Annotated in this window: 57 protein-coding genes and 1 pseudogene (2 of these 58 only partly in view); 38 read left to right on the top strand and 20 right to left on the bottom strand. The window is 46.6% G+C overall.

Annotated features, from left to right (window positions below; genetic code table 11):
- The 9 genes and pseudogenes from AC5W2J_RS03635 to AC5W2J_RS03595 all read left to right on the top strand — a co-directional run.
- Positions 1-986: the 3' portion of a glycoside hydrolase family 9 protein gene (locus tag AC5W2J_RS03635; RefSeq protein WP_496058121.1), read on the top strand. Its footprint begins 946 nt before the window's first position; only the last 986 of its 1932 coding nucleotides appear in the window; its start codon lies off the left edge, out of view; the stop codon is at positions 984-986.
- Positions 987-1229: 243 nt separating this feature from the next.
- Positions 1230-1541 carry a PTS sugar transporter subunit IIB gene (locus AC5W2J_RS03630; RefSeq protein WP_496058120.1) on the top strand — a complete coding sequence of 104 codons (312 nt, stop codon included), beginning with the start codon at positions 1230-1232 and terminating at the stop codon, positions 1539-1541.
- Between the two features lie 95 nt (positions 1542-1636).
- Positions 1637-2962: a PTS cellobiose transporter subunit IIC gene (gene celB / locus AC5W2J_RS03625; protein WP_496058119.1), complete on the top strand. Its 1326-nt coding sequence runs from the start codon at positions 1637-1639 to the stop codon at positions 2960-2962.
- 37 nt (positions 2963-2999) lie between these two features.
- Positions 3000-3308 carry a PTS sugar transporter subunit IIA gene (locus AC5W2J_RS03620; protein ID WP_496058118.1) on the top strand — a complete coding sequence of 103 codons (309 nt, stop codon included), beginning with the start codon at positions 3000-3002 and terminating at the stop codon, positions 3306-3308.
- A gap of 15 nt (positions 3309-3323) precedes the next feature.
- Complete coding sequence (locus tag AC5W2J_RS03615; protein ID WP_496058117.1) at positions 3324-4712, top strand: glycoside hydrolase family 1 protein; 1389 nt, start codon at positions 3324-3326, stop codon at positions 4710-4712.
- A gap of 78 nt (positions 4713-4790) precedes the next feature.
- Complete coding sequence (locus AC5W2J_RS03610; RefSeq protein ID WP_496058116.1) at positions 4791-4982, top strand: hypothetical protein; 192 nt, start codon at positions 4791-4793, stop codon at positions 4980-4982.
- Positions 4983-5251: 269 nt separating this feature from the next.
- Complete coding sequence (locus tag AC5W2J_RS03605) at positions 5252-5680, top strand: hypothetical protein (protein ID WP_252311621.1); 429 nt, start codon at positions 5252-5254, stop codon at positions 5678-5680.
- 295 nt (positions 5681-5975) lie between these two features.
- The gene (locus AC5W2J_RS03600; RefSeq protein ID WP_496058115.1) at positions 5976-6338 is read left to right on the top strand and encodes a transposase; all 363 of its coding nucleotides are present in this window, start codon (positions 5976-5978) and stop codon (positions 6336-6338) included.
- A pseudogene (locus AC5W2J_RS03595) lies at positions 6227-6586 on the top strand (transposase); the annotation flags it as partial. The gene AC5W2J_RS03600 and the pseudogene AC5W2J_RS03595, both read left to right, overlap by 112 nt.
- A gap of 95 nt (positions 6587-6681) precedes the next feature.
- On the opposite strand, the gene AC5W2J_RS03590 reads toward AC5W2J_RS03595, so the two are convergent.
- The 9 genes from AC5W2J_RS03590 to AC5W2J_RS03550 form a co-directional block, all read right to left on the bottom strand.
- Positions 6682-7833 (bottom strand): M14 family metallopeptidase, encoded by a 1152-nt coding sequence (locus AC5W2J_RS03590; protein WP_496058114.1) that lies wholly within the window; start codon positions 7831-7833, stop codon positions 6682-6684.
- Between the two features lie 117 nt (positions 7834-7950).
- Positions 7951-9729 (bottom strand): IucA/IucC family protein, encoded by a 1779-nt coding sequence (locus AC5W2J_RS03585; protein WP_496058113.1) that lies wholly within the window; start codon positions 9727-9729, stop codon positions 7951-7953.
- Positions 9730-9767: 38 nt separating this feature from the next.
- Positions 9768-10994, bottom strand: a complete 1227-nt coding sequence (locus tag AC5W2J_RS03580; RefSeq protein ID WP_496058112.1) for an MFS transporter — start codon at positions 10992-10994, stop codon at positions 9768-9770.
- Positions 10972-12273, bottom strand: coding sequence for a lysine N(6)-hydroxylase/L-ornithine N(5)-oxygenase family protein (locus AC5W2J_RS03575; RefSeq protein WP_496058111.1), 1302 nt, complete (start codon positions 12271-12273; stop codon positions 10972-10974). The genes AC5W2J_RS03580 and AC5W2J_RS03575 overlap by 23 nt, the downstream gene beginning before the upstream one ends.
- The gene (locus tag AC5W2J_RS03570; protein WP_496058110.1) at positions 12260-12835 is read right to left on the bottom strand and encodes a GNAT family N-acetyltransferase; all 576 of its coding nucleotides are present in this window, start codon (positions 12833-12835) and stop codon (positions 12260-12262) included. Before AC5W2J_RS03570 ends, AC5W2J_RS03575 begins: the two co-directional genes overlap by 14 nt.
- 17 nt (positions 12836-12852) lie before the next feature.
- Positions 12853-14601, bottom strand: a complete 1749-nt coding sequence (locus AC5W2J_RS03565) for an IucA/IucC family protein (RefSeq protein ID WP_496058109.1) — start codon at positions 14599-14601, stop codon at positions 12853-12855.
- Positions 14594-16111 carry a pyridoxal phosphate-dependent decarboxylase family protein gene (locus AC5W2J_RS03560; protein ID WP_496058108.1) on the bottom strand — a complete coding sequence of 506 codons (1518 nt, stop codon included), beginning with the start codon at positions 16109-16111 and terminating at the stop codon, positions 14594-14596. Before AC5W2J_RS03560 ends, AC5W2J_RS03565 begins: the two co-directional genes overlap by 8 nt.
- Before the next feature lie 285 nt (positions 16112-16396).
- Positions 16397-17230 carry a lipoate--protein ligase family protein gene (locus tag AC5W2J_RS03555; protein ID WP_496058107.1) on the bottom strand — a complete coding sequence of 278 codons (834 nt, stop codon included), beginning with the start codon at positions 17228-17230 and terminating at the stop codon, positions 16397-16399.
- Positions 17231-17350: 120 nt separating this feature from the next.
- Positions 17351-18481: an NAD(P)/FAD-dependent oxidoreductase gene (locus AC5W2J_RS03550; RefSeq protein ID WP_496058106.1), complete on the bottom strand. Its 1131-nt coding sequence runs from the start codon at positions 18479-18481 to the stop codon at positions 17351-17353.
- A 168-nt stretch (positions 18482-18649) separates the two neighbouring features.
- Between AC5W2J_RS03550 and AC5W2J_RS03545 the strand changes: the two genes are divergently transcribed.
- The 3 genes from AC5W2J_RS03545 to AC5W2J_RS03535 all read left to right on the top strand — a co-directional run bounded on the left by AC5W2J_RS03545 (position 18650) and on the right by AC5W2J_RS03535 (position 21106).
- Positions 18650-19816 carry an FtsW/RodA/SpoVE family cell cycle protein gene (locus AC5W2J_RS03545; RefSeq protein WP_496058105.1) on the top strand — a complete coding sequence of 389 codons (1167 nt, stop codon included), beginning with the start codon at positions 18650-18652 and terminating at the stop codon, positions 19814-19816.
- A 130-nt stretch (positions 19817-19946) separates the two neighbouring features.
- On the top strand, positions 19947-20345 hold the full coding sequence (locus tag AC5W2J_RS03540) for a DoxX family protein (RefSeq protein WP_496058104.1): 399 nt from the start codon (positions 19947-19949) through the stop codon (positions 20343-20345).
- A 203-nt stretch (positions 20346-20548) separates the two neighbouring features.
- Positions 20549-21106: a TVP38/TMEM64 family protein gene (locus AC5W2J_RS03535; RefSeq protein ID WP_496058103.1), complete on the top strand. Its 558-nt coding sequence runs from the start codon at positions 20549-20551 to the stop codon at positions 21104-21106.
- 48 nt (positions 21107-21154) lie between these two features.
- On the opposite strand, the gene AC5W2J_RS03530 is transcribed toward AC5W2J_RS03535, so the two are convergent.
- Both AC5W2J_RS03530 and AC5W2J_RS03525 read right to left on the bottom strand, forming a co-directional pair.
- Entirely contained in the window at positions 21155-22012 is an 858-nt protein-coding gene (locus tag AC5W2J_RS03530; RefSeq protein ID WP_496058102.1) for a YihY/virulence factor BrkB family protein, read from the bottom strand.
- A gap of 55 nt (positions 22013-22067) precedes the next feature.
- Positions 22068-22487: a DUF948 domain-containing protein gene (locus tag AC5W2J_RS03525; protein ID WP_496058101.1), complete on the bottom strand. Its 420-nt coding sequence runs from the start codon at positions 22485-22487 to the stop codon at positions 22068-22070.
- A gap of 281 nt (positions 22488-22768) precedes the next feature.
- Here AC5W2J_RS03525 and AC5W2J_RS03520 point away from each other — a divergent pair, with 281 nt between their 5' ends.
- Genes AC5W2J_RS03520 through ulaA form a run of 3 tightly spaced genes read left to right on the top strand, consistent with a single transcriptional unit; the run spans position 22769 to position 26540 of the window.
- Positions 22769-24859, top strand: a complete 2091-nt coding sequence (locus tag AC5W2J_RS03520; RefSeq protein ID WP_496058100.1) for a BglG family transcription antiterminator — start codon at positions 22769-22771, stop codon at positions 24857-24859.
- Positions 24860-24875: 16 nt separating this feature from the next.
- A complete protein-coding gene (locus AC5W2J_RS03515; RefSeq protein WP_496058099.1) occupies positions 24876-25142 on the top strand; it encodes a PTS sugar transporter subunit IIB in 267 nt (88 codons plus the stop codon).
- 30 nt (positions 25143-25172) lie between these two features.
- A complete protein-coding gene (ulaA, locus tag AC5W2J_RS03510) occupies positions 25173-26540 on the top strand; it encodes a PTS ascorbate transporter subunit IIC (RefSeq protein ID WP_496058098.1) in 1368 nt (455 codons plus the stop codon).
- A 41-nt stretch (positions 26541-26581) separates the two neighbouring features.
- Here the strand turns inward: ulaA and AC5W2J_RS03505 are convergent, their stop codons facing one another.
- The gene (locus AC5W2J_RS03505) at positions 26582-26959 is read right to left on the bottom strand and encodes a thiol-disulfide oxidoreductase DCC family protein (RefSeq protein WP_496058097.1); all 378 of its coding nucleotides are present in this window, start codon (positions 26957-26959) and stop codon (positions 26582-26584) included.
- A 330-nt stretch (positions 26960-27289) separates the two neighbouring features.
- Here AC5W2J_RS03505 and AC5W2J_RS03500 point away from each other — a divergent pair, with 330 nt between their 5' ends.
- The 3 genes from AC5W2J_RS03500 to bioB all read left to right on the top strand — a co-directional run bounded on the left by AC5W2J_RS03500 (position 27290) and on the right by bioB (position 30271).
- Positions 27290-28531, top strand: coding sequence for a dicarboxylate/amino acid:cation symporter (locus tag AC5W2J_RS03500; RefSeq protein WP_496058096.1), 1242 nt, complete (start codon positions 27290-27292; stop codon positions 28529-28531).
- Positions 28532-28661: 130 nt separating this feature from the next.
- Positions 28662-29261 carry a biotin transporter BioY gene (locus AC5W2J_RS03495; protein ID WP_496058095.1) on the top strand — a complete coding sequence of 200 codons (600 nt, stop codon included), beginning with the start codon at positions 28662-28664 and terminating at the stop codon, positions 29259-29261.
- A gap of 14 nt (positions 29262-29275) precedes the next feature.
- On the top strand, positions 29276-30271 hold the full coding sequence (gene bioB, locus AC5W2J_RS03490) for a biotin synthase BioB (protein WP_496058222.1): 996 nt from the start codon (positions 29276-29278) through the stop codon (positions 30269-30271).
- Positions 30272-30308: 37 nt separating this feature from the next.
- Here the strand turns inward: bioB and AC5W2J_RS03485 are convergent, their stop codons facing one another.
- A complete protein-coding gene (locus tag AC5W2J_RS03485; protein WP_496058094.1) occupies positions 30309-31301 on the bottom strand; it encodes a peptidoglycan-binding protein in 993 nt (330 codons plus the stop codon).
- Between the two features lie 329 nt (positions 31302-31630).
- Between AC5W2J_RS03485 and AC5W2J_RS03480 the strand changes: the two genes are divergently transcribed.
- From AC5W2J_RS03480 to AC5W2J_RS03455, 6 genes are all read left to right on the top strand, one after another.
- A complete protein-coding gene (locus AC5W2J_RS03480; RefSeq protein WP_496058093.1) occupies positions 31631-31960 on the top strand; it encodes a hypothetical protein in 330 nt (109 codons plus the stop codon).
- Between the two features lie 150 nt (positions 31961-32110).
- A complete protein-coding gene (gene nikA / locus AC5W2J_RS03475) occupies positions 32111-33598 on the top strand; it encodes a nickel ABC transporter substrate-binding protein (protein ID WP_496058092.1) in 1488 nt (495 codons plus the stop codon).
- Positions 33595-34533, top strand: coding sequence for a nickel ABC transporter permease (gene nikB, locus AC5W2J_RS03470; protein ID WP_496058091.1), 939 nt, complete (start codon positions 33595-33597; stop codon positions 34531-34533). Before nikA ends, nikB begins: the two co-directional genes overlap by 4 nt.
- A complete protein-coding gene (locus tag AC5W2J_RS03465) occupies positions 34533-35372 on the top strand; it encodes an ABC transporter permease (RefSeq protein ID WP_496058090.1) in 840 nt (279 codons plus the stop codon). The genes nikB and AC5W2J_RS03465 overlap by 1 nt, the downstream gene beginning before the upstream one ends.
- A complete protein-coding gene (locus AC5W2J_RS03460) occupies positions 35365-36150 on the top strand; it encodes an ATP-binding cassette domain-containing protein (protein ID WP_496058221.1) in 786 nt (261 codons plus the stop codon). Before AC5W2J_RS03465 ends, AC5W2J_RS03460 begins: the two co-directional genes overlap by 8 nt.
- Positions 36147-36941: an ABC transporter ATP-binding protein gene (locus AC5W2J_RS03455; RefSeq protein ID WP_496058089.1), complete on the top strand. Its 795-nt coding sequence runs from the start codon at positions 36147-36149 to the stop codon at positions 36939-36941. The genes AC5W2J_RS03460 and AC5W2J_RS03455 overlap by 4 nt, the downstream gene beginning before the upstream one ends.
- A gap of 61 nt (positions 36942-37002) precedes the next feature.
- On the opposite strand, the gene AC5W2J_RS03450 is transcribed toward AC5W2J_RS03455, so the two are convergent.
- Positions 37003-38100 carry a 5-methyltetrahydropteroyltriglutamate--homocysteine S-methyltransferase gene (locus AC5W2J_RS03450; RefSeq protein WP_496058088.1) on the bottom strand — a complete coding sequence of 366 codons (1098 nt, stop codon included), beginning with the start codon at positions 38098-38100 and terminating at the stop codon, positions 37003-37005.
- A gap of 460 nt (positions 38101-38560) precedes the next feature.
- Between AC5W2J_RS03450 and AC5W2J_RS03445 the strand changes: the two genes are divergently transcribed.
- The 5 genes from AC5W2J_RS03445 to AC5W2J_RS03425 all read left to right on the top strand — a co-directional run bounded on the left by AC5W2J_RS03445 (position 38561) and on the right by AC5W2J_RS03425 (position 43256).
- The gene (locus AC5W2J_RS03445; RefSeq protein WP_496058087.1) at positions 38561-38785 is read left to right on the top strand and encodes a hypothetical protein; all 225 of its coding nucleotides are present in this window, start codon (positions 38561-38563) and stop codon (positions 38783-38785) included.
- Between the two features lie 90 nt (positions 38786-38875).
- Complete coding sequence (locus tag AC5W2J_RS03440) at positions 38876-40588, top strand: acyl-CoA dehydrogenase family protein (RefSeq protein WP_496058086.1); 1713 nt, start codon at positions 38876-38878, stop codon at positions 40586-40588.
- A 265-nt stretch (positions 40589-40853) separates the two neighbouring features.
- Positions 40854-41543, top strand: a complete 690-nt coding sequence (locus AC5W2J_RS03435; RefSeq protein WP_496058085.1) for a Na-translocating system protein MpsC family protein — start codon at positions 40854-40856, stop codon at positions 41541-41543.
- A gap of 79 nt (positions 41544-41622) precedes the next feature.
- Positions 41623-42042, top strand: a complete 420-nt coding sequence (locus AC5W2J_RS03430; protein ID WP_496058084.1) for a gamma-glutamylcyclotransferase family protein — start codon at positions 41623-41625, stop codon at positions 42040-42042.
- Between the two features lie 68 nt (positions 42043-42110).
- A complete protein-coding gene (locus AC5W2J_RS03425; RefSeq protein ID WP_496058083.1) occupies positions 42111-43256 on the top strand; it encodes an MFS transporter in 1146 nt (381 codons plus the stop codon).
- Here the strand turns inward: AC5W2J_RS03425 and AC5W2J_RS03420 are convergent.
- Positions 43194-43442, bottom strand: coding sequence for a diguanylate cyclase domain-containing protein (locus tag AC5W2J_RS03420; protein WP_496058220.1), 249 nt, complete (start codon positions 43440-43442; stop codon positions 43194-43196). The two genes, AC5W2J_RS03425 and AC5W2J_RS03420, sit on opposite strands and share 63 nt — an antisense overlap.
- A 98-nt stretch (positions 43443-43540) precedes the next feature.
- On the opposite strand from AC5W2J_RS03420, the gene AC5W2J_RS03415 reads away from it, so the two are divergent.
- The 6 genes from AC5W2J_RS03415 (at position 43541) to AC5W2J_RS03390 (ending at position 48506) form a co-directional block, all read left to right on the top strand.
- Positions 43541-44872 carry an HD domain-containing protein gene (locus AC5W2J_RS03415; RefSeq protein WP_496058082.1) on the top strand — a complete coding sequence of 444 codons (1332 nt, stop codon included), beginning with the start codon at positions 43541-43543 and terminating at the stop codon, positions 44870-44872.
- A gap of 66 nt (positions 44873-44938) precedes the next feature.
- Positions 44939-45454, top strand: a complete 516-nt coding sequence (locus AC5W2J_RS03410; protein WP_496058081.1) for a YwgA family protein — start codon at positions 44939-44941, stop codon at positions 45452-45454.
- Between the two features lie 27 nt (positions 45455-45481).
- Positions 45482-46036 carry a YwhD family protein gene (locus AC5W2J_RS03405; protein WP_496058080.1) on the top strand — a complete coding sequence of 185 codons (555 nt, stop codon included), beginning with the start codon at positions 45482-45484 and terminating at the stop codon, positions 46034-46036.
- A gap of 93 nt (positions 46037-46129) precedes the next feature.
- On the top strand, positions 46130-46966 hold the full coding sequence (speE, locus tag AC5W2J_RS03400) for a polyamine aminopropyltransferase (protein ID WP_496058079.1): 837 nt from the start codon (positions 46130-46132) through the stop codon (positions 46964-46966).
- An 11-nt stretch (positions 46967-46977) separates the two neighbouring features.
- On the top strand, positions 46978-47856 hold the full coding sequence (speB, locus tag AC5W2J_RS03395) for an agmatinase (protein WP_496058078.1): 879 nt from the start codon (positions 46978-46980) through the stop codon (positions 47854-47856).
- A 65-nt stretch (positions 47857-47921) separates the two neighbouring features.
- The gene (locus tag AC5W2J_RS03390) at positions 47922-48506 is read left to right on the top strand and encodes a hypothetical protein (protein ID WP_496058077.1); all 585 of its coding nucleotides are present in this window, start codon (positions 47922-47924) and stop codon (positions 48504-48506) included.
- Here AC5W2J_RS03390 and eutB read toward each other — a convergent pair whose 3' ends face one another.
- Together eutB and AC5W2J_RS03380 are read right to left on the bottom strand one after the other, a co-directional pair.
- Positions 48507-49466 carry a hydroxyectoine utilization dehydratase EutB gene (gene eutB, locus AC5W2J_RS03385; protein WP_496058076.1) on the bottom strand — a complete coding sequence of 320 codons (960 nt, stop codon included), beginning with the start codon at positions 49464-49466 and terminating at the stop codon, positions 48507-48509.
- 106 nt (positions 49467-49572) lie between these two features.
- Positions 49573-49917, bottom strand: a complete 345-nt coding sequence (locus tag AC5W2J_RS03380; RefSeq protein ID WP_496058075.1) for a YolD-like family protein — start codon at positions 49915-49917, stop codon at positions 49573-49575.
- A 123-nt stretch (positions 49918-50040) separates the two neighbouring features.
- Here AC5W2J_RS03380 and AC5W2J_RS03375 point away from each other — a divergent pair, with 123 nt between their 5' ends.
- Together AC5W2J_RS03375 and aroA are read left to right on the top strand one after the other, a co-directional pair.
- Positions 50041-50901: a VOC family protein gene (locus AC5W2J_RS03375; protein ID WP_496058074.1), complete on the top strand. Its 861-nt coding sequence runs from the start codon at positions 50041-50043 to the stop codon at positions 50899-50901.
- 143 nt (positions 50902-51044) lie between these two features.
- Positions 51045-52391, top strand: a complete 1347-nt coding sequence (gene aroA / locus AC5W2J_RS03370) for a 3-phosphoshikimate 1-carboxyvinyltransferase (RefSeq protein WP_496058073.1) — start codon at positions 51045-51047, stop codon at positions 52389-52391.
- Here aroA and AC5W2J_RS03365 read toward each other — a convergent pair.
- A complete protein-coding gene (locus tag AC5W2J_RS03365; protein WP_496058072.1) occupies positions 52388-53476 on the bottom strand; it encodes a nitric oxide synthase oxygenase in 1089 nt (362 codons plus the stop codon). The two genes, aroA and AC5W2J_RS03365, sit on opposite strands and share 4 nt — an antisense overlap.
- Before the next feature lie 99 nt (positions 53477-53575).
- On the opposite strand from AC5W2J_RS03365, the gene AC5W2J_RS03360 reads away from it, so the two are divergent.
- Positions 53576-53737, top strand: coding sequence for a hypothetical protein (locus AC5W2J_RS03360; RefSeq protein WP_496058071.1), 162 nt, complete (start codon positions 53576-53578; stop codon positions 53735-53737).
- Between the two features lie 56 nt (positions 53738-53793).
- Here AC5W2J_RS03360 and AC5W2J_RS03355 read toward each other — a convergent pair whose 3' ends face one another.
- Both AC5W2J_RS03355 and AC5W2J_RS03350 read right to left on the bottom strand, forming a co-directional pair.
- Positions 53794-55146 (bottom strand): alkaline phosphatase, encoded by a 1353-nt coding sequence (locus AC5W2J_RS03355; RefSeq protein WP_496058070.1) that lies wholly within the window; start codon positions 55144-55146, stop codon positions 53794-53796.
- 351 nt (positions 55147-55497) lie between these two features.
- Positions 55498-57217, bottom strand: partial view of a fructose-specific PTS transporter subunit EIIC gene (locus tag AC5W2J_RS03350; RefSeq protein WP_496058069.1) — the 3' portion only. It continues 212 nt past the right edge of the window; only the last 1720 of its 1932 coding nucleotides appear in the window; its start codon lies off the right edge, out of view; its stop codon occupies positions 55498-55500.

Here is a 57217-nt window from a genome sequence, read left to right as displayed (position 1 = left end):
CTAATCGGTTATTGGAAAATGCTGAAGCAGCCTTCGTATATTTAGAAAATAATCCAGAACCTTCTTTTCGTATAGATGAGGGACAAGATGATGGATCCGGCGCTTACGATAAGGGAGTAGAAACCGGAGAGGGGACAAAAGATATTGAAGAAAGGTTCTGGGCAGCGGCAGAATTATACAAAACAACTGGAGATACAAAATATGATGCTTATTTAGATAATGAAGACTTTAGAGAACTTTTTAGAGAACAGCCTAAATATGTAAGCTGGGCAAACACACACTCTTTGGGACAATGGGCTTATTGGACATCAGATAATGGGCAGGAAGAACATAAAGACGATATTGAGAAAGCTTTTACATCCTATGCTGAAGAAACAGTACAGCAAATAAATGAAGATGGTTATAGTAGTGCTCTTTCAGCTGATGAGTATACGTGGGCATCAGCTAAAAATACTATTGCAAAAGGAAATCTATTATTAATGGCTAATCAAATAACGCCAAATGAAAAGTATGTGGATGGAGCTATTGAGCAGCTTCACTTTGTCTTAGGTCGAAATGCCACCGGTCATTCATTTCTGACTGGTGCAGGAGATAAGGCACCGGAAAACCCTCATCATCGTATAATAGAAAGTACTGGAGTGTATGTACCTGGACTTTTGGTAGGAGGACCCAACGCGTTTGGCGGTGATGAGTATTTAGACGAATGGCTGGCTTATGATAATCCGCCTGCCCCGGGAAAAGCTTATTTAGATGAATTAGATTCTTTTGCTACTAACGAATATGCAATTGATTATACAGCTCCTTTAGTATTAATGCTTTCAAGCATAGAAGAAAATGAAAAATTAAAAGCATCTTCCGATCACGAAGCGGGTGGAGAACTCCCTGATACGGATACGGGATATCTCTCCATTGTTCTTAGTGCTCTATCGTTAACCATAATAAGCGGTTTGTTGTTTTGGAGAAAAAGAATGATCAAAAGCGAGTAGATACAGATCTGAAATATGTAAGAAAAGAACCTTTTTGAAAAGAAAGGTTCTTTTCTATTTAAAATGAATTAAAAAATCATTTAACTGATAAGTATATAAATGGGGGTTTTAGGTAGAAATTTTCTTTCTGTTTAAAAGAACATCTTTTTCCGCTTTATAACGGAAAAAGTATGCGTTTTCATTGGGCGGTGATTTTCATACACTAAGGTTATCTTATAAATTAATTCAAGGAGGCAATACGATATGAAAAATATACTTTTGGCATGTTCAGCAGGAATGTCGACAAGCATGCTCGTTTCAAAAATGGAAGAAGCTGCAAAAGAACAGGGTATCGAAGCAAACATTTGGGCCGTGTCTCAGGATAAAGCAATTCCGGATATGGAGAAAGCAGATGTGCTGCTGATCGGCCCGCAGATGCGGTTTATGAAAAAGAAGTATGCAGTTAAAGCAGAGGAAGTAGGGATTCCACTGGATGTTATTGATCCAATGTCCTATGGGCGGGTTGATGGAAAAGCCGTGTTAACAAGAGCACTTGAACTTATCGAAAATAAGTAAAAGCGATGCGGGAGAGGACTACAAATAGAGACATTCTCTTCCTCCTTTTTAGTTAAAACGTGGAGAAGCAATTACTATATTTAGGGGGAGTTAAAATGAACAATAACAGCAAGTTTATGGATTTGCTCGAACGGGTGCTTATGCCAATTGCAGAAAAACTAAACAATAACAGGTATTTAACAGCGCTTCGGGACGGGTTTCTTGTAGCACTTCCGCTTATTATATTCGGCTCGATCTTCGTGGTCCTGGCTAACCTGCCGTTTCTGGATCAGATGATCAGCGAAAGTGCCTTTGCCGCTTATCAGGAAGCTCTTGGTCCTGCTTCTGCGGCGACGTTAAGTATTATGGCTCTCTTTGTTATTATCGGGATAGGGTATAAGCTGGTAGAACATTCCGGCGGTGAAGGTATTTACGGCGGAGTAGTGGCGCTGGCTGCCTTCTTAATTCTTACACCGCAGATGGTAGAGGAAACTCCGGGAGGCATTCCGACTTCCGCGTTAGGCGCAGAAGGTTTGTTTGTCGGTATTATTACCGCGTTTGTTGCAGCGGAGCTGTATTATTTCTTCGTTAAAAAAGACTGGACGATTAAAATGCCGGCAGGCGTGCCGGGAGCAGTAACCCGCTCTTTCAGCGCACTGTTTCCGATCGCTTTGTCATTAACGTTATTCCTTCTAATCCGAATCGTCTTTACGTTTACGCCGTTTGGAACGGTACAGAATTTCATCTATACCGTTTTGCAGGAGCCGTTAACCGTGCTTGGCGGAGGACTTCCAGCAACGATTGCCGCTGTATTGTTAATTCAGCTGTTCTGGTTTTTCGGACTGCATGGACAGATTCTCGTGAATTCCGTACTGGATCCGATCTGGTATACGCTAAACAATCAGAATCTGGAAGCTTTTCAGGCTGGACAGGAGCTTCCAAACATTGTAACCAAACAGTTTATTGATACTTTTATTGTAGGTATCGGTGGTTCCGGTATGACACTTGCTATTATTTTAGGCATCTTTCTCATCGGACGCAGCAGGCAGATGAAGCAGGTCGGAAAAGTGAGTGCTCCTGCAGGAATATTTAACGTAAACGAACCATTTATTTTCGGATTACCTGTTATTTTAAACCCGCTTGTACTCATTCCATGGTTGCTTGCTCCTGTCGTTGTTTGTGTAATGGTCTACTACTCTATGCTTACAGGACTGGTTCCAAGGCCTGCCGGTATTATTGTCCCATGGACAACTCCGCCTTTAATCAGTGGATTTCTAGCTACAGGAAATGCATGGCAGGGGGCTGTGATGCAGCTGGTCAGTATGGCAGTTGTGTTTGTGATCTGGTGGCCGTTCCTGAAAGTAATGGATAAGCAGTACTATGAGCAGGAGCAGACAGAAGAAGCAGCGGCTGCAGTAGAAACAAAAGAATCTTCCAACTAAATATCAACAATATGGATAGAGGGAAAGGAAAGGTCGTATGGAACAAATTACAGAAGTGGCATTCCAGATAATATTATACGCCGGAAATGGAAAATCGAGTGCGATGGAGGCTATTCAAGAAGCGAAAGAAGCCAACTTTGAAGAAGCAGATAGACTTATCATAGAAGCTGGAGAAGAACTTGGCAAAGCGCATAAATACCAGACGAAACTTTTACAGCAGGAAGCAAGTGGAGAAAAATCGCCTTTAAATGTGATGTTGATTCACTCCCAGGACCACTTGATGACATCAATGACCGTCCGCGACCTTGCTATAGAAATAATCGAAATTTACCGTACCAGACAATAAAGGAGGATTTCCTGTATGGCACTGCAATATACATTTCCAGAGAATTTTTGGTGGGGGAGCGCGACTTCCGCCACGCAGATCGAAGGTGCTGCCTCAGAGAATGGAAAAGGCTTAAACATTTGGGACTACTGGTACAGCCAGGAACCAAATCGGTTTTTTAATGGCGTAGGACCGGAAACGACTTCTGACTTTTATCATACGTACAAAGAAGATATTCAGCGGATGAAAGATATCGGGCATAATTCATTTCGATTTTCCATCTCCTGGTCCCGTCTGATTCCAGGCGGAGAAGGGGACGTGAATGAAGAAGCGGCAGCATTTTACCAACGTGTGATTGATGAATTGCTGGCTCAGGGTATCGAACCGTTTATCACGCTATTTCACTTTGATATGCCGCTGGAGATGCAGGAAAAAGGCGGCTGGGAAAGCCGGGACGTGGTTGAGGCGTACGCTGTTTTTGCAGAAAAATGCTTCGAATTATTCGGTGGGAAAGTGAAAAAGTGGTTTACGTTCAACGAACCGATTGTGCCGGTGGAAGGCGGCTACCTGTACGATTTTCATTACCCGAATGTCGTTGATTTCAAGCGCGCGGTGCAGGTCGCGTATCATACCATTATCGCTCATGCCAAGGCCGTGGCAGTTTTTAAAAAGCTCGCTGTGCCGAATGGACAGATCGGTACTATTTTAAACTTGACCCCTTCGTATCCAAGAAGTCAGAATCCAGCGGATTTACGGGCGTCCCGCATTGCCGATTTGTTCTTCAACCGCAGCTTTCTGGACCCGATGGTGAAAGGGGAATTTCCGGCAGAGCTGACAGCCATTCTGCGTGAACACGGACAGCTGCCGGAGATGCTCGAAGGCGACAAGGAACTTGTTAAGCATAATACGGCCGAACTTCTGGGCGTGAACTACTATCAGCCGCGGCGCGTGAAGGCAAAAGAGCACCTGCCGAACCCATATGGCCCGTTTATGCTCGACTGGTACTTTGATCTTTATGAAATGCCGGGCAGAAAAATGAATCCTTACCGCGGCTGGGAGATATATGAAAAAGGTGTTTATGACATTATGATCAACCTCCGTGACAACTATGGAAATATCGAATCGTTTATTTCAGAAAACGGAATGGGCGTCCAGGATGAAGAGCGGTTTATCGAAAACGGCCAAATTCAGGATGACTACCGGATTGACTTTATCCGGGAACATTTAAAGTGGCTGCACCGGGCTATCGAAGAGGGGTGCAATGCCAAGGGATATCACCTCTGGTCCTTTATGGATAACTGGTCCTGGATGAATGCTTATAAAAACCGCTACGGCTTCTTTTCGGTGAATATCGAAACGCAAGAACGTACCGCCAAGAAAAGCGCCGGCTGGATCACAGACGTTTCCAACAATAATGGATTTTAATGCATACAAAAACAGGGCCGGAGTTCCGGCCCTGTTTTCCAGGTTGTTGAGAAAGTTTTCTTTCTCGGCCGTTTTTTTGTGGGCAATACACTGGAATGGTCGTATACTAAAAAGAAAAAGGACGATCCTAAGATGCTTGGCAAAGCCAAAAATCATCGATGCAATCAAGTAACTGTTTCTGTAAAAGAACTGGTGCCCGCTGATCACTTTCTCCGAACCATTGATACAATGATTGATTTTCAATTTATTGAAGAAAAACTGGCTTCGTAAGTTTTCTTTTATTTAATCTCTATATTCTCTAAACAACATCTGGTACAAAATGTAGAGGGACACCAAAAGAAGTATCATGCTTACAATAGTAAGAAAGATACTCAAGGGAGAGGTTGGTAAGCAAAAAGTGGGCAGCGAAAGGCATACATCGCCAAGAAAATGTAGCATGACGAGCTGTATACCAGTTGCTGCCGGCGCCGTTTGCGATGCCCCGGACAGAGAGTGCCCCCATAGCTGAAAAATAATTTGGAGAGCAAGGAGGAAAACAAGTGGAAGAAGAGAGCCGTAAAACCGCTGGCTGGCTTGTTATCGTATTGCCTACAGTGATTTATGGGGGAGTTAGTCTACTGCAAATGATTGTTTCCATGGACGCAGGTTATGTAGATAATCAAATTCGACAGGATTTGTTTCGTGCAGGTCATGCGCATGCGGGAGTGCTCCTTATCTTGGCGTTGGTCGTGCTGTTATATGTGGATCATACATCCTACGGACCGGGACCGAAGCGCTTTATCCGGCACAGCATTCCATTATCGGCCATTCTGCTTCCGGTTGGTTTTTTCTTTTCCGTATTAGATCCGCAGGCCACAGAGCCGAATGCTTTTATTTATACTGCTTACGCTGGGGCTGTCCTTCTTGCCGCCGGTTTATTGACGCTTGGCTTTGGCTTGGTGAAAAATAACAGTAGAAACAGAGACTAACACGTCCTTCTTGTTTTAACTCATAGAAAGTAGATGAGTATGAAGATTTAAATGGGTGTATGTATATTCCTGTTTCTTAAATGTTCCAGTATGATGCATTAGTGTCTTATCCTTGTCAGAAGTATGATTTTTGCCTGAATATACGTTTCCAGGAAAAAAGAATCCTGGTAGGGTTTTCAACACCATTTTTAGGGGGGGAGCGATACTAGAAGTAATTGCTTTCTTTAGTGCTTAAATGAAAACTATCTAAATTTTAAAAGCTGTCGAGAAAGGTTTCTTTCTCGGCAGTCTTTTTATGGGTAAGGGACTGGAATGGTCGTATACTGAAAAGAAAAGGGGCGATCCTAAGATGCTTGGCAAAGCCAAAGACCATCGACGCAATCAAGTGACTGTTTCTGTGGAAGAGCTGGTGCCCGCTGATCACTTTCTTCGAACCATTGATAGGATGATTGATTTTCAGTTTATTGAAGAAAAACTGGCTTCCTATTATTCGCCGACCACCGGTCGGCCCTCCATTCCACCGATCACGTTGTTTAAAGTGATGTTTATCGGCTCACCGATCGGGAAGGATACCGTCAGTATCGTTCGCGCCCGCAGGACTGTCAGGGCTGCCCGATGCGGGAGAGTTGTTTTTCGCCTGCCGCTTCCTCCCGGTTAATCAGCCGACATATATGGGAGGAGGGTAAAGACCGGGCTCGAGCAAGAAAACGAACGAAGACAGGAAAAGCCTTGTACCATTTACGCAGTCAGACCATCGAACGGAGCTTCGGAGATGCCAAGGAGCTCCATGGGTTTCGATACACGCGTTATCGCGGGCACCCGTCTGTCCAGGCGCAGGCCTATCTCACCGCCGCCTGTCAAAACATGAAAAAAATCGCCCTCTTACTCGCCAAACGGGCGGCTTAGAGGACGATTTTCTTCGGAAGAAGCGAAAAAAACAACCCTGTTTCTTTCATTTCTCAACAACCTGAAAAACAGGGCCGGAGTTCCGGCCCTGTTTTCTATTGGTTTTCCGGCAGAGTAAGGCCTGCTTCTTTTTCCAGCACTAGATCAAAAGCCGTTTTTCCTTTTTGCAGAACGGAATCCCGCCATTCTTCATCCTCGGGATAAAAGAGACGATCCATGTCTTGTTTGATTTTGTCAATATCGTCCCGCTTTTCAGCACCTTTCCAGTAAAAGTGGTTTTCATTGATAACGGTCTGAAGTGCTTTGATCTGGTCTTTTAACGAGTTGCCGAGCGTTCCGAATTCAAACAGGGTTGAGAAGATTCGTTTCTGCGGAAAGCGCCGGCTGAATACATCCTGCACATATTCTGCATCTTCGCCCTTAATACGCTTTACATCGGTTTTCTGTACATCATTTACATTGGAAGAGGAGAACTGCTTTTTCATTACTTTTTCTTTCCTCGGCTCGGAATGGGGCACTTGAATCCAAAGCTTATTGGCTGGTCCGAGGCCGGTATGAATATCTATAAATATGACATTTTTATAAGGGCGGATCCATTCTTCCATATGGGAAAGCAGTGTGGATACGGGTTCGTCATAGTCCCGGCCTCCGTAGAATATGCCGCGTGGATACTGGTACTGCCCCATGGTAGCTGCTGTTTCCATTCCGTTTTTTCCCTGGCGGAGAAAACTGCGCAGCAGCATTTTATACAGCTGTTTATTCTGTTTTTTCAAATCAGAAATCGGATGCTCAGGCAGAAAGAGGTCCTTCTCTTTCTCAAACCGTTTGTTTAAATGCGCCGGTACGTTACTCCAGTCTTTAATAAAGTTCCGGTTTAAGTCTATGTTGTTTTCGCTGAACCGGCGCCTGTGTTTCATGCCCCACGGGTTCACGGCATGAACGAGACGCAGCCCGGTTGTATTGGGGTTGAGCTGGGGCAGGTAGTGCTCGATAAAGTAGTTCAGCAGGGCGGTGCCGGCATAGCCTTCAATACCGTGAACGCCTGTCGTAATAATGATTAAGTTTTCCTTGTAAAACTGGCCGTCTGCGCGAATAACATCCGTGGTGTTGTTATCTTCCAGCTTGCCAATAGGATACGAAAGCAGGTCGGCTTTCCGCCAGATTTTCTGTACAAACGGCAGTTCTCCGATAAACCGGTCCCGGGACTGTTCATATGTTTCCGAAAAATAGTGACTTTGCTGCTTCATGTAAAACGCTCCTTTTTGAGATTCTCTCTTCTTCTATTTCCAATGGGAAGCGGAGTTAAACGATAATAAAAAACCACCCTTTCCTACATAACGATAGAAAAGAATGGTTAAAGTATATTAATAAAGGACCGGCACATCCGCGAGCGCATTATTTACTGTTCCGTATTCAGAGGCGTGCGGGCGGTCATCGCTGTCTTCATAGCCGTAATCGATCATCCGGTTGCGGTTGAGACACAGCTTCGTAAGTTCCGGCTGAAGCAGGTCGAACAGTTCAAAGCGTTCCTGCAGCTCAGGAAAGCGTTTCTGGTATTCGACGATCACCGTTTTCACAGAGCTCCAGAACGCGGTTTCCCCAAGCAGGTTGTCTTCTTCGAACAGTTCAGCCAAGTAGCGGTAATGGCAGATAAACAGCCCGGTGAAGACGAACTGTACGAGACCTTCCGGAGGCTCACTGCGGAGTACGGTTTTCATTCGTTTGCTGATCGAAGTAAGCTCCGGCAGCGGCTGGTCGCTGATATTAACGTCATCTACAAAATCTTTCATGATCAGGCGCTTGGGCCGGCCGTTTTCCAGCACGATAATAGTATTCTGCCCGTGCGGGGAAAAGACGGTACCGTACTGGTACAAGTAATGAAGCAGAGGAGGGAGCACGGCCTGATGAAGAGCGGCTGTCCACTCTTCGGCGTTTAATCCGGACTGCTTCATCCAGACGGAAACGAGAGACGTGCCGGCGTTGTCCCGATGGAGCAGCGAAGCTAACGTAACCGCCTGTTCGCCAGGCTTCAGTGCTTTATAAATGCTTTCCCGCCAGATGGCGCCGAGCATTTCTTTGTATTGGTAAGGGATGCCCTCGACGCTTTCATAAGCAGGGTTATCGACGTGAATGCTTACTTCTTCTCCCAATAGATAAAGCCCGCATGTCGTGTGCAAAAACTCGTCTTTTTTCCAGATGTTTTTAATAAAAGTGGTGACTTCCGGTGCGATACGCGTTCTTTCGCCGGGAAGTCCCCGGTAAACGAGCGTATTTAAAATACTCATAGGAAGTTTCACATGGTATTTTTCTTTGTCTGATTGATTAACAAACGTACGGACGGACTGCTGGGGCAGGTAAAGGTCTTCCCCGTCGCCGAGAGGGACAATCTGCCGCATGGCAATTTCCTCGGCAAATGCCGTAATCAACACGTTTTCCCACTGCCAAGGATGAACGGGCAGAAAGACATAATCTGCCGGCTTAAGCTCATAGGAATAAAGCTTGTGTTCAAACTCTTTCCATTTGGCAGGACCGCATTCTTCTTCTAAAAAAGAAGAGGCTTGAATATGCTCGAGCTGCTGCACGTGGGCCAGTTCGGACTTTACAGCAATCCAGTGCAGGCGGACCGTCTGCTTTTGTTCCGGTGCATACTGCAGGTAGTCTTCGTAGTTGAAGCCGATGCGTCCTTTGTTATAAGTAATCCACGGGTGGCCGGCCATTTCGCCTTCCAGGTCGCTGTAATCCATGTCCGCCATTGTTTCTGCTGTAACTGAACGGGCGAGTAAGTGGCAGTCCGCCAAAAGAGTATGCTGGTACTCTTTGATTAAATGCCCGACAGTCGTGCTGCTCATCGGCAGCATCTGCTGAAGTTCGAGCAGAAAGCTGACCGCACGAATCGGTTCGGCGGCTGGTTCTTTGGACAGGGAATCCGGCTTTACAGTATAGCTGTCGAAAAGACGCGGAACAGCCTGGAACCAGTAGGTGGACGTTCCTGCCGAAAGCTTCCGCCAGTGTCCTTCCCCGGCTTCAGGCTGGATCATGTCTTCGTACATAAATTCCTGAAGCATTTTGGCAGTAAGACGCCGATTCGCTTCTTCCCATAAATGCGGCTGAATATGCGTGCTGATAGATGCTTCATGTTTCATAGCAATTCCTCCGATCAACTTAATTTAATATCATATCGTTATGAGCTATCCTCCTGAAGGTGCACGGTTTTCGTCCTGGAAACGGACTGCCTCTGCCGCGAAAGCGTACCGGCCCCGAGCAGCAGAATCAAGGCGCAGGCGAGCAGCACAGCGGCTGCGGCAAACGGAGCAGACAGCCCGTAGCCTTGAATGACCATTTCTGCTGCAAAAGGGGCGGTCAGCAAAGCACTGTTTTGAAAAAGCGCATAAAAGCTGTAGCTTCCGCTTCCGGCAGCGGGGCCCATCATTTGAAAAAAGGACGCATCGAGACCGGCATGGCCGATGGTTAAAGCAAGTCCGTAAAGCACTCGCACGAGAACGAAAGCCGTAAAAGCAAGCGGGAGCGCCTGCAGCAGAAGAGAAATCGTTAAAAGAGCGATAGCGGCAAGAGCAAGGCCATAAGTTTTTTTCTCATTCCAGCCTTTAAATAAGAGAGGCAGCGTCAAAAGAGCCACAGCGCTCGGCAGCATAAACAAAAATCCGGCGGTGGCAAGGTCCATGGAGTACACCTGCTGCGCAAACGTCGTAAAATACGGTCGGACCATCTGATTGCCTAAATGAAAAGCAAGCGCGGCCAGGCCAAAAATAGAAACGAGCAGCATCATTGAAGGAGCGGCTGGTCCGGGTCCTGTGTCTGCTTCCGCAAGAAGAACGGACCGGGACGCGTTCCGGAGCTTTTTTGCCAGCAGCAGTAAGAAGACGTCAAATACGGCCAGTACAAGAAATATCGCAGCCGGCCAGCTTGTCATCATAACCAGAGCCCCCGCTGCAGTGGAAAGCAGCAGTGCACCGTGAAAGACAAACTGGTAGGAAAGCGCGTGGCGTCCGGGTTGATGGCGGGAAAGCTGCACCGCTTTCGGATAAAGCAGCAGCATACTGGTTTTTAAAAACACTAAAATAATAGAAAGCGCAAAGAAAATAGATGCCTCCGGCGCAAACGCCATGGCAGTGAACAACAGTGGGGAAACCGTCAGGCAGCGTACAACAATATCGGTAATATCCCGCTTTTTGGCCAGCCGGCCCCAAAAAGGAAGCGCGGTAATGGCAGCCGCCCGGCATCCAAAAATATAAACAGCAGTAAAGCCCAGGCTTTCCCGGCCAAACGCTTTCTCAAAAAACTGAGGGTAAAACGGAGAAAGCATCACTTCAGCGAAAATCATAAAAAATAAAAGTGTATAAATCATCCGGGAAAGAGAGCGGCTGTTATCCGAAGTGTTGAAAGACATTTTCCCTCTTCAGGTTGTACACGTCGCGGCCGAGTAATGCATTAATGATGGCTGCATTGCGGAACGCCCCCAGGCCTAAGTCCGGCGCACCGGGACCGTGGGTGTGCATTTCTGCATTCTGCACATAGACGTTCCGCGATGTGGCACGGGTCTGCTGCACGCTGTAATCTTCATTAATGCAAAGCCGGTCATAGCCGTCGCGCTGCCATTCGCTTTCTGCTTCTGCCAGAAATTCAGGAATGCGCTGCTTATAGCCCGTAGCGAGAATAATAATATCTGATTCGCACGTGAACGTTTCTTCTTTTTCCCACTGAGTGAACGTTAAACAGTTATCTGCTTCGGTTCCGGTCTCACATTTAGAGAGCTCGGAAAGAGGCTGCATATGAACGTTCAGGTCGGCTCCGCCGATCGATTTTTCATACAACACATCATAAATGTTGGCAATGGTTTCCGTGCTGATCCCTTTATAGAGAAGATCCTGCTTCGCAAGCGTCCGGTCTTTCGTTTCCTGGGTCAGGCTGTAGAAATAGTTCGTGTAATCCGGTGAAAAGTGTTCCAGGCCGAGTTTGGAATATTCCATAGGGAAAAATCCGCGGGAGCGAGTAAACCAGTTCAGCTTCTGCTGCCCGCTTTTATTTTCAAGAATCGTTTCAAATATTTCAGCCGCACTCTGCCCGGAGCCGACGACCGTAATGGAACGTGCGTCCCGGCACTCCTGCTGTTTATCAAGAAACGAAGCCGAATGAAAGACAGAGTCGTTGTTTTCCAAACCTTCTACCGGAGGAAAAGATGGTTTTGTTCCAATGCCCATAACAATATTTTTGGCTTCGTGTATTTCGACAGCGCCGGAATCAATGGCGCGGACACGTACCGTCCACCATTCATTGTCTTTGGGGGAGACAGCTTCTACGTTCCAGCCAAACCGGCAGGAATCCAATTGGGAAGCAGCCCACTGGCAGTAATGATTGTATTCACGTCTCGGAATATGGAATTTCTCATAAAAATAAAATTGATAAAGCCGGTTCTTTTCGTTTAAATATTCCAAAAAAGAAAACCGGCTGCGTGGGTGAACCATCGTAACAAGATCAGCCAGAAAGGGAACCTGGAGAGTAGTGCCTTCGATCAGCATCCCTGGATGCCATTCAAAAGCAGGTTTGGCATCAAAGAAAACAGACTGTGTGTCCGGGTGTTCGTCCAACAGGGCTGCAAGGCCTAGATTAAAGGGGCCCAGCCCTATGCCGAGAAGGTCCCACTGCTTAACTGGTTTATTGTAATCCATGTGTTTCAACCGCCTTTTTAAAAGAATCTCTCCGGCAGGCCATCAGCAGGCCGGTTTTGTCAGGAAGCTGTATCGGCTTAATCGGTTCATAGCCGCATTTGCGAAAGATATGAATCATTTTTTCGTTGCGGATATCCGGTTCCGCCATTACTTTACACGTCTCCGGATGATCCAAAAACAGGCGTTCTGTCATAGCAGCAAGAAAAGGAAGCGCCAGGCTCTTTCCCAGGTAGGTTTCCGGGCCGAAAAGCAGATGTACGCCTTCATCTGCAGGATGGGAGTGATAGAAGCGGGCAATAATATCTTCCCGCGCCTGATAAGTTTCCCAGTAGCTCATCGGCTCGCCTTCGTATAACCCGATCCAGAGCTGCTGGTGGGTGTCAGACAGTGCTTTATCCAGATGTATAGAGAAAGCTTCTTGTGATAGATCAAGGTGCCAGTATGGAACCACGTGGGGTTGATGCATCCACTCCAGCAGCATCGCTTCATCTTTTTGGCGTTCAAAAGGACGAAACGTAATGGCCGTGGAAGAAATAGATAGGTTGGAACTAGATGCTGTCATACGATCGCCTCTCTTTTTTAAAGAATTGGAACAGACTGGTCTTTGCTGTTCGCAGCTAAAGGGTTTGTTACATTCGTGTAGACAGATTGTTCTTCCAGCGTTCCGGTAAGCTCATCCATATTGCGGAAGGTGGTAAGAAGGTTGGCTTTGCACGGAAGGGCAGGTTCCTCCAGCAGGCTTTCAATCAGACGGGAGGAAGACGACTCTGCGACCGGCTTCATTTGTTTCAGCTGCGTTCTAACGGCCTCAAGCAGCGGCTCTTCGTCGATAAGACCGCTCGTGCCAAACGCGTTGATGAGCCCGAAAATATGATTGTAGAAAAAATAATAACGAAGCCGTTCGTCGACAAGGGCATCTGAGCAGACGGTATGGCTTTTATCTTTTAATTCCGGCACAAACGACTCAAGGTAGGTTTCTTTAGAGGCAGCAAAATAATAGCCCTGGTTGTCACGGTAGTAAAAATGCTTCGGCCAGCCCTGCTCCCTCGTGAGAACAGCATTCTGCTGATGAGCCTCTAAAGCAATGCCATGGGTGAAATAAAGCCAGAGAATCGGCTGCAGGGAAATAGACAAATAGCGCTCAAACCAATCCAGGCTGACGTCCTCCAATGTCCGGTTCTCCTGCTTGGAGATAGATTCTATCACCCGGTATAAGTGGGATTTCTGTCCTTCCACCGGGTCCTGGCAGAGTCCGGCTATTAATGAGGTGTTTTCTTTGTTTTTTCCTTTGAACGGATTCTCCCGGATCACGGTTTCAAATCCGCTTTCGGTTTCTCCCTGAACATTGAGATAGGCGGGGTCTTTTGTAATAGAAAACCCGGGAAAGTAATCGTGAAGCTGTCCGCCGACAGCGCTGTTAAGTACGTCATGAATAACGAGTCCGCGTTCGAGTTCCATCCGTTTGTTCACACGAAGGGAATTGGTCACCTTCACAGGGATGGAAAGTTTGAGCATAATATCGCTTTCTTCGTTATACAACGTCCGGATGGAAGATGTCGCCGCAAAAGCAGGGCCCATCCGTCCGGCATCTATTATTTTTTTGTCATGCAGCCAGGCTTGTACATGAGGCTGTTCAAGCAGCGTAGAAGCCTGCAGGGGGTGAACCGGGATTAATGTATAGTCAGCGTACTTTTGCCACTTTCGGCGTTCGTCCGCCGAAAACAGGCTGAGAATTTTCTCTTCCGCCGATTCGCCGTCGGCGCTTTTTGCTTCAGCGAGGGAAGCGTGCACCCAAAAGTAGTGAAGAGTGAAGCGCCCTTTTGTTTCCGGTGAATACAGCAGGGTTTCCTGTTCGTTCATCCCCTGCCGGCTTTTCGGCGTCGGGTGAAACAAATGTCCGTACAGGAGGGACTGCTCGGATTCGATAAACGAGCGGCCGGCCCGGTAGAGGCTGGGCGTATCGGCGCTCCGGTTTTCCAGAAAGAAAGCAATATTTTCATAGCTTAAAAGAATCCGCTTCATCGCTTCCGGGACATGCCGGCTTGTTTTGTATTCCAGGGCAAGCTCCTTTAATAAGAGACTCGAAGCTGTTACTAAATCAGCATCGAGCCACTGCGCCTGCCGTTTTGCTTTATAAAGCAGCGGAAAGGAAAATAAATGCCTTCCCGTAAGTGATGCATAGTGAAGAGGAGCCATAAGCTCCATCTCCTGATGCGGCAGGTCAATATAAAGACGGCCGGCTTTCTGCTCTCCGGCTCCTGTTTCTCTGATGTAGCAATTTAAAAAGCTCTGCAGCGTAACTTCTTCCGCTATTTTTGTGTTATCCATGCGTTTCTTCCTCCTTTAAACGACGGCCGATCTTAAGAATAGAGCGGATCAGCTTAATAATCTGGTCTTCGGAAATGCTCGGATTTAACAAGGTTACTTTCAAATACTGCCTGCCTTCCAGGCGTGTTTTGGCTAAAATGGCCGTACCGTCAAAGAAAAGCTCTTCTTTAATGCGACGGTTCCATTCGTCTACAACAGCCGGTTCGCTTTCGTCATCGCGGTAGCGGAAAACAATCGCATTGGACGGCGGCGCGACGGGAACGTCTAATTCTTCCAGAGGCTGCATTTTTTCATAAAGAAACTGAACCGCTTCAATGGTCTGGTCAATAATGCCGCCCAGTGCTTTGGTACCGGTGCAGCGAAGCGTCATCCAGAGCTTTAAAGCGTCAAAGCGCCGGGACGTCTGAACAGATTTTCCGGCAAGGTGCACCATGCCCGATTCCTCATCCTCCGGAGGATTCAAATAATCGGCGTAATGGCTTGTATATTGAAAATTCTTTCCGTCATTGATTAGGAACGCGCCGCAGCTGACCGGCTGGTAAAACAATTTATGAAAATCAATGGTCAGGGAATCTGCTTTTTCTACTCCTTTAATCTGGCCGGCGTGCGTCTCGCTTAAAATTAATCCGGCCCCGTAAGCGGCGTCGACATGTAACCAGATATCTTCCTGATAGGCGAGAGAGGCCAATGCATCGAGCGGATCCACGCTGCCATAATCAGTGGTTCCGGCCGTAGCGAAAATGGCGATAGGCAGGAGTCCGTCCTGCTTGGCCTGCTCTAAAGCCCGGCGGCATGCTGCGGCGTCCATTTCCTGCTTATCATTAACCGGGACGGTGATAACAGAGTTTTCGCCTAGTCCAAGCTGAGAGGCGGCCTGTTTTACCGTGAAGTGGGCCCGTTCCGACGTGAAAATGCGAAATCGGGAAGCTTCCGGCGGCAGTCCATCCTGTTTGATGTTATGATGCAGCCTGTTGCTTGCATATTGATTACGGGCCATAAGAAGCCCCATATAATTTGATTGGGTACCTCCGCTCGTGAAGACGCCGTCCATTTCCGGAGAAAAGTCGAACAGCTCGCCGAGCCAGGAAATAAGCCGTTCCTCGGTAAACGTTGCAGCCGGACTCTGGTCCCAGGAATCCATGGACTGGTTTAACGTATTCAGAATAATTTCGCCTGCGAGTGCCGGAATCATAGGGGCACACTGGAGGTGAGCCATGCAGTAAGGATGCTGAACCATAACGGACTGTTTAATGACTTTTTCTTTTATATCTTCCAATACATCGGCAAATGGCTCTCCGTTAACGGAAGCCGGGGGAGAGGCGGCCAATGCATGTTTTATATCGTCAGGGTGGCTGCCGGAATACGGCTTATCCGTTTTCCTCAGCACGTCCGCCATTTCTGCGACGGTGTGATGCAGATCTATTTCAAAGCGCTCCAGACTGGAAGGGTCCAGGTGAAGCAGTGTTTGTTCTGTTGTATGCTGAAGCGTCTGATCTTTCATTAGTACCATCTAACAAGCCCCTTTCGATTTTTGATAATGAAAATCATTATCAATGGAGTGAGATAAAAAAAGCGCCTGACAGCGCGCCGATTTTCTGTAACGTTACCTAATGTATGCTATGGAAAATAATCTGTCAATCTATATGCCCGGAATCGGTAACAATCTATCATATTAGTAGAAATAACAAACAATTACCGGGAAAAAAAGAAGGCAGATAGACATACAAAAAAACAAAAGGACTAAAAAAAGCACCTCTATCGTTGAGCGATAAAGGTACCAGCTGGTGCAGCCATGCTATGTGAGGGCTTTGTCGTTTCGATCCACGACCCGCTGATAAAGCGAGTCAAACTGCTGGAGCTCTCTGGATGTGAGGGTCGACGTTTGGAGTCTGGCCCCGTGCCCGTAGACGACAGTGGTCAACAAACGCTTTGTGACGTCCTGGATGTCGAGCGGCCTGTCGTATAGTTCAGAAAGAGAGGACATGACCTTCGGGTTAATCCTCGGCCATTCATAGCGCACCGATTCGCCGTTAACAGCGATGGAATAGAATTCTTTCAGCAGTTCCGCCCGTTCTTCGCCGTATTCGGTGACGGCCAGGTAAATTTGGACGGCGATTCCGCCGCGGATGCGGCGCTGGGAAATGCCGGCAAACTTCCGGCCTCCCATACTAAGGTCATATGTTCCGGGGCAGTAGGAGCCGACCACTTCGTAAGCTTCAATAGGAAGCGGCGCATCAGAAAACACTTCTTTCATCAGCTCCCACATAAAGTCGTAGCCGCTGTTAATGGAAATACCGCGCTCTTCTTTCATAATAAGAGAAAGATTGTAGATGCCTTCATCGAGCACGACCGCAAGGCCGCCTGAATTCCGTACAATAACGCGGTAGCCCTGTTCTTCCAGATAACGGCATCCTTCCATAATATGTGGGAGGCGGCTGTCCTGAATCCCCAAGACAACAGTAGGAGAATGAACCCAGGACCGCATTACCGGGTCGGAGAGTCCTTCTCCGACGCTTGTACAGAGTGTGTCATCAAGCGCAAAGGACTGCAGCGGGTGATATTGAAGACCGGAGCTGGAATGATCGATCCAGCGCCAGTTTTGTCCGTTCCATTTATCATGCACGTTCATGTGACTATCTCCGTTTCTATAGTACATAAAGCAGGCAGCTGCTTTACTATTTATCTACTCAAATTCTCCTTATTATAGCAGACCGAAAGAGTGGATAAAAGCCAGCCGTGGCCGGGTTGTTTATATACGGGCAGCGGGCTGTATGGCTCCTTCTATGCTGTAGTCTTCCAGAGACAGGCTGATCTCCTGGTCCATCGCAAGTCTGGCCAGCTCGGCTCCAAGAAACGGGCCGGTTGTTAATCCGGAAGCGCCCAGGCCGTTAGCGGCCAGAAGTCCTTTTGTTTCCGGTACAAAACCAATTACCGGCAGAAAGCCCGGCGTGGAGGGACGGAAGCCGACACGAACTTCTTTAATCATGCTTTTTCTCAGGCCCGGTGCCATGTGAAGGGCACTTTCAAGAAGCTCGAGGTAACCTGCAGCCGTAGGCTGGGCGGTGGTGGCATAATCTTCGTGAGTAGCACCGACAACAATATGGCCATTGGAAAAAGGCACCATATAATGAGGGCCGGAAGGGATAACGACCGGCCAGTTTTCCGTGGCGGTATTTTCGATCTGCATATGCATAATCTGGGCCTTCTGGGACTCTACCGCAAAAGAAAGGCCGAGCGGCTCCAGACATTGATCCGCCCAGGCGCCGCCTGTAAGAATCACGCGGTCTGCATAGTAGTTCTCATTGTTCACGGTGACGCCCTGTACCGTACGGTTATCATGAATAAGAGACGCTTCTTCTCCCTGCACCCAGGAAGCTCCCAGCTGGCGGGCCGCTTCCAGCAGTGCCAGACGGAGAGCGCGGCCGTTTACTCTCGCTCCTCCGCTTACATAAACAGATTGGTAATGGTCTGCTAAAAGAGGAAAGGCCTGCTTTGTTTGTTTTTCATTTAATGAGAAAACGTGGCCGATTTCCGGCGCCTGTTCCCGACGCTTGATGGCTCTTTCCGCGGTTTTTGCTTTTCGGTTGCCATCCCGGTGCAGGCTTAAGGCACCCGTGCTTTTATAACCGGTATCATGCTGGCCCAGTGCCTCCAGCTGTTTAATCAAATCCGGGTAATAGGCAGCGCCGTTCCGGGCCAGAAAGTACCATGGTTTGTTTCTTCTTTGAGAAAGCCATGGGCATACGATACCAGCACCCGCATCAGTTGCCTGGCCGGCATGCGCCCGATCCACTACAGTGACGTTTGCTCCGGAAGCGGCCAGGTGATACGCTGTGGAAGCACCGAGAATTCCTGCTCCAATGACAATGTAATCAGACATAATGTATCTCCTTTTTGTATCGTTTCTTCTGCTAGCTTACATGATTTCAGCGTGTGTTTCACGAATTCTTTCCTTATAGATCAATACAATTGCAGAAAAAATGAAACAAAACGAATTATTCGCTCGTAAAATAAAAGAGGCATAAAAATGAACGTACCAGGGGGTCACATGAAAGCAAAACCAGTTGAACGTTATGATGTGAATATGTGGTTTTTATTGTTTTTATTTGGTGTCTTCAGCTGCCTGGCTATTTTTACAGCCCAGGAGATGGCGCAGTATGAAAATAATTTCATGATAAGGCAGGCCGTTTTTTTTCTGCTCGCTTTTGCGATTACCTTTGTTGTCCAGCATATTGATTTTGAATACTACTTAAAAATGTCCTGGGTACTGTATGGGTTTGGATTATTTCTTCTCATCGTCCTATTATTTGCGCCGGAAAGTATTGCACCAACCATTAACGGGGCTAAACGCTGGTTTACGCTGCCCGTTGTCGGTAATTTTCAGCCTTCTGAATTAATGAAAATATTCGTTATTTTGTTATTAAGTACAATTATCTATAATCATAACCGTATGTACCAGGAACGTACGATTCAAACGGACTGGAAGCTGTTCGGTAAAATGGCTATGGTGGTTATTCCTCCGGTTCTTATTCTCACCCAGCAGCCGGATATGGGAATGATCATGATGACAGGGGCTATTTTTGCGGCGCTTCTTATTGTATCTGGTATAACGTACAAAATTCTCATACTATTATTTGGAATCCCGATACTTGGAATGGCTTTGTTTTTATTCGCCTTCTTCCGATTTCCGGGAGTAGTCGAAACGGTTTTGTTTGCTAATTTATCTGATTATCAGGTGAGCCGCTTTTACGGCTGGCTGAATCCATTTGAATATGTGGATGAAGGATTTCAGGCAGCACGCGCTATTTCCTTAATAGGAACAGGCGGCCTTACAGGAAGCAACGAAAATATCTATCTGCCTGAGGCGCATACCGATTTTATTTTCGCTGTTATCAGTCATAATGCCGGATTTCTTGGAGGCGCACTGCTGCTTATTTTATATTTTGTTCTGCTTTATCTCATCATCATGATTGCCTTTAGATGCCACCACGCCTATGGCACATTAATATGTGTAGGCATTGTTGGAATGCTTGCGTTTCAGGTGTTTCAAAATATCGGCATGAACGTTGGTTTTCTTCCTGTGACCGGGTTTACGCTGCCCTTTATCAGTTATGGAGGCAGTTCTCTTGTTACGACTATGCTGGCAGTAGGCATTGCCCTGAGCGTCCGATTTCATAGTAAGCAGTTTATGTTTTCAAGCAGCGATTCGGAATAAAAAAGAAGACTTATAATTCAAGAGGTTTTTACACTTGGCTGTATTATCCACAGTAAGGATGGCATTTTCGCACCTTCATTTACTGAAGGTGTTTTTGTTACGGAAGCAAAAAAAGGAGAGAAAAGTAAAGATGATGAATTTTTTTCGTATTTTCTTTTTATGCAGTATTCGGCTGGTACTGGGATTAGTTATGATTGCTGCCGGAGTGGAAAAGGTTTGGGATATCAGTACATACTTAAACGTGTTTGATACCTCCCCGTTGTTTTCTTCCGCTGCCCATCTGACAGCTATTATTGAAATGCTCGCGGGATTAATGATTATTGCTGGTTTCTTTATTAGGAGCTCCGCTGTTTTTCTGCTTCTGCCATTGTTTATCGCTTTGTTAATTATCCCTTATCACCCGGGCTGGTTTATTAGCGACTACACCCAGGTGGCTGTACTATTTGTGCTCTGCTTCGTACTGATTGGTGTAAAAAAACATCCGTTTGCGATACCCATCGTCATATCGCCGGATCCCTCATCTTCGTAAAAGAATATGGGCCGTGTGCTTGTTGAAGAATACATAAGAATCAAAAAAGAGCTGCTGTTGGAGCGGCTTTTTTTCTTGGGAAAAATACGGGCGGAGCTCCCGAGGGAATGTGATATAGTAGAGAAACGTGATTTTACGAACGGTTGAACCTTTGCCGAACAATGACTGCTTTAAAAATATTCTATGAGAGAGGAGGGTATTTGTTGGATTCTTTACATGGCTCTATACAATCTATTATTGAAGAAGCCGGGTGGCTGGCGCCTATTTTATTTATTCTTCTCCACCTGATAAGACCGATGTTATTTATACCGGTGCTGCTCTTATGTATGGCAGGCGGCGTGTTCTTCGGATTTCTTTACGGGACACTGTATTCGGTGATTGGCTTATCTTTATCAAGCCTTATCTTTTACAAGCTGATCCATGTTTTTCCAAGCCTTCACCGTAAGATTACTTCATTGAAAGAGAAGCTGCTCGGAGACAGAAAAGTAACCCTCGGACAGGTTATGGTCCTCCGTCTGCTTCCGTTTATGCATTTTTATTTGTTATCCCTCTACTTAATAGAAATGACAAAGTCTTTAAAAGAATATATGTACTATTCTACAGCCGGTATCCTGCTGCCCTCCATTATTTACACTGCTTTTGGCCGAGCCATAACGGAAATGCCCTGGTACCTCTCTGTTCTTATGGCAGCGCTTCTGCTCGTTGTATATAAATTGTTCGGAAAAAGCCGGGAGCCGGAGCCGGAAGGATCAAGTATTTAAAAAAACCGGGAGGCCCTGTACAGGACTTCCCGGTTTTTTGCTGTGCATTTATACAATTCCTTTAGGAAAGCCATCTTTCTCGGCTTTCTCGCGTATTTTTCTACGATGGATAATAACGTTAATTTCCGCGCCTACCATGAGAATAATACCAATCAAATAGAACCACAGCATTAACACAATAATACCGCCGAGGCTTCCGTACGTCGCGGAATAATTGGCGAAGTTGCTGACATAAAAAGAAAAGCCTAAGGAAATGACCTGCCAGAGCACCGCCGTTATTAAAGCGCCGGGAAGAATTTCCTTGAAAGGATACGTTTTGTTTGGGGCAAAATGATATAGTGCCGACAATACAATAATCATGGCTGCAATACTAATCACCCAGCGCAGAATTTGAAATAAAATGGCTGTCTGTGTCGGAAGATTTACTACCGAATTAATAAAATCAATAATGACGTTACCAAAAATAGGAAGAACCAAAGCGATCACAACAGCTAGAATCATTCCAATAGTAAGGGCAAGAGACATCAGTCTTACTTTAATAAATGATCTCGTTTCCTCCACGTCATACGCCTGATTGGAAGCCTGGATAAAGGCGTTAACACCATTGGAGGCAGACCAGAGTGTTCCAATGATACCAATACCGAGAAGACCGCCCTGCGGTGTTGTAACGAGACTTACAATGTTTTCTTCAAAAATAGCGGCCATTTCGCCGGGGATTACATTTTCTACTACTTCCATTGCTCGATCCGGTGCAATATTAAAATAAGGAAGAAGCGACAGCAGCAGAATCATCAGCGGTACAATAGCAAGAAGATAATAATAGGCCTGGGCAGCACCGAGCAGGGTGACGTTATCTTTTTTGAATTCCTGGCCAAGTTCTTTCGCATATCCTTTTAGTTTGTTCATATAGGCCTCCTTTCCGAATGGTTCACATTATGTAAAAAAGAAAGAAAATAGTACGCTATTTTCTTTCTTTTTTCGTTGCAAACTTGGAATACAAATCAATTGCTGTATTGCCCCAGTCAAGCATTCGGTTTACTTCGTAAGAGTAAGAAGCTTTTGCTTCCTCTTCAACCATATTGGTCGTACGTACATTGTGCTGCAGGGAACGCAGCGACGGTTTTGTTTCTTTAAAAGAATCAAGCAGAACCTGTACAGATTGCTTTTTGTATTCAATATCTTCATTGATAAGCTCTGTCTTCTGCTGAATTCCCTCCGCTTTATCAGTTAATGATTCAATACGTGATTGAATCCGACCACTGACGGTATTGAGTTCTTTGATCGTACTTGTCGTGTTTTTGAAAATTTTAATAGCATAAATAGCAAGAAACACAATTGCCAGTACAACGATAGCGATACTGACATATAAAAGCCATATCATTAACTTCACCTCCTTTCTGTTGTTTACCCTGATTTGAAAGCTTTTAAAACGGTATTCTGTTTATCACATTATACGAAGAAGAAAATAAACAAAAATATATTTATAAAAATAATATTCTTTTTACAAATAATCGTCTCATTTTGCAAATAGTAACATTACAAAAATGGAACAAGGAAAGCCCTTACAATATTTATGAAAGCCTATTAATATAAGGTTTAGAAGCAGGCGCTTATGCTTTTATTTCATTGAATTTTGCAAAATGAGATATAGGAGTGTGAATCATGGTCCTTGACCAGAGAAGAACATCTATCCTGCATTTAATATCCCAGTCTTCTGAAAGAGTAGAAGTAAGGGAGCTCACGGAAGCACTGGGAGTCTCACAACGAACCATTTATTATGACATCAGCCAAATAAACGGTTGGTTGGAAAGAGAGGGGCTGCCGCCTATAAAAAAAGAATATGGCAAAGGTTTTTACATTCCGCTGGATGCTAAAGAGCAGCTGCCCTCCAAACTGCAGCTTCAAAATGAATGGGAGTACCGATTTTCTGGAAAAGAAAGGCAGTACCTGCTTATTTTGTTTCTATTATCCAGAAAAAAGCCGGCTTCTTTAAGAGAGCTGCAGCATCTCACGCAAGTAAGCCGGGGGACCTTGTTCCGCGATTTAAAAAGGACATCAGCGGCTCTAAAGATTCAGGATTTGGAATTAGTCCATGTTAAAAACGAAGGGTATTCAGTAAAAGGAAATGAAACAAAGAAAAGAAAACTGCTGACTCAATGCATTTCCGATGTTCTGGCAAAGCCGGAATCAGCGCAGCTTCGCGAAAAAGCACAGGCGGTGATTAATCCCGGTTCTAAGACAGAAGAAGAACTTGTTCCTTATCTGGAGTATGAGGTCACGTTAATAGAAAAAGAGCTCAAGGTTTCTTTTACTGAGCATGTCGTTCAGTTTCTGGTCTATCAGCTTCTAATTTCATTAAAAAGACAGTCCACATCAACAGCAGAAGAGATAGATCAGGAAGAAAAGGACATCCTAAAGCAGACTGACAGCTATCTGGCTGTAAAACGTCTCTCAGAGCGCATACAAAAAAACGGGTGTGCTCCATTAGAAGAGGTTGAAAAATTTCAATTAACGATGCAGATTCTTGGTTCGCGTGTCCATCACGCTGCACCACAGTCTTCAGCAAAGATAGAAGAAGAAAAACTAAGAAGAGTTATTACTAAAATTGTTGATGATTTTCAGTTAATTGGCTGTCTGCTTCTTGAAGAAAGAAAGCAGTTGGAAAATAACCTGCTGGCCCATTTAAAGCCGGCTTATTACCGAATGAAATACGATCTGCCGATAAGCGGCGGTTATGCTGAAAAAATCGAAACGGAATATCCAGATGTTTTCTATTTAACAAAACGGTCGCTGTCACACCTGGAATCTTTTATAGGCAGACCGGTACCGGAAGAAGAAGCTGCGTATGTTGCAATGCACTTTGGAGGGTGGCTGAAACGTGGAGATCATCAGTCTATAAAGCATTTTAGAGCGTTCGTTGTCTGCGAAAATGGAATAGCCGCTTCCGGCATGCTCCGCTCTCAGTTGGAAACGCTTTTGCCGGAAGTATTTATCGCCGGTACTTTGTCTGTAAGAGAATACAATCAGCATGCATGCGATGCGGATATTATTTTTTCCACCTCTTTTATTAAACAAAAGGTTTCTCCTGTCATCTATGTGCCCGCGCTGCTCAATGATAAAGAAAGGGAGCGGATTGCAGCTCAGCTGAAACAAATGCTTCATACAGAAAAAGCAGGGGAAGAAGCTCATTTGATTTCCCTGATCGAAGAACACGCTACGATCCATGATCATAAAGCGCTTCAAAAGAAAATACATTCCTTTTTACAAAATAATCATTCTATAAAGGAGACACATAAACCTATGCTGGAAGAACTTCTTACTCCTAAGACAATTCAGCTTGCCGAGAAAGCAGAAAGCTGGGAGGAAGCAGTAAGACAGGCTTCTCTCCCACTTTTGAAAGATGAAAGTATAAAGAGCAGCTATGTGGATGCCATGATTGAAAACATTTATGAGAATGGAGCTTATGTGGTTATCGCTCCGCAGATTGCGATTCCGCACGCCCGGCCGGACGCAGGGGTGGAACGGCTTGGAATGAGTCTGCTCCGCCTGCGCACGCCGGTTTTCTTCTCTGAAGACCCGAAGCACCAAGCCTCGCTTATTATCGTGCTGGCAGCGGTAGATAATGAAACACATCTAAAAGCTTTATCGCAGCTGACGGAAATGCTTTCAGAGCCGGATAATATTCATCATTTATTAAATGCAGAATCACAAGATGAGGTACTATCTCTTGTATCTAAATATTCCTATAAATAAAAATGGAGGGTTTACGATGAAAAAAATATTAGTTGTATGTGGTAATGGATTAGGAAGTTCGATGATTGTTTCAATGAATGTACAGAGCATTTTAAAAGATATGAATATAGAAGCAGATGTTTCCCATACAGATCTAACAACAGCTAAGACAGAAGCGGCGGATTTATATATCGGATCAGAAGATATCCTCGGAAACATTAATGATGGCACAAGAAACGTAGCACTGCTGAATAACTTATTAGATAAAAAAGAACTTCGGACAGCATTGGAAACACACCTCTAATACAAACAGAAAAAAGGAGGAAAGGAAATAATGATAGATCTTATTATGAATGACCTGCTGGGCACACCTGAACTGCTGGTTGGAATGTTTGCCTTTCTCGGCCTGCTTCTACAACGGAAAGCTATCGCAGATGTCGTTTCCGGTACACTGAAAACAATCCTTGGCTTTGTCATTCTCGGGGCCGGGGCGACAGTAATAATTGGTTCACTGGATCAATTCAGTCAAATGTTTAATCATGCATTTAATGTAGATGGCGTTATTCCTAACAACGAAGCGATTGTAGCTGTAGCCCAGGATTCATTTGGCACAGAAACAGCGATGATTATGCTGTTTGGGATGGTAACCAACATCGTACTGGCACGTTTTACGCCATTTAAATACATCTTTTTAACCGGTCATCATATTATGTTCATGGCCTGCCTGATCGCAGTTATTTTGACTACCGGCGGTATGTCAGGTATTGGCATGATAGCACTGGGAGCTATTATTCTTGGTTCTTTAATGGTATTGTTTCCTGCAATGCTTCAACCGTACACGAGACAAATCACTCAGTCGGATGATATCGCAGTTGGACATTTTGGATCTTTCGGTTATCTTGTAGCCGGTTTTTTAGGCACTAAATTCGGAAACAAAGAAAAATCCACAGAAGATATTAAAGTTCCTAAAGCATTAGGATTTCTCCGGGATACTTCTGTAGCTGTTTCATTAACAATGGTTATTCTGTTCATCGTCGTTGGGTTATTCGCCGGCGGACAATATGTAGAGACAGAGTTAAGCGGCGGACAGAATTTCCTGATTTTTTCTCTTATGCAGGGACTGGCCTTTGCAGCTGGAGTTTATATTATTTTAGCCGGGGTTCGTATGCTCTTAGGAGAGATTGTTCCAGCCTTTAAAGGAATAGCCGATAAAGTGGTGCCAAATGCCAAGCCGGCATTGGACGCTCCTGCAGTCTTTCCGTTTGCCAATAACGCAGTTATTATCGGCTTTATGTTCAGTTTTATCGCAGGATTGATCAGTATGCTGTTTCTTCCTCTTTTCGGTCTGGCTGTTATCGTTCCTGGTCTTGTACCGCACTTCTTTACTGGAGCTGCAGCCGGTGTGTTTGGTAATGCTACCGGAGGAAGAAGAGGAGCAATTATTGGAGCAATGGCGAATGGTGTCATGATAAGCTTTCTACCTGCTTTATTACTGCCCCTCCTTGGAGAAATAGGATTTCAAAGTACTACGTTTGGAGATGCAGATTTTGGAGTAGTTGGACTTATACTCGGTAATCTAAGTCTGGCGATCAATTCTACCGCTTTATTCACTTTAGTTGTTCTGGCAGTGCTGAGTATTTTTATAGGTGTAGGATGGAAAATCAGCAAAAAGAAAAAAAGAGAAGAAGCAAAAGCTGCATAATATATAAAAAACGCCTTCGGTTTTCCTCCGAAGGCGTTTTTTTATTCATTAATCCGGGGCGGGTCATATTGTCCAAACCACTTAAATCTGCTTTTGGAAACGTATAAATAGAGCGGCGAGCCCACTTTATCTATAAGGGGTAGATACAGGAGAGCTCCTGGAACCCTTACTCCGGGGAGTTCTATTAATAGGCGGCGGATAGCATAGAATCCTTTCATCACTACACCCTGGCTGGTTAGCATATGAATTTCTTCGTAAATGTTTCTGCCCTGCAGATAAGGATAAGCATCCGGTTCCTGTTTTGCCGTTTGGGCTGCGATCCAGCGCAGCTTGTTATTTTTATCCAGTTTATTTAAATTTTTCTTTAAATGATAACAGAGCGGGCAGGAAGCGTCATAAAAGACGAAATGCTGTGTCATGCCGGTTCATCTCCTTTTTCTTCTCATTCACTACTTCCGTTGAAAATAAACCCGCTCCCTCTTATGAGTCCCTTGGCAGAAAATTTTATTGTTATAGTAAAGAGATTATCTGCCAGGAAATTTATCTTATACATCGGAATAATGAAATAAATCCTGAAAAAGAACGGATATTTTTATGCAAACAGTATATAATACATGTATATTCTTCTTTTTTTCAACAGTTCTTTTTAAGATGAGAAAATCCATTCATACGCTGGGAAAGAGAAAGAATAAATGTAACACTTTCATTATACCGACATATTATATTGTAAAAGGAGGTTGCATGAAACCATGCAGAATTTAACAAGAAACATATTAATTGCACTTGTTCTCGGACTAATTGTAGGTCTTGCCTTAAACTACGTACCGGATAATGTGTTTAGTACTATTGATACTTATATTTTGACCCCGGTCGGCCAGATTTTCCTTAACCTGATTACGATGCTCGTTGTTCCGATTGTATTTATCTCTATCGCTTTAGGAACAGCCAGTCTGAAAGATCCCGTTCAGCTGGGCAGAATTGGTACTAAGACCATTACGTTCTACATTACGACAACGGTTATTGCCTTGTTGATCGGTCTTTCTTTAGCTTATCTTATCCAGCCGGGACAAGCCGGAATATTCGATACAGCATCTGCTGAGTATGAACCGGAAGCCGCTCCGCCGATTATGGATACGCTTTTGAACATTATTCCAAGCAATCCTGTGGAAGCGATGGCTAACGCAGAAATGCTTCAGATTATTGCTGTTGCCCTATTCCTTGGTATCGCCCTGGCACGCCTTGGCGATAAGACAGCAGGCATTCAAAAGTTACTCGAACAGGGTAACGATGTAATGATGTTCCTTGTTAATATCGTAATGTACACAGCACCGTTTGGTGCGTTTGCTTTAATTGCGTCCGCTCTTGGAGACGCAGGAATTGATGGACTTCAGTCTATGGGCATGTACATGCTCACTGTTATTGGGGCATTGATACTTCATGCAGCCATTACGTACAGCATAGCTATCGCGTGGCTTGGGAAAACAAACCCGCTTACGTTCTTCAAAAACTTCTTCCCGGCTATGACCGTGGCATTTAGTTTATCCAGTTCAAGTGGTGCCCTGCCGATTTCGATGAAAACGGCGCAGGAAAATCTGGGAGTCAGTAAACCTGTCAGCAGTTTCGTCCAGCCGCTCGGTGCCACCATCAACATGGATGGGACGGCCATTATGCAGGCAGTAGCTACGATCTTTATTGCTCAGGTATACGGAGTAGAATTAGGCGTTTCCCAACTGGTAATGGTCGTTCTTACGGCTACGCTGGCTAGTATTGGAACGGCCGGTGTGCCGGGTGTTGGCCTGATTATGCTCTCGCTGGTCCTTCAGCAGGTAGGTCTGCCGGTCGAAGGTATTGCCTTGATCCTTGGTGTAGACAGACTGCTTGATATGCTTCGTACAGCCTTGAATATTACAGGTGATGCTACATGTGCCTATGTAGTAGATAGAGGAGAAAAAGCAAAAGAAGGAAAAGCCACCGGGCTGCCTGAATCATAATAAATAAAAAGAACAGTCGTTTGATGCGGCTGTTCTTTTTTGTATATATTGTAAACCATTTATAATAATAGGTTTACAATATATATTCATTTTGTATATACTAAGACATATTGAATAGGGAGGAAAGAAAATGATTGTTCGTTCACATTTACATGGAATGATTTTAGCGTCTTTTTTTGCAGCGATGATGATGATTGGAGCCAATATTACATCGATGGTGCCATTTTTAGTGATTGGAGGGGTACCAATCACCCTGCAGACAGCCGTAAGTGTGTCTGCCGGTTTATTCTTAGGGAAAAAATACGGGGCGCTTTCGATTGTTATTTACGTATTGATTGGACTGGCAGGAATGCCTGTATTCGCTCAATGGTCCGGCGGCATTGGTACCATTTTCTCACCTACATTTGGATTTATACTATCTTATATTGCCACAGCGTACATAGTCGGAAAGCTGACCGAACACAACCGGACGTTTAAACGGTTGGCTGCGGCCGCTCTATTGGGTACAGCGGTCAACTATCTTATTGGCACAAACTGGATGTATATGGCTTACATGCTTTGGTTTGCTGCCCCAGAAGCGTTTTCTTATTGGATGGCCTGGGCCTGGATGATGGTGCCGCTGCCTAAAGATATTGTACTGGCCTTTCTCGCCGCCTGGTTCAGCCTGCGGGTCTACCATTCAATGTATGCGAAAAAGCGGATGCCTTCCACAAAAGGCGGGGTCGCTTAGTGGGAATTTCCTGGATGGGACGGGCGGACCGAATAATAAAGGAGCGCGACCAGCTGACAAGAAAAGAGGCGCTCGCATTTTTACAGGAAGACGATACAGAAATACTGGGCCAGCTGAATGCAGCTTATCAAATTCGTTATTACTATTACAAAAATGAAGTAAAGCTCAACTCTTTAATTAATATCAAATCAGGGCTCTGCCCGGAAAACTGCGGGTACTGCTCTCAATCCAAAGACTCGGCCGCGGTTATTCCTAAATACAAAATACGGTCTAAAGAAGAAATCGTGGAAGGCGCCAGAGAGGCAGATGCCAGAGGAGCCGGGACTTATTGTATTGTAGCAAGCGGCAGGGGACCGGCCAAAAAAGAACTGGCTGTTGTGATGGAAGCGGTGCAGGAAATTAAAGCGACGACCGGCCTGAAGCTTTGCGCCTGTCTCGGCCTTTTGGAAACAGAGCAGGCCGAGGCGCTTCATGCGTCCGGCGTGGACCGGTATAACCACAATATTAATACGTCCAGCCGTTTTCATGAAAATGTCGTAACCACTCATACCTTTAAAGATCGTACAGATACCATTCAGGCGGTAAAACAGGCTGGGATATCTCCGTGCTCCGGTATTATCGCAGGAATGGGGGAAACAGAAGAAGACATAGTAGACATGCTGTTCTCCTTAAGAGACATCGATGCCGATTCTGTACCGATTAATTTTTTGCATGCTATCGATGGGACGGCTTTCGAAGGCAGGGATCTGCTGACTCCCTTGCGCTGTCTACAGATAGCGGCTCTCGCCCGGTTTATCCTTCCTGCTAAAGAAATCCGTATTGCCGGCGGGCGTGAGGAGAAGCTTCGTTCCCTGCAGCCGATGGCTTTATATGCGGCCAATTCTGTATTTCTCGGTGATTACTTGACGACAAAAGGCCAGGAATGGGAAAAAGACATCGCTTTTATTAAAGATGCAGGTTTTACGGTTGAAGCTTCCGCATACAACAGAAGTGCAGAAATGTATTCATAAAAAAAGCCATCCGCCGCGGATGGCTTTTTTGCGTTATTTAAAAGGAAATGTACTTTCTAGGGTTAACGACGTTTGATTTGCTGACGTTCCAGCTGCCTTCGTGAATTTCAAAATGCAGGTGCGGACCGGAAGAACGGCCGGTGCTGCCCATAATTCCGATCGACTGGCCCTGACGGACGCTTTGGCCGGCGGATACATTGAATGATTTCAAATGGGCATACAGCGTATTAAAATGTCTGCCGCCAATCGTGTGGGAAACAATAACTGTATTTCCGTATCCAGTCATAAATCTTGCAGACGTTACGGTTCCGGAAGCAGAAGCTGCAATGCTTACATTTGAACGATTGCCTTGAGCTACATCAATTCCATGATGAGAAGAACCGTTCCTTGACCCGAACTCTGAGCTGATTCTGCCGCTTGCCGGTACAATGAATCCGCTGGAAGCAGGAGCAGGTGCCTTAGTACTGGAAACCTGTGTGCTGTTTCCGGAAGAAGAGGCTCTTATATTGCCTTTAAGGGCGTTAAACGTTCTTGCGCCGGCTACCCCGTCAACAGAAAGCTTAGCGGCTGATTGAAATGAGCGGACCGCGCTTGTAGTGCGGGCACCGAATACCCCGTCAGCGGTTCCGCTGTTAAAACCTTTGCTGTTCAACGATTGCTGAAGGGTCTTTACGTCATTTCCACGGCTGCCCTGACGAAGCACTCTGGATAAAGCGCTGCTGCTCGTGGAAGCGGCAGGAGCCTTTGTTACATTAGACGAAGAAGAACCGGAAGAAACTTTCATTTTGCTGAATGTTTGTGGACCGGCAATGCCGTCAGCACCTATTCCTGCACTTCTCTGATAGGATTTTAAAGCATTCCCCGTTTGGGCACCGAATATTCCATCGGCTGCGCCGGCCTGAAAGCCTTTGGAACTGAGCCATTGCTGCAGCTCAGACACATCAGAGTGCCTCATTCCCTGTCGAAGGGTCTGGTCTCCGAGAGCGGCATCAGCCATAGTCGGGGTGAAAAGTAGAATCGCAGCGAGCATCGTAGATATGGCTATTTTCTTCATTGTATCTTGCGTTACGCTGCATCATGATAGGTGTCAGTGAAAATTAGTATGTATGCTCATGCGAAACTCAGCTTTCTAACGCAATGTTCACCTCCAAAGTAATTTTGTATATGTTGAGTATATAGGGGACTTAAGTCTTAAACAATAGGTCGGATACATATGTTATGAAAATGTAACAATGTGTGAAAAAATGGTACTTGTGTGAAAATGTGTGTAACTGTGAAAGAAGGAACAAATCGTAACCACTTTGAATAAGGAATTTTCAGATAAAAAAATGATACGATACTAAAAAAGGAGGAATATTTATGGAACATCATACGCACGACAATCATTCTCACAAACACAGCCTTGCCTGCGGCCATACGAAGATAAAGCATAACGGCCATGTAGACTATCTGCACGGCAGCCACCTTCATCACGGACACGAAGACCACTGGGATGAGTGTAAAATAGAAGTGACAGAAGAAAACCCGTCAGAGTGTGTACAGGTTGAATCGCCGTGTGATCATAATGAAGACTGCGGCCATGAATTAATTCCCCACGGTGACCATTACGACTATCTGGTTGACGGCAGGCTGCATCACAAACATGACGACCATGTGGATGATCACGGTCCTGTAGAAGTGATTGGATAACGAAAGCGTAAGCCTTCCTGGAAAACCCGGGAAGGCTTTTTTGTATAAAAAATGTTTCTGCTTGACGAATAGTAATGATTACGATTTAATTAATGGGATGTACATGATAAAATGCACTATATACATAGACAGCTGAGAGGGGTAAGTGACGTGAAAAAATGGCCGGTTTACTTAGCCGTTTCAAGCCTTGTGCTTTCTGCCTGCCAGGCTCCGGGAGCAGATGAACAGAAGTCTGAGTCCTCTGTTACCTTTGCTTTTCATTACCCTACCGAAGTATTGAACCCGGCAGTGGATGCCAACTATACGTCTGTACGGATGGGGATAGCAGAAACGCTTGCCTATACTGGAGAAGAAGGCATCGAGCCATGGCTTGCAGAATCATGGGAAGACACTGGAAATAACACATGGACCTTTCAAATAAAAGAAGATATTACCTTTCAGGACGGCACAGCGCTGGATGCGGAAGCAGTCAGGGCTTCTTTAGAAGAAACAATAGAGCAGAGCCCGGCAATGCAGGAAGCGCTTGGCATTTCTTCAATGGAAGCAGAAGGGCAGGAGCTTACCATCACGACAGAAGAAACCAATCATTTTCTTCCTTCAGAACTTGTTCATCCAAACACAGCTATTTTTAAAGAGGAAGAGGACGTTATAGGGACAGGACCTTTTGAAGTGGAATCGTTCCGGGCCAATCAAGATCTCGAATTAACCCGTTACGATGAGTATTGGGACGGGGCGGCGCAGGTGGAGGAAGCGACGGTTCTATTTAATGAAGATGCCAACTCGCGGATGGCCGCCCTTCGTTCAGGAGACGCTGACATTGTGTATAGACCGCCTGTAGAGGAAACAGAAGCTGCAGCAGAGGAGTTTCAGGTGAATACTGTATCAAGCCTCCGAACGCATCAGCTGCTCTACCAGATGGACAATCCTGCCCTGCAGGATGAAAACGTGAGAGAGGCGCTGGATATTCTGATTGACCGGGAAGCTGTTGTAGAAGCAATGAATGAAGAAGCGGAAGAAGCACTGGGGCCATTCCTCGAAGATTTCTCGTTTGCCGCAAATAAGGAAGAAAACGAAAACAGAATCGAAGAAGCTTCTGCCCTGCTGGAAGAGGCAGGTTATACTCTGGAAGACGGCAGAGCGGTAAAGGATGGAGAAGCGCTCGAATTTTCATTAGTCACGTATTCGGCAAGACCTGAACTTCCGATAGCGGCGCAGATTCTGCAGGACCGTGCGGAACAGGCCGGCATAACGATTGATATTCAATTAAATGAGCAGATTGATGATTACCTCATGTCGAACGATTCCTGGGATCTTGCTGTCTACAGCTATGTAACCGCACCAAGGGGAGACGCCGGCTACTTTTTAAATACAGCCTATACTGCTGACGGCGGACTTAATTTCGGAGGACTGGAAGACCCACAGCTGGCAGAGATCATTGACTCATTTAATGCGGAGTCGGATCCGGAAGCAAGAGATGGCTACGCCGTGGAAGCGACAGAGCTGATACTGGACAAACATTATCATTCCTTTATTGTCCATCCGTCTAACAGTGTTGCCATGCAGGAAAACATAACGGGATGGAAAACGAGCCCGAGTGAGTATTATATGCTGACAAATGAGGTCGGGGTGGAAGAATGAAAATAATCGGCAGACAGGCCGTCAGCTTTTTGCTTTTTCTATGGATCTTTTCAACGATCAGCTTTCTGCTGATTAATCTCGCACCGGGAGATCCGGCCTCTACTATTCTCCGCGCAGAAGACGTTGCAGTCACCCAGGAACAGCTCAATGAGGTGCGGCAGGATCTGGGAATGAATGACTCCATTTTTGAACAGTACACCACCTGGCTCGGCAGTTTTATTCTGCTCGACTGGGGGGCCTCTTATGTAACACAGGAGCCTGCCTTTACGATGATTATGAGGGCGCTTCCCGCCACCCTTTATATGAGCGCAGGAGCATTTTTGATTGCTGCCGTGATCGCTGTTCCAACCGGAGTAGCGGCCGCTCTTTCCCGGGGCTCCTGGATAGACAAATCTGCGAGGCTGCTTGCCGTGACAGGGGCTTCTGTGCCCAACTTTTTAATTGGGCTGATTTTGATTCAGCTTTTTGCAGTACAGCTGGGATGGCTTCCGGCGATTGGAGCCGGGACGTGGTGGCATCTGCTGCTGCCTTCTCTGACGCTTGGACTCGGAATGGCCTCCTTTTATATCAGGCTGATCCGTTCAAGTTTTCTGGAGGCATTGGAAGAGCCTTCACTTCGTGCGATATCCGCGCGCGGTATTTCAAGTCGAAAGCTGCGCTGGAAATATACGTTCCGGGCGGCCCTTGTTCCGGTGATTTCCGTGCTGGGAGTCAGCATAAGCAGCTTAATCGGCGGCACTGTTGTGATTGAAGTCGTCTTCGGCTACCCGGGAGCAGGCTCACTGATTGTCGATTCGATTACGAGACGGGATATCCCGGTCATTCAGGGCTATACGGTCCTGATGGCGGCCGCAGTTTCGCTGATTCAGTTAAGCAGTGATCTGCTGCTGAAATGGATAGCACCGGGGCGCAGAACAGAGGGGAGGACGTTTTAATGAAAAAAGCTCTTTCCTCCCGAATATACTTGTGGTTATTTCTTTTCGTTTTCTTTATTCTTATCCTTTCCTGGCTCTGGCCTGTCAGCAGTTCCACCGTGTCTGTACCGGATCGTCTCCAGGGCCCGTCAACCGCGCATTGGCTTGGCACCGACCAGCTTGGCAGGGACCTATTGGCCCGAATGCTCGAAGGCGCCTCCTATACGATCGGTTTCAGCCTACTCGCGATTCTTTTAAGTGTAGTTCTTGGTGTGCCGGCAGGGATACTTGCAGGAATAAAAGGCGGCTGGATGGACCGGCTGTTTACCCGTATCGGAGACTCTTTTCTGGCTTTTCCGGACTTTCTTTTGGCACTGTTGTTAAGTGCTGTTCTTGGACCCGGCCTTTTTAATGTCGTTATCGCGGTAGTGCTCGTTAAATGGATTCAATACAGCTACCTTGTAAGAGGAATAACCAGGGAAGTCACTCAGGGGCAGGCTGTACTTTTGTCTATTATCAATGGAAGCTCGACGGCCGCGATTATTAAAGCGCACGTGCTTCCTGCAGTACGAAGTCATCTTTTAGTCATGTCTACAACTGATGTAGGAAAAGTAATGCTTCTGATTGCTTCGCTTTCCTATATCGGACTTGGCGCTCAGCTGCCTTTACCGGAATGGGGCGCTATGCTCAATGAATCCAGAGCTTATTTTGCAGGTTCTCCAAGGCTGTTGATCATTCCGGGTCTTGCTGTTGTAGGAACAGCCTTGTTGTTTCAAAGTGCCGGGGATAAGTGGCGTGATAGTTTTTTGAAAGAAGAAACAGAAGCAAAGGAGGAGAAGGAGCGTGCTGCAAATGGATAAATTGACCGTTGCATCAGCTTCCCAGCAGCTGGTCAAACAGGTTTCCCTATCGGTTAACAAAGGAGAGTGGCACGCTATCGCGGGTCCGAGCGGAGCCGGCAAAAGCCTGACGGCTCTGTCCGTATATCCGAATCTTCTTCCTTCTGCTTTGAGCATTTCTTCCGGGGCTGTCCTCTTTCAAGGGGAGGATTTAATCCAGTCTCCGGACAAGCTGCGCCGGCACATTGTCAGCCGTCATATGGCATATGTTTTTCAAGATGCACGCTCTTCCTTTTTTCCACTTCTTTCTATTTATAAACAGTGGGAGGACATCTTGAAAGTGCAGCGGCCCGGTCTGAAAAAGAAGGAGCGGCGCAAAAAGATGGAAGAGGCACTGGATGTCGTGCTGCTGCCGGCATCGATATTAAAGCAGTACCCGTCGGAGTTAAGCGGGGGACAGGTGCAGCGGGTCGCTTTAGCAGTCGCCTGGCTCACCAATCCTGCTTTGATTATTGCAGATGAGCCTACCTCGGCGCTGGACGTGTTAACATCGGCTCATATTATGGAGCTGTTTCAAACGCTGCAAAAAGAAAAAGGCTGTGCCATTCTAATGATTTCCCACGACTTAAGAGAAGTGCTTCGATTTGCCGACAAGGTTTCGATTATGGCCGAGGGCGAAATCGTAGAATCCGGCAGGCCTGACAGCGTGTTAACGACTCCAAAGCATGAAGTAACCCGCGGTCTCTGCCAGGCAGTACCCGTGCTTCGTCCTTCCATTAGAAGGGAGGGAGCACAGTGAAACCGTTGTTTGAAATGAAAGATGTCTCCTATCACTACCCGAAAACAGAAAGCGGCGTCGAAGGGATAAGCTTTAAACTGTTTCCGGGAGAAACGATTGGTATAGCCGGGGAAAGCGGTTCGGGAAAAAGCACGCTCGTAAAACTGGCGCTGGGGCTGCTTCCAGCCGGGGAAGGGTCCATTACCTTGAAGGATATATCGGTTCTATTCGCCGGAAAAAAGGAAAAAAGAAGGTTTCGCCGGCAGACACAGGCTGTTCTGCAGCATGATGTGCGCAGCTTTCTGCCCGGAAAAAATACGATTCATACCCTGCTGGAACCAGTTCGTAATCTTCCTGAACGAGGAAAAGAATACAAGAATGGCAGGGAAAGGCACTTTGCCGAAGAATGGATGATACGGGTCGGTCTAGAGCCGGATATGCTGGACCGGAAGCCGGAAGCACTGTCCGGAGGGCAGCAGCAGAGAGTACACATTGCCAGAGCGCTCAGCATTAATCCTGCCTTTCTGCTGCTTGATGAGCCTACTTCTAATTTGGATACCGCGTCACAGGCCGAGGTCCTGCATCTTTTGCAGCATGAAAGCGCTGATCCGGACCGGGGAGTACTCTGCATCAGCCATGATATAGCCGTCCTGCATCAGCTGGCAGACCGGATTCTTGTGATGAAAGAAGGACGGATCGTAGACGATTTTTATAAAAGTGAGACCTGGAGCCGGAACCGCCACAATTATACGAAGGCACTCATTCAGGCAAGCGAATGGGACGGTCTGAAAGAACAGGGGAAAACAGTATAGGCTGTTTTCTTTTTTTGCATAGAAAACCCCCGGGTCCACATAGGATCGGGGGTTATTACTATTATTTCCAGATGTCGTTGGCAATGGTTACAACGTGCTCGAGCTTTTTCCATTGTTCGTCTTCAGTGAGAACGTTGCCTTCTTCGGTAGAAGCAAACCCGCACTGAGGGCTGAGGCAGAGCTGGTCATAGTTTACAAACTGTGCTGCTTCCTCCACGCGTTTTTTTATGTTTTCGGCTTCTTCAAGCTCTCCGCTTTTAGAAGTGATTAATCCTAAAACGATTTTCACGTCGTCGCGGTTAATATAACGGAGCGGCTCAAAGCCTCCGGCCCGGTCGCTGTCGTATTCGAGGAAGAATCCGTCCACCATGACTTCTCCAAAAAGAATGTCGGCTACCGGCTCATAGCCGCCGGATGACACCCAGGTAGAGCGGAAGTTGCCGCGGCAGATGTGCATCGTGATCGTCATGTCTTTGGGACGCTTGGCGATCGCGTCGTTAACAGCTTTGGCATAAAGTTTCGTAAGCGCCCGGTGATCCACGCCGGCTTCCTTCATGTTTGCAATTTGTTCTTCGGAGCATAAGTAGGCCCACGACGTATCGTCAAGCTGCAGGTAGCGGCAGCCGGCATCATAAAAGGCCTGAATTGCCTTCTGATAAGCTTTTGCCAGATCTTCCATCAGCTCTTCTTTCGTGCTGTAGACATTCTCATCCACTTCGGAACGGAAGTGAAGCATGTTAGGGCTTGGAATCGTCATTTTAGCCATCGTATCCCCTGTAATGCTCTGCAGGTATTTCACATCATCGATCATTGGATGGTTTGTGAAATCAAGCTTTCCGGTCACTTTAATGCCGTGGGATTTTGTTTTTACTCCTTGAAACTGAATGCCTTCTTTTGTTTCATATCCTTCGACACCATCGAGCTGTTCAAGGAAATCAAAGTGCCACCATGCCCGGCGGAATTCCCCATCTGTGACGGCCTTTAAGCCGATATCTTTTTGTTTCTGGACGATGCGCTTAATCTCCTTGTCTTCGACGGCGTGCAGTTCTTCTGCAGACAGGGAACCATTCTGGTACTTCTCCCTGGCTTCTTTCACCGCTTCTGTACGAAGAAGGCTTCCTACATGGTCGTATCGAAAAGGGGCTGCTTGATTTGTCATGATGTCTCTCCTTTGAATGGAAAATCAGATTATTCTATAAAGAATATGATGAGCGTATCAAATATGAAATAGGAAGTAAATGGAAAGCAGTGCAGACTTTTATTCGAAGCGAATGTCTTCTCCGATTAAAAAGGTTTTAATGAAAAAGCCGTTAAGCTCTTCTTTAATCGACGCATCTCTTCCTCCTTAATGAAACAGTATTTTCGTTACCATAAGGATTGATGGTTTTATATAAAAGCCGGCTGCAACCACCATATTTCTTGGTTTACATTATACGCCCGACAACGGCGGAATTAGTATACTATTTAAAATAAATTAAAAAGGGAATATTTATATTAAAAAAATATTAAATAATACCTGAATATTATCTTTTGCTGGTTTTATGTAGTAAAATAATAATGCCTGGAAATTGGAAAATATTAATAAAAGGAAGACATTCCCACACTTAAGGAGCTATTTAATGAAGTATATTGTAGACCATACGAAAAAAAGCTTTCATCGTACGGCGTTTGCTAAAGATGAATGCGGATTTCGGGAAACACCGATGGATGAAAGAGAAGGCACATATGATGATTCTTACTTAAAAAAATTGGAAAAAGAAGGCTATATAAAGTGTGAACACTGCTTTAAGCCGAGCTTCCAATATTTGAATTCCGTTTTACTTGGAAAACTTTTCAAAAAATAATGAACAGTTATTCACTCCCTTTATTTGTAAACGTTTTCTGATAAATAGTATAATAGGTATATCGTCAGAAAAACAATATGGAGGGGTACTATGACAACGAATCATCAAGCGCAGCTGCCCATTAATGCTTTTACCGATAAAACCCTGGATTGGGAACAAATAATGACGCCGGAAAAATTAACGGAAGACCAGCGTGCCTGGAAAAAGAAAACCGCCCAATTCGTAGAAGAAGAGGCCCGTCCTGTTCTTCCCCGGATCGAAAACCAGCAGTTCGAGCCTGTGTACGGCCTCATGAAAACACTTGGTTCGATGGGGCTGTTGGGCGCATTTATTCCCGCGGAGCACGGCGGAACCGCTATTGATAAGGTGGCGTATACGGCCGTTATAGAAGAAATGGGAGGCGCGCGCTCGTTTTCGGTTTCTTACGGAGCGCAGGTTGGCATAGGGTCTCTTCCTATTGTTTATTATGGAACAGAAAAACAGAAAGCCGCCTACCTTCCGAAAATTGCCGCAGGAGATATGATTGGCTCCTACGGGTTAACAGAGCCCGGTGCCGGTACTGATATTGCAGCGGTACAGACGACAGCAGAAGCATCGGAAGATGAGTCCATCTATACGCTCTCCGGAGAAAAACAGTGGATTACCAACTCTTCGTTTGCCTCTTACTTTATTATATTTGCCAAGATTGACGGCAAAAAGCCGACCGCTTTTATCGTAGACCGTGATTCAGAAGGTTTTACCATTGGCAAAGAAGAAGACAAGATGGGAATAACCGGCTCTTCGACCTGCCCGCTTTACCTGGACAATGTAAAAGTTTCAAAAGAAGCGATTGTTGGAGAGATAGGCAAAGGCGCACGAATTGCCCTGAGTATTTTAAATCTGGGCCGTCAGAAAATTGCGGCCAGCTGCATCGGAGCTTCTAAACGGGCATTGCTGCTTTCAGCGGAACATGCCCAGACGCGCCGCCAGTTCGGCCACCCGCTGTCTGAAAAGAAAATGATCCAGAAAAAGCTGGCAGCGATGGCAGTCTGGACATTTGCTTCAGAAAGCATGGTCTACCGCACCGCAGGCGTTCTGCAGACGGGAACAGAAGCTGCAGAGAACGCCGGCATTCCGTTTGCCGATATTCTGAAAAACTTTGCCGTTGAGTGTTCCATTAATAAAATTTTTGCCTCAGAAGCATTAAGCGACATCGTTGATCACGGGGTACAGGTGCACGGCGGTCAGGGGTATATGAGAAAAAATGAAATAGAAACCTTGTACCGTGATTCACGCATTAACCGTATTTTTGAAGGAACGAACGAAATTAACCGCGTGGTGGTAGCTTCCATGCTGTTTGAAATGGCAGGGGAGCTGGCAGCTAAAAAAGAAACCGCCTCTACCGGCGAAGGCATCCTGAATACGGAAAGGTCCTATATGGAAAAGCTTCGGGAGCTGTTGGTGGAATTAGTAAAAGAAACAGCCGGCGTGTTTGAAGCACCGGAAGAAGAACAGGAACTGCTGGAATGTGTAGCGGAAACAGCTAAATCCGTCTATGTCATGGAAAGCGTCTGGAGCCGGGTGCAAAAGGACAGCTCACCGGACGGTCTGATGACCAAAATGGCCTCCGTCTATATGAATGAAGCGGTAGACCGGGTGCTTCCTCTTTTGAAAGAAGCAGCGGACTTTCTGGAGTCGGACAGCATGCTTCAACAGATTAAACAGCTCGCTGCAGACAAGTCAGCTGAGGTCGATCACTCTATCGTATACAGAAGAAAAATAGCCGAAGCGGTGATCGAGCATCATGGCTATCCCCTCTCCTAGTTAGAGACATACAATAAAAATGTTGCAGAATGAAGCAAAATTTTGTAAAATCCAGGAGAACGGAAGATAAAAAGCTAACGTTTAAATCATCGCATTTACCTTGATGAATACAATACTAAATAAAGCAATACCGCTGTTTTAACCAAAGACGGAAATGAACTGGAAAATAAGCCAGGCATAAGTCGAAAAGGAGAGTTCTCCTTTTCGGCTTTTTTTATGTTTGAGGAAGGCAGCTAACTACATTTCAATGAAAAGGACTGTCCTCATGAATAGAAAAGAACAGGAAAAAACAATAGCCAGCTATACGGGAAGGGTGCTGCGGGAGCAGTTTGGCAAAGGGCCGGAAGCCGTGTATGTAACGGTAGCACCTCCTTACGTCACGATTTATTTAAAAAAATTCCTTTCCCCGATTGAGAAAACGATAATGGAAGAAAAGCATGAACACAGCATATATCAGCTGAGAGACCATCTCATGACACGGGTGCTCCCGGACCTGCAGTTGTATATACATAAGATCACAGGGATTTACTTGAAAGATATTTATTACGACTGGGAATTTGCCAACCGCTCCGGCATTATTGCAGGCACCAGCTTTCATGCCGAGACTTTAAAAGAAAGGCAGCCGGACAGGGAAGAAGCCAACGTGCTCGATCTCGTTGCAGCCCATACAGAAGTGGAGCCGGAGCGGACAGCCTGCCAGAAGATCAATCACAGAACGTTTCTTGTCTACCGGGAGGAGTGCCTGCTTCAGGTTGAACTGGAGTTAATCCGGCTGGGCTGTGAAGAAATACTGGAGCGGGCAAAAAGGCAGGTGGAAAAAAGGCGCTTTTACACCTCAGAACCGTTTCTTTCTTTATTCGACGGGGGTGTGGAAGATGTATTTATAGACTGGAACTTTGAAAAAAATACGAGCATCATTGTGATCGTGACAAACAATCACAAACCTTTTGTATAACAGAGGAAACAATCCCGGGACGGGAGCGTGGCAGAAAAATCTGTTATGATAAAATCACGATAAAAAAGGGGGAAGACCAATGATGGAACATCTTCCCGTTTTTGTTTACGGGACGCTCTGCAGCGGCCTTCACAACTATGAAAAATACTTAAAAGGCCACACAGAAAAGGAAGTACCGGCGGTGACAGCCGGAAAACTCCATGCCGCAGCGCACAATCAATATCCCTGTCTGCTGAAAGAAGGCGAACTTCCTGTTGCGGGAGAACTGATGTATGTTCATGCCTCCCGCTACCGTGAAGTGATGAAGCATCTGGACCGGCTGGAGGGGTATGATGAACACAACCGGGAAAACAGCGACTACATCCGGGAAAAAATAAACGTCGCGACAACGGAAGAAGAATGGGTGACGGCTTATATTTATTACTGGAATCAGCCGGATGATTTAGGCGTATGGATAGAAGAAGGCAGCTGGCGGAAGTATATAGCCGCAGATGCTTAGAAGACAGAAGGTCCGACGGTCGTTTTGTTGAAGAAAGCAGGGATACAGTGGGATTAAAGCTTGCTATATTGTCGATATCACTCATTACCGTAATGGCTGGAGCAGCAGTGGCTCCAGCTCTTGGTTCGATTTCAGAGGCTTTTCCAGATGCGGATGCGACCACTATTAAATTAATCACCACGCTTCATGCTTTTTTTATTATTCCTTTTTTGTTTGTTACCAGTTTTCTGGCGAAAAAATATGCGAAAAAAACGCTTCTTATTATTGGTCTATCTCTTTACCTGGTCGCTGGCACGGCTGGAGGGTTTGCAGACAGCATCGGCTGGCTGTTAGCTACAAGAGCCCTTCTCGGTGTATCTGTCGGTTTGGTTATGCCGCTTTCCACTTCTCTGGTTTCCGATTTCTTTACAGGAGAGGAACGAACTAAGATGATGGGAAGGGTCGGTTCTTCGATCAATCTCGGGGGCATGGTTTCTACTATTCTGGCCGGGGCACTTGCTGCAATAAGCTGGCGCTATACGTTTGGTGTCTACGGCCTGGCACTCCTTATTTTATTATTTGTTATTTTGTTTCTTCCTTACGTAAAGCCGGAAAAGCCGACTTTGGAAAAAGGGGAAAGCAAAAAGCCCAAACCTGCACCGATTCCGGCCGCTGTCTACGGGCTGGGTGGATTAATGTTCGGACTTTTTGTCGTATTTTTTTCGATCCCATCCAACATGGCGATTTACCTGCAGGAAAATGAAATTGCTACTGCAGAAATTGCCGGCCTGGTGATTGCATTGGGGACGCTGGGCGGCTTTACGGCCGGTTTTCTTATTACGAAAACCCAGGCCTTTTTAAAAAACCTATTTCTGCCTGTGATGCTTGGTTTCATGGGTACGGGATTTGCGCTGATTGCATTTGCCCCGTCGCTTGCAGCGATTGCTCCAGGCGTTATTATTCTGGGATTTGGGTTCGGCTCGATTCTGCCTACCTTGTTTGACCGGGTCTCCATTATCGCTTCCGGCCGCCAGATGGTACAGGCGATGGCGATTGTACAAAGCTTCTTATATCTCGGTCAGTTCGTATCCCCGCTTGTACTAGACGGCCTCAGCGCCGGCATGGGGGATGGTTCCACTCAATTTGTGTATATAATGCTGGCTGTGTGTTTATTAGGTCTTGGCCTGCTGCTGTTTATTTTCAGCGTGAGCCATCGTATTCTCCGAAAAAGCTGAAAGAGGGCTGTCCGTTGTAAAATCCGGATGGCGCTCTCTTTTATTTTCGTACATTCCTGTATCAACTGCTTTTAACAGCTCCGCGATGGTGCTGCCGTCTTCAGGATAGCTGCCTATTCCAATGCTTGCCTGAACAGAAATAGTCTCATCGGTTAAAAGGAAAGGCTGATTAAGCTCTTTAAGCAGCCTTTTTTCCGCGGTATCAGGTAGGAATATCGTTTTCGCGGCGGGATTGGTATAATATAAAGAGACGAAATGGCAAAGAAAAGAGGCGGTCCCTTATAATGGTAGAAGGAAATAGACGACTAAAAGAAGAAAAGGTCTTCAAAGACCCGGTTCACCGCTATATTCATATTCGGGATGAGCTTCTCTGGGATTTAATAGGAACAAAAGAGTTTCAGCGGCTGCGCCGGGTGCGGCAGCTGGGCACAACATTTTTAACCTTTCACGGGGCAGAGCATACCCGTTTTAACCATTCGCTTGGCGTATATGAAATCACAAGACGTATTGTAGAAGTCTTTGAAGGCAGACCTTTTTGGAAAGATGAAGAGCGGCTGCTTACGTTAAGCGCGGCGCTTCTTCATGACGTAGGCCATGGTCCTTTTTCTCATTCGTTCGAAAAGGTTTTTCAAACTGACCATGAATATTGGACCAGGGAAATTGTCATGGGAGATACGGAAGTAAACACCGTATTAAGACGAATGGGCGATGATTTTCCGCAGAAGGTTGCGGAAGTAATTGAAAAAACATATTCCAATAAACTGGTCACCAGCTTGATATCAAGCCAGATTGATGCCGACCGCATGGATTACCTGCAGCGCGATGCGTTTTATACAGGTGTGAGCTACGGCCATTTTGATATGGAGCGTATTCTGCGCGTCATGAGGCCGACGGAGGACCAGGCAGTGATTAAGTATTCCGGCATGCACGCTGTCGAAGACTATATTATGAGCCGCTACCAGATGTACTGGCAGGTGTATTTTCATCCGGTTACCAGAAGTGCAGAAGTGATCTTAAGTAAAATTCTACAGCGGGTGAAAGTGCTGTTTGAAGCTGATTATACGTTTTTGTATCCACCGGAACCTTTTACAGGATTTTTTACCGGTGAGCTTACACTGGCGCAGTATTTGGAGCTGGATGAATCGGTCACAATGTATTACTTCCAGATGTGGCAGAAGGAAAAAGATGTTATCCTGCAGGATCTCTGTCAGCGCTTTATGAACCGGCGGTTGTTTAAATACGTGGAATTTGATCAGCATGTCCATATTAACGACTGGCTGAAACTGCTGGAACTGTTCAAAAAGGCGGACATGGACCCGGACTACTATTTAGTCGTGGATTCCTCCTCGGACCTGCCGTATGATTTCTACCGGCCGGGCGAGGAAGAAGAGCGTATTCCGATTCATCTGCTGATGCCCAATGACAAACTGCGGGAACTTTCGCGGGAGTCGGACGTAGTGGAAGCCATTTCCGGTAAAAAACGGACGGACCACAAGCTGTATTATCCGGAGGAGTGGCTTTATACAGAAGGATTTGAAAAAGAGAAAAAAGAAATACGTTCGATTTTGAAATCATCCAAAGAAGAGACAGCCTTTTCCGGTGAAATAGAGGAATAAAATCCTCTTACATAGCTGCGGGTTTAGACTGTATGATAGAACAAGAACAAAAGGGGGATTTTTTACGTGCTGCCTGATCACGCAAAAGTTATGGCTCTTATTCATGGAGCCGAGGAAGTTATTGGACGGAAAAAACTGCAGAAAATCGTTTATATAAGCAAGAAAGCCAACCTGCCGCTGAGCGAAAAATACACCTTCCGTATGTACGGTCCTTATTCCGAGGAATTGACGCTGCGGGTAGAGGAATTGTGCGATCTCGGGCTGGTCTCGGAAATAAAAGAAGAAAAAGCCGGGTATTATCAGTACCGATATAGGGTAACAGACCAGGGAGAAGACTTTTTAGCTAAATTTCCACAGGAATGGCCGTATAATGAAGCAGAGGAGATTCTTCATTATTTAAATACATGCACTTCAAAATTTCTGGAGCTCGTATCTACAATGCTCTACTTTGACCATTTACCGCCGGCTCAGGTAGAAGAAAAAGTCTCCACGTTAAAGAAAAGCCAGAATTACACGAACGATGATATGGCGAAAGCCTGGGCATGCATTGAACAAATCAAAAATCACCAAGTGCCGCACTAATACTTGGTATAAAAGGAGCGGATAACGTTGGATTTATTTGAAGACTATAAAAAGAAAAACAGCAAGCCGTCTAAAAAAGGCTCTGGATTTAATATATTAAGTGGAGATTCTACAGGCGGACACGGGGGCTATGGGGTTGGAACATTAAGCCTTGATAATATTACGCCCGTGTTTATTGATCCGGAAGAAGCCACCAGCTTTATCGATATGGGAGCCCTTCACGCCCGCTCTGCGGTGGAAAAGCGTATCAAGTTTTTGAAAAATAAAGAAGAGGTACCAAACGGCAAGCTGTACTGGCTCGTCTGGGTGACGACAGACCATAAAGACGGCCGTCCTTATTACGCAGGCGTCGCCGCCTGTGAAATGACAGTGGATACAGAAATCCGCCGTGGCTACAAAAGCCTGCCTGAGCACGTAAATAACATGGACCGGTCGCTGAAGCGCCGCATTATTGTAGACAAAATGGATGATACATCCAAGAAGCTGCTGGCCGAATTCCTGAAAGATTTTGATGAAGACATGTGGCATGCGTCAGAAAAAGAACTGCATGAAGGACTAACACCGTTACACGAAAACGAATAAAGCCACACGCATATGCATCCACCTCCACAGGAAACTGCGGCAGGGGATGTTTTTTGCCGGTACAGGCTTTAAAATAAGGGAGACACGATAACGATGGGACTTTGGTTTACAGAAAAACAGACAAATCATTTTGGCATAACCTTTGAAATAGAAAAGACCCTGCATACCGAACAAACGGAATTTCAGCAGCTCGATATGGTGCAGACGAAAGAATTCGGCAGAATGCTTCTGCTCGATGATATGGTGATGACAACGGAAAGAGACGAATTTGTATATCATGAAATGATCGTCCATGTGCCGTTATTCACCCATCCGGAACCAAAGCATGTGCTTGTGGTCGGCGGCGGAGACGGGGGAGCGATTCGTGAAATTCTTAAGCATCCTAGCGTGGAAACGGCAACGCTTGTAGAGATTGACGGCAAAGTGATTGAGTATTCCAAGCAGTACCTGCCAAGTATCGCCGGAGCGCTTGACGATCCGCGGGTGGAAGTGAAGGTAGCCGATGGATTTCTGCATATAGCAGAAAGCGAGCAGGCCTACGATATTATTATGGTCGACTCGACCGAACCGGTTGGTCCTGCCGTAAAGCTGTTTGAAAAAGGATTTTATGAAGGCATTTCCCGGGCGCTGAAAGAAGATGGGATTCTGGTCGCTCAGACAGACAATCCCTGGTTTCAGCATGACCTTTTAAAAACAGTCTATCGGGATGTGAGCAGTATTTTCCCTGTATCCCGGGTCTATACAGCCAATATTCCTACGTACCCAAGCGGGTTGTGGACGTTTACGATGGGATCAAAAAAACATGATCCGCTGGCTGTGCCGCAGGAGCGTTTCCATGATATAGATACAAAATATTACACGAGGCAGCTTCACCAGGCCTCTTTCGCGCTGCCCCGCTTCGTGCTGGACGGCGAAAATCCGAATGAATAAGGAGAAAAAACATGTTATTTGATGAAGCTTACTCTGGAAAAGTATTTATTGGGAGCCGCACGTCCTACACAGATGCGGATGTTGTATTATTTGGCATGCCGATGGACTGGACGGTCAGCTTCCGGCCGGGGTCCAGATTTGGTCCGGGCCGTATCCGCGAAGCTTCTGTAGGGCTTGAGGAGTACAGTCCTTATTTGGATAAGCATTTGGAAAACGTCCGCTACCACGATGCCGGAGATCTTCTGCTTCCGTTTGGCAATCCCCAGAAAAGCCTGGACATGATTGAAGAAACGATGGACGTGTTCCTTCGGGACAACAAGTTTCCGATCGGCATAGGCGGAGAGCACCTCGTCAGCTGGCCTATAATAAAAGCCATGGCCCGGAAATACGAAGACCTGGCGATTATTCATATTGATGCTCATACGGACCTTCGTACCGACTACGAAGGAGAAGTATTGTCCCACTCTACGCCTATGCGTAAAGCGTGCGAGTGGATCGGCCCGGAGAATGTGTTTTCATTTGGCGTACGTTCAGGGGAAAAAGAAGAGTTTTTATATGCGCGTACCTCCGGCATGAATTTTCATCCTTTTGAAGTAAACGAGCCGCTGCAGCGTATTCTTCCGGAGCTGCACCAGCGTCCGGTTTATGTGACGATTGATATTGATGTATTGGATCCCGCGTATGCGCCCGGAACCGGAACCGCAGAGGCCGGGGGCATCACTTCGAAAGAGCTTCTGCAGGCCATTCATTCGATCGGCCACTCCAGTGCGTTTGTTGTAGGGGCGGACCTGGTTGAAGTGGCGCCGGTCTATGATCACGCGGAAAAAACGGCGATCGCCGCATCAAAATTTATCCGGGAAATGCTTCTCGGGTTTCCTAAAGCCAGATAAGTTGAGCTCTGCTTCTTTTCTCTCTACAATAAAGAAAGATAGAAACAGGTGAAGGGTGAGGTGCTATGGTAATTCATCGCTCATGGTCATGCAAATGGAACGAATTAACGTGTCAGCGCCTGGTCCGTTGGGAAGCTTTGGAAAAAGACCACAAAGGATTTCACACGTTTGAGCAGCGCCTGCCTTTTTTTCAGGAAGCCCGCAGGCAGAAATTCTACATTCATGAAACCGTCCGCCATATTGAACACCGGGCCTCTCACCTGGCAAGAGAGGGAGAAAAAACAAAAGAGCTGCTGCGGCGCCAGAAAACGTGGCACCGCCATGCAGCGGACAGACTGTTTACTATAGATTATGATTTACTGCTTTATAAGCGTCTTTATGAAGGGGATCTTCCGTATGTCCTCATGTCGCCCCGGCAGATGGAGGCCTGGATCCGGAAGGAAAAGGAGTACAACCTGCAGCTTGTGCATCTGATCGAAAGCGGGGGCGGCCCGCTGCAGAGCCTGTATTTTCTGGAGCAGGTGCTAAAGCCGAAGCTGTTTAAAAAATGGTTGAAGTCCTATGAGCTTCCGCTGAAAAAGAAAGCAGACAAACTGGACCTGCTTTCGGTGATTCCTTATGGGTTTGCCGATAAAAGAGACAGCCGGTAGCTATAAATAAGGTGTAACGGTCTCGTAATGCACCGCCGGATCAATACTGTTTCCGGTAATAACAACGACTGTCGGACCGTCCGGCTGGATAATTTGTTCAAGCAGCGCCGAGACACCTACTGCAGCACCGCCTTCTACAATCAGGCGGTGCTTTTTGTATAGAAAGGCCATGGCTCGTGCAATGGCTTCTTCTGAAACTGCACAGCGTATGTCAGTGTAGCGCTCGATCATTGCCATCGTGTACTGGTTATCAAGACCGATGCCTCCAAGGAGGCTGTCTGCCAGTGTTGGCGTTTCCTCTACTTCAACAGGGCGTCCCGCTCGCAGGCTTTCCTGCATAGCGGCTCCCCGGCGGATGGTGGCGCCGTGCACCTGGATGGAAGGGTCGGTCATTTTCATCGCCAGTCCAAGGCCTGACAGCAAACCGCCTCCAGAGAGCCCGGCAATCACTGCAGAAATATCCGGCAGTTCCTCCAGCAGCTCGAGGCCGATGGTGCCCTGGCCTGCAATGATCGATGGATGGTCAAACGGAGGAATTAAGGTAAGGCCTTCTGTCTGCACAAGCCCGGCACTGATTCTTCCGGCTGCGTCTTGGCTTTTTCCTTCTATCCGAAGTTCTGCCCCGCTCTGCTGCAGGGCTTCTATTTTGGCACGGGTTACGGTTTCCGCCACACAGATTACAGCGCGGATGCCGTGTGCGGCAGCGGCCCGTGCGACAGCAAAGCCGTGATTGCCGGTGGAAAAGGTGACAACGCCTTTTTCTTTCTGGGCGTTCGTTAAAGATGCAATCATATGCGTCGCGCCCCGGAGCTTGAAAGAACCGGAAGGCTGAAGCTGTTCCAGTTTTAAATAAACGGGAACCCCGGTAAGGTTGCTTAGTTCAGCCGAATGCATTAAAGGCGTGGGAGGGAGCTCTTTTTTTATAACAGCACGGGCTTTCCAAATGTCGCGAAGATTCATCGTACATCATCCTTTCTTCACAGGCGCCCCCGTTGGTCGGTGAGCGGTCTTTATTCTGTATGATGCGTATTTTTTCATCGTAGCATACAGCGGGTACAGCGAATATTCATTTTTCTGTGATATCAACAAGAACATCAAAAGAAATATAGATAAAGTCCTCGTCGTTTATTAAATGCAGAAGCTGCCGGGCGGGAAGAAGAGACTGGCAGCGGCCGGAAAACGTGTGGTAGTCCCCATCCTCCCAATAGGAAAAGCAGTACTCCTGCGGGCTGCCGGTAATTTGTTCGAGCGTCCAGAGCAGTTCCTGCATGCGTTGTTCATCGAGTAACGGTTTTGGCCGGCGTCTGCCGGAAGCACGGCGTTTATTCCAGGCCTCCCGATGTTCCGGAAGAATCATCCTGGACGATTCCCAGCGCATGTTGGACCCGGGCGTCAGCTTGTTTTCTGTCATACGAATCATCTCCTTCTTTCTTTTTATCATATATAAGAACATGTGTTCTAGTAAAGGGTTATTTTTGACTTACGAAAAGTAATGAAGTAGATTTGAAGTATTATAAGAAAAAAGGAGCCGATTATGTCCTATCGCATACATGAAAAAACGAAAATAGGTCATGTGGAATTGCTGATTTCCAATTTGGAAGCGTCTTTGGAATTTTACCTGGAGGTATTGGGGTTTGAAGTAAAAAACAGGGAAGGAGCTCGTGCAGCATTAGGACCTCGTGGAGAAGATAACACTCTTTTGATTCTGGAGGAAAAGCCGGAAGTGCGGCCGAAACAAAAGACGAGTGGTCTCTATCATTTTGCGGTGTTAGTGCCCGATCGGGTGAGTCTCGGTTTATCCCTTAGCCGCCTGCTGGAGAAAAACTATCCGCTGCAGGGAGCGTCCGACCACCAGTTCAGCGAAGCGGTATACCTCGCAGACCCGGATGGCAACGGCATTGAAGTGTACCGCGACCGCCCGGAGCAGGAATGGAAAAGAAATGCGCACGGAGAGATTGCGCTTCAAACGCTTCCAATGGACGCAGACAGCGTGCTGCAGGAAGCAGCCGGCCTACAGTGGAATGGCCTTCCCGCCGGCACCGTAATTGGGCACATGCATCTTCATATCTCTAATTTCGAAAAGTCCGCTCATTTTTATACCGACGTGCTCGGCTTTAATACGATGATTTCCATCCCGGGAAGCGCTTTGTTTGTTTCCGCTGGAGGATATCACCACCATATCGCCGTCAATCTCTGGGCCGGCAGCAATGCCCCGGCGCCTGCAGAAGATGCCGTTGGCCTGATGTATTACTCGATCGTTCTTCCTAATGAAGAAGAAAAGCAAAAAGCAGCCGCCCGCCTCATCGAAGCGGATACCCCTGTAGAGGAAGAAGGAAGCATCATCTGTTTTCAGGATCCTTCCGGCATCTGGGCGAAGCTCGTTGCTGCTGGATAAGCTGTAAAAAAGCAGATGTCCCCGGGGGCATCTGCTTTTAAACGTCTGCCTCCTTCCTGCGGGCTTTGATTTTATGGCATAATAGGGAGACGAATAGATAACAAAATCAAACCACGACTACGATAAAAGGATGGATAGATACTATGAGTACACCGGATTTGAAAGCACGATCGCCCTGGTCGGCGTTAAATGATGTAGACAATGTAACGATACATCCGCTGAATGGAAAAAAAGTATCGGTGGATATGACGGTGCCGGGGAGCAAAAGCTTTACGAACCGGGCGCTTATTTTAGCGGCCCTTGCAGAAGGGACCTCTACTCTTTCCGGCCTGCTGAAAAGTGACGATTCCTACTGGTGCCTGGATGCCCTGGAAAAGCTTGGTGTGCCGTCGCGGGTCACCGGAGACACGGTGGAAATAGACGGATGCGGAGGCAGCTGGCCGGTTAAGGAAGCGGATCTCTACATTGGTGCAGCAGGAACGATTGCACGGTTTCTGCCCGGAGCGGTTGCAGCAGCCAGCGGAGGGAGCTACCGGATCGAAGCGAGCAGACGTATGAGCGAACGGCCGGTAAAACCTTTAATGGAGGCGCTTGAACAGCTGGGGGCGCAGATTGAATACGAAGACAAAAAAGGATTTTATCCGCTTGTCATAAAGCCATCGGGGCTGAATGGCGGAGAAGTAAGCATTTCCGGCGCCGTCTCGAGCCAGTTTATCAGCGGGCTGCTTATTTCCGGCGCGAATCAGCAGCAGGATCTGACGGTAACCATACCAGATCATATTGTGCAGCACGCCTACGTAAAAATTACGCTTGATCTTATGAAAGAATTTGGAGTAACGTCCGTGTACAATGAAGAATTAACAAAAATGACCGTGCTGGCTTCTGGATATAAAGCCAGAGAGATGGCTTTGGAAGCAGACGCTTCGACAGCAAGCTACTTTATGGCACTGGCTGCTATTTCCGGCGGCAGGGTTCGTATTAATAATCTGCCGACTCAAACAAATCAGCCGGATATCGGCATGGTGGATTTGTATGAAAAAATGGGATGTACCGTAGAAAAAGGAGCATCTTATGTAGAAATTCAGGGCCCGGAACAGCTCAAGGGCGGTCTGGACATCAGCATGAAAGAAATGTCGGACCAGACACTGACACTAGCTGCCATTGCGCCATTTGCAGATGGACCGGTGACGCTTCGGGACGTGGAGCACATCCGCCACCACGAATCAGACCGGATTCATGCGATCTGTACAGAGCTTGGAAAGCTGGGCATCAAAACAGATGAATTCGCAGATGGCCTGACGGTGTATCCCGGTACGCCGAAAGGTACTTCCTTATTGTCTTATGATGATCACAGAGTAGCGATGGCATTGTCTCTTGTTGGAGCAAAAGTGCCGGATGTCACCATTGCCGATCCGGGCTGCGTATCAAAAACGTGCCCATCTTATTTTGAACTGCTGAAAGCAGCAGGCGTAGACGTAACCTACAGCTAGTAGAGCCGGTCCTGATAGAAATAGTTCGGCTTATTAATATGATTATTGTATTCTTTATGAAAAATAGAGGTGGTGGCAGGGGATACCGGCGGAATCAGCCACGTCCAGTCGCCGGTGACTTCTCTGCCGGCCTGGGCTTCTTTTTTTTCGAACCGTTCGAATTGAGAGGCTGCCGTGTGGTGATCGACCATGCTGACTCCTTGCTTTTTAAAGGAATACAGCACGGCCCGGTTTAATTCAACGAGCGCCCGGTCTTTCCACAGGCTGGAGGCAAAGGAAGTATCAAGGCCCGCAATCTCCGCCATTTCCGGCAGCAGGTTATAGCGGCTGGTATCGGCGAGGTTTCTGGCACCAATTTCTGTTCCCATGTACCAGCCGTTAAATGGAGCAGCCTGGTACATAATGCCGCCTATCTCAAGCTTCATGTCCGAAACAATCGGTATGGCGTACCATTTGTATTGTTTCTCAGCAAACGCTTCGTATTCCGGGTGCTCCAGCGGCACTTCAAGAATAAGGGAGGAGGGGATGGAGAACCATTCCGGTTCCTTCTCTCCAAAGCTTATTAAAATAGGAAGAATATCAAAATCTGTTTTAGGCCCCTGCCAGCCGAGTTCCAGGCATTTATTCGTAAAATCAATTGAGTCCGGATCGCCGATAATTCTCTTTTCCGTTTGATAACCCGCATAACGGATCAGCTGATAATTCCAAATCCGTATTGATGGCCGGTCGGAAGAGGCAGGGGCAAATAAAGAAATCACCGGCAGAATTCTGCCTTTATTCGTAGCGTAGTGAATATGACGGAACAAAGACTGAGCGACCTCTTCTTCTGTGCTGTCTGTCCGGCAGTCGAGCACGTGAAGCGATTCCCAGAAGAAACGGCCGATGCAGCGGTTGCTGTTACGCCAGGCAAGCTTTGCTCCGATTCGTAGTTCTTCCAATGTGTGGGTGTAGTGGCCGGTGTCGGCAATTTCTTTTTCAATCTGTTTCCAGCGGGCATCACGCATGCTGCTGTTTTTTCCGGATTCCATATAAGCTATATCAATAAACGTCTTTGCTTCTTCTGCCAGCTGCTTCTTATCCTGCATAGGGACACCTCATTGCGTAGTTTGAATATATACAGTATAAGACAGAAGAGGACCGGATTCTAATATTGGAAACCGGACCAGTGAAGAGAGGAGAACGCTATGCTGTTTTTAGCCGTTTTTTTAACTTTGTTTTTACTGCTGCTGATGGGACTCGGTACAGCCAAACTGCTGTTGTTCCGGGAAAAGCCTTTTTCTCTCGGCCACTGGCTCAGCTTTTCGGCAGGAGCATCGCTGGCTTTAAGTGTTCTTATTACGATGTAAAAACCCCGCATCTGCCTCTAAAAAAGGCGAATGCGGGGTTTTTGGCTGTATCTGAATTATTGACCGATAAGCTCGCTCATTTTCTCAGGGAGCTCTGTATTGTCCATTAACCCGGTAAATTCTTCAGATCCGGCACCGTATGCGTATACTGGCACATCAGTTCCGGTATGCTGGGAAGTCGTCCAGCCGACATAAGAATATTCGCTCACAATAGAGTTGATTTCAAGCGCACGTGCTTCTTCATCGCCGGCGTTTTGAATGCGTTCTGCTTCTTCGTCGGTAATATCAATACCGGCAAACGTAGAAACGACGTCAGCTGCATTGGAAGCATCCTCATTAAGCTCTGCTGCCATTTTATCTCCTGTAGCAGTCACGTCACGAAGGACATCCGGCTTAGACATGTATTCATCATAGCCGCCAACGCTCATGCCGCCTGTTTCGTGATCACCGGCTACAACTACCAGTGTGTTGCCTTCTTCTTCAGCGTAATCTACAGCTTCCTGCACGGCCATTTCAAACGCTTCCGTGTCAGTCATCGCCCAGGCAGCATCGTGTGCATGGCCGGCCCAGTCAATCTGGCTGCCTTCCACCATTAGGAAAAATCCATCTTCATCCTGCTCCAGTGACTGGATCGAGGATGTGGTCATTTCAGAAAGGCTTGGCTGATCTTCCGGACGGTCTAGCTCCGGGGATAATGCTTCATCATGAAAGAGGCCGAGAATTTTTTCCTCTTCAGAGGCTTGGATCTCATCCAGGCTTTCGGTATACGTAAATCCATCTGCCTGTGCTTGCTCTATAAGATTTTCCTGCTCCTGCTCGCCGCCTTCTGATTCAGGCAGGAACATATTGCGGCCGCCGCCCATCAGGACGTCTACATTTTCAAGCAGCTGTGGGGCAATAGCGGCTTCATTGTTGCGGTCTTCTACACTTGCACCAAAGACAGCCGGAGTAGCATGTGTAATTGTGGACGTTGCGACAAGACCGGTGGATTTGCCGGCGTTTCCTGATTTCTCAAGAATACTGTCCGGAGAGTCGCCTTCCGGTGTCATGCCGATCATGCCGTTTTCCGTTTTGACTCCGCGGGCCATTGCCGTACCGGCTGCAGCAGAATCGGTTACAAGGTTATCTGCTGAATCTGTTTTCATCATGCCGGTAAGAAATTCATCCCACACCGGTGTTTCTTCACCTTTATAATTACGGTAATTTGTAGCGTACGCAGCGTCAAAACCATCCGGGATCATGTAAATGATGTTTTCTACTTCTTCCTGTTTTTCTTTCTGGGAATGTTCCGGGGCTTTTCCATTGTCATCAGGGATGCTGGCATAGGCTCCTGTTCCGGAGGAAAGAATAATCGACGTTCCAAGTCCAAGTGCGGCAACGCTTTTAAGTCTGTTGGGAATAGATTTCATGTTTTACTGACCCCTTTTCTGATTATGTTTTACACTTTTAACTATAAAGAATAGTTGTTAAGGAAGTATAAAGCTGATTTAAAGACAGACAGAAGGGGAGGGGACTATTCTACTTTAAGTGCTTATAGCATGTAAAAAAGTTATTTTTATAAGAATTTCTACATAAATATGCGGCATTATGAAGGGGAAACCATATAAAGGACTCTATTTATTGGAAAATTGCGAAAGATAAAACAGGTACTTTTGACGTGCTGGCAATGTAAAAATTGTTAATTCCAGGTAAAGAAAATATCATTTATATTATGCGAATATAGAAAAAAAGCATGCCCCGGCCGGGCATGCTTTCCAACTTTATATTTCATCAAGCAGCTGATAAATCTGCTGCTTGTTTTCCGCCTGAATTAATTGTTCCCGGAAATCTTCGTCCATCAGCTTTCTGGAAAGCATCTGCAGAATGCGTAAATGATCGTCGCCGGCCCGTTCCTGCGGTACCGCAATCATAAATATCAATTTCGCCTGCGTACCGTCCAGGCTGTTCCAATCAACCCCCTGCCGGTGAATGCCGAAAGCGACCGCCGGCTTTGTCACGACATCGGCTTTACCGTGAGGAATCGCCACATTCATGCCAAGGCCTGTAGACCCCTGAGCTTCCCGCTCCAGAATGACCTGCTTAAATGCGCTGTTGTTGGTTAGTACATTGCTGCCGGAAAGCGTCCGGATCATTTCATCCATCACATCTTCCCGGGAATCTGCGGTCAAGTTGGGAATAATCAGATCTTTGGAAACAAGATCCGTCAGCTTATTAAATGTTGTTTCCTGTTCGTCGGTAGCCTGACGGGCAGAAGCAGCTTCGCTTTGTACAAGAGGCTCTTCTGCGCCGCCGGCCGGAACCGCCGCCGCGGTCACATCACGTTTAATTAGATTGACAATAAAGGCGGTAATAAGGGAACCAACCAGAATGGCGATAAAAAACATCGTTACATTCGTTACAGCTCCGAGAACACCGACGATCGGCCCGCCGTGGGCCACCTGATCGCCGACGCCGCTCTGCATGGCAATGACTGCAGCTGCCATCGAGCCGATCATGATGCTTGGAATAACGCGCAGCGGATCTTTGGCAGCAAAAGGAATAGCGCCTTCTGTGATGCCGAAAAGTCCCATCGTAAAGGAAGCTTTTCCTGCTTCAATCTCCGGCTGTTCGAATTTCTTCTTGTTCATAAAGGTCGCAATACCAAGGCCGATAGGAGGGACAGCGATGGCCGCAGCAACGGCTCCCATAATAGCGAAGTTGCCCTCGGTAATCATTGCGGCACCGAATAGAAAAGCTACTTTATTTACAGGGCCTCCCATATCAAAGGAGATCATCGCCCCTAAAATCAAGGCAAGCAGCACGGTGCTCGTTCCTTCCATACCTGCAAGCCAAGTAGTCAGGCTCTCAAAAATAGCGGCTACTGGTGCGCCGATCAAAAAGGAAAAAGAAAGACCGACGATAAGAGATGCTAATACTGGAATAATAATAATAGGCATAATAGGCTGCAAGGCCCGTGGGACTTTCCATTTTTTAATCCATAATGCTACGTAACCGGCCAGAAAACCGGCGATAATTCCGCCGATAAACCCGGCAGCGGCTTCACTGCCGTAAAAGCTGCCGTTTGCCGCAATGTAGCCGCCGATCATCCCCGGCGCAAGGCCCGGACGGTCAGCTATGCTCATTGCGATAAAGCCGGCGAGAATAGGGATCATGAATGCAAACGAACCGGCACCAATTGCTTCAATAGTGCTCCAGATTGAATCCTCTGGAATGATTAAGCCTTCCGCTGACGGTACTCCTCCAAGAGATAAGGAAATCGCAATCAACAGTCCACCGACTACAATGAAAGGAATCATAAAGGAAACGCCGTTCATCAGATGCCTGTAAATAGGGTTTTCTTTTTTCTTCGTTTCATCCTGCCGTTCTACAGATCCGGAAAGCATTTCCCCTTTTCCGTCCAATATGTTTTGAATGAGCTGCTCCGGCTTATGGATGCCGTCCTGAACGCCCGTCTCTACAATTTGTTTTCCATGAAATCTG

This window comes from Sinobaca sp. SA16-1, assembly GCF_059510515.1.
Note: the sequence above shows the minus strand (reverse complement) of the source record. Positions and strands in the feature narration are given on the sequence as shown.

Excerpts from the sequence above, each read along its gene's own strand:
- AC5W2J_RS03615 (WP_496058117.1), top strand. The coding sequence starts at position 3,324 with ATGGCACTGCAATATACATTTCCAGAGAATTTTTGGTGGGGGAGCGCG.
- speE (WP_496058079.1), top strand. The coding sequence starts at position 46,130 with ATGGGACTTTGGTTTACAGAAAAACAGACAAATCATTTTGGCATAACC.
- celB (WP_496058119.1), top strand. The coding sequence starts at position 1,637 with ATGAACAATAACAGCAAGTTTATGGATTTGCTCGAACGGGTGCTTATG.
- ulaA (WP_496058098.1), top strand. The coding sequence starts at position 25,173 with ATGATAGATCTTATTATGAATGACCTGCTGGGCACACCTGAACTGCTG.
- AC5W2J_RS03545 (WP_496058105.1), top strand. The coding sequence starts at position 18,650 with ATGAAAGCAAAACCAGTTGAACGTTATGATGTGAATATGTGGTTTTTA.
- AC5W2J_RS03540 (WP_496058104.1), top strand. The coding sequence starts at position 19,947 with ATGATGAATTTTTTTCGTATTTTCTTTTTATGCAGTATTCGGCTGGTA.
- AC5W2J_RS03415 (WP_496058082.1), top strand. The coding sequence starts at position 43,541 with ATGGTAGAAGGAAATAGACGACTAAAAGAAGAAAAGGTCTTCAAAGAC.
- AC5W2J_RS03590 (WP_496058114.1), bottom strand. The coding sequence starts at position 7,833 with ATGAAGCAGCAAAGTCACTATTTTTCGGAAACATATGAACAGTCCCGG.
- AC5W2J_RS03560 (WP_496058108.1), bottom strand. The coding sequence starts at position 16,111 with ATGGTACTAATGAAAGATCAGACGCTTCAGCATACAACAGAACAAACA.
- AC5W2J_RS03435 (WP_496058085.1), top strand. The coding sequence starts at position 40,854 with ATGAATAGAAAAGAACAGGAAAAAACAATAGCCAGCTATACGGGAAGG.
- AC5W2J_RS03450 (WP_496058088.1), bottom strand. The coding sequence starts at position 38,100 with ATGACAAATCAAGCAGCCCCTTTTCGATACGACCATGTAGGAAGCCTT.
- AC5W2J_RS03380 (WP_496058075.1), bottom strand. The coding sequence starts at position 49,917 with ATGACAGAAAACAAGCTGACGCCCGGGTCCAACATGCGCTGGGAATCG.
- AC5W2J_RS03390 (WP_496058077.1), top strand. The coding sequence starts at position 47,922 with ATGGTAATTCATCGCTCATGGTCATGCAAATGGAACGAATTAACGTGT.
- AC5W2J_RS03585 (WP_496058113.1), bottom strand. The coding sequence starts at position 9,729 with ATGAAACATGAAGCATCTATCAGCACGCATATTCAGCCGCATTTATGG.
- AC5W2J_RS03575 (WP_496058111.1), bottom strand. The coding sequence starts at position 12,273 with ATGGATTACAATAAACCAGTTAAGCAGTGGGACCTTCTCGGCATAGGG.
- AC5W2J_RS03530 (WP_496058102.1), bottom strand. The coding sequence starts at position 22,012 with ATGAACAAACTAAAAGGATATGCGAAAGAACTTGGCCAGGAATTCAAA.
- AC5W2J_RS03465 (WP_496058090.1), top strand. The coding sequence starts at position 34,533 with ATGAAAAAAGCTCTTTCCTCCCGAATATACTTGTGGTTATTTCTTTTC.
- AC5W2J_RS03580 (WP_496058112.1), bottom strand. The coding sequence starts at position 10,994 with ATGTCTTTCAACACTTCGGATAACAGCCGCTCTCTTTCCCGGATGATT.
- AC5W2J_RS03505 (WP_496058097.1), bottom strand. The coding sequence starts at position 26,959 with ATGACACAGCATTTCGTCTTTTATGACGCTTCCTGCCCGCTCTGTTAT.
- aroA (WP_496058073.1), top strand. The coding sequence starts at position 51,045 with ATGAGTACACCGGATTTGAAAGCACGATCGCCCTGGTCGGCGTTAAAT.
- nikB (WP_496058091.1), top strand. The coding sequence starts at position 33,595 with ATGAAAATAATCGGCAGACAGGCCGTCAGCTTTTTGCTTTTTCTATGG.
- AC5W2J_RS03365 (WP_496058072.1), bottom strand. The coding sequence starts at position 53,476 with ATGCAGGATAAGAAGCAGCTGGCAGAAGAAGCAAAGACGTTTATTGAT.
- bioB (WP_496058222.1), top strand. The coding sequence starts at position 29,276 with ATGGGACGGGCGGACCGAATAATAAAGGAGCGCGACCAGCTGACAAGA.
- AC5W2J_RS03460 (WP_496058221.1), top strand. The coding sequence starts at position 35,365 with ATGGATAAATTGACCGTTGCATCAGCTTCCCAGCAGCTGGTCAAACAG.
- AC5W2J_RS03440 (WP_496058086.1), top strand. The coding sequence starts at position 38,876 with ATGACAACGAATCATCAAGCGCAGCTGCCCATTAATGCTTTTACCGAT.
- AC5W2J_RS03550 (WP_496058106.1), bottom strand. The coding sequence starts at position 18,481 with ATGTCTGATTACATTGTCATTGGAGCAGGAATTCTCGGTGCTTCCACA.
- AC5W2J_RS03360 (WP_496058071.1), top strand. The coding sequence starts at position 53,576 with ATGCTGTTTTTAGCCGTTTTTTTAACTTTGTTTTTACTGCTGCTGATG.
- AC5W2J_RS03555 (WP_496058107.1), bottom strand. The coding sequence starts at position 17,230 with ATGAACGTGCATGATAAATGGAACGGACAAAACTGGCGCTGGATCGAT.
- AC5W2J_RS03480 (WP_496058093.1), top strand. The coding sequence starts at position 31,631 with ATGGAACATCATACGCACGACAATCATTCTCACAAACACAGCCTTGCC.
- AC5W2J_RS03500 (WP_496058096.1), top strand. The coding sequence starts at position 27,290 with ATGCAGAATTTAACAAGAAACATATTAATTGCACTTGTTCTCGGACTA.
- AC5W2J_RS03565 (WP_496058109.1), bottom strand. The coding sequence starts at position 14,601 with ATGGATAACACAAAAATAGCGGAAGAAGTTACGCTGCAGAGCTTTTTA.
- AC5W2J_RS03485 (WP_496058094.1), bottom strand. The coding sequence starts at position 31,301 with ATGCTCGCTGCGATTCTACTTTTCACCCCGACTATGGCTGATGCCGCT.
- AC5W2J_RS03445 (WP_496058087.1), top strand. The coding sequence starts at position 38,561 with ATGAAGTATATTGTAGACCATACGAAAAAAAGCTTTCATCGTACGGCG.
- AC5W2J_RS03600 (WP_496058115.1), top strand. The coding sequence starts at position 5,976 with ATGGGTAAGGGACTGGAATGGTCGTATACTGAAAAGAAAAGGGGCGAT.
- AC5W2J_RS03520 (WP_496058100.1), top strand. The coding sequence starts at position 22,769 with ATGGTCCTTGACCAGAGAAGAACATCTATCCTGCATTTAATATCCCAG.
- AC5W2J_RS03375 (WP_496058074.1), top strand. The coding sequence starts at position 50,041 with ATGTCCTATCGCATACATGAAAAAACGAAAATAGGTCATGTGGAATTG.
- AC5W2J_RS03430 (WP_496058084.1), top strand. The coding sequence starts at position 41,623 with ATGATGGAACATCTTCCCGTTTTTGTTTACGGGACGCTCTGCAGCGGC.
- eutB (WP_496058076.1), bottom strand. The coding sequence starts at position 49,466 with ATGAATCTTCGCGACATTTGGAAAGCCCGTGCTGTTATAAAAAAAGAG.
- AC5W2J_RS03515 (WP_496058099.1), top strand. The coding sequence starts at position 24,876 with ATGAAAAAAATATTAGTTGTATGTGGTAATGGATTAGGAAGTTCGATG.
- AC5W2J_RS03355 (WP_496058070.1), bottom strand. The coding sequence starts at position 55,146 with ATGAAATCTATTCCCAACAGACTTAAAAGCGTTGCCGCACTTGGACTT.
- AC5W2J_RS03630 (WP_496058120.1), top strand. The coding sequence starts at position 1,230 with ATGAAAAATATACTTTTGGCATGTTCAGCAGGAATGTCGACAAGCATG.
- AC5W2J_RS03525 (WP_496058101.1), bottom strand. The coding sequence starts at position 22,487 with ATGATATGGCTTTTATATGTCAGTATCGCTATCGTTGTACTGGCAATT.
- AC5W2J_RS03495 (WP_496058095.1), top strand. The coding sequence starts at position 28,662 with ATGATTGTTCGTTCACATTTACATGGAATGATTTTAGCGTCTTTTTTT.
- speB (WP_496058078.1), top strand. The coding sequence starts at position 46,978 with ATGTTATTTGATGAAGCTTACTCTGGAAAAGTATTTATTGGGAGCCGC.
- AC5W2J_RS03620 (WP_496058118.1), top strand. The coding sequence starts at position 3,000 with ATGGAACAAATTACAGAAGTGGCATTCCAGATAATATTATACGCCGGA.
- AC5W2J_RS03570 (WP_496058110.1), bottom strand. The coding sequence starts at position 12,835 with ATGACAGCATCTAGTTCCAACCTATCTATTTCTTCCACGGCCATTACG.